52 protein-coding genes and 1 tRNA gene (2 of these 53 cut by a window edge) are annotated in these 56726 nt (G+C 67.4%); 27 read left to right on the forward strand and 26 right to left on the reverse strand.

Annotated features, from left to right (window positions below):
- A protein-coding gene (locus GH266_RS00835) for an extracellular solute-binding protein (RefSeq protein ID WP_158192201.1) crosses the window boundary here: on the reverse strand, positions 1-1083 show its 5' portion. The gene continues 771 nt to the left of window position 1, outside the view; 1083 of the gene's 1854 nt are visible here — the first part of the coding sequence; its start codon is at positions 1081-1083; its stop codon lies beyond the left edge, outside the window.
- A gap of 204 nt (positions 1084-1287) precedes the next feature.
- Here GH266_RS00835 and GH266_RS00840 point away from each other — a divergent pair, with 204 nt between their 5' ends.
- Entirely contained in the window at positions 1288-2061 is a 774-nt protein-coding gene (locus GH266_RS00840; protein WP_244953752.1) for an invasion associated locus B family protein, read from the forward strand.
- Positions 2062-2167: 106 nt separating this feature from the next.
- On the opposite strand, the gene hspQ is transcribed toward GH266_RS00840, so the two are convergent.
- The 3 genes from hspQ to GH266_RS00855 all read right to left on the reverse strand — a co-directional run bounded on the left by hspQ (position 2168) and on the right by GH266_RS00855 (position 4739).
- Positions 2168-2491, reverse strand: a complete 324-nt coding sequence (gene hspQ / locus GH266_RS00845; RefSeq protein ID WP_158192202.1) for a heat shock protein HspQ — start codon at positions 2489-2491, stop codon at positions 2168-2170.
- Positions 2492-2635: 144 nt separating this feature from the next.
- Positions 2636-3679: an HpcH/HpaI aldolase/citrate lyase family protein gene (locus GH266_RS00850; protein WP_158192203.1), complete on the reverse strand. Its 1044-nt coding sequence runs from the start codon at positions 3677-3679 to the stop codon at positions 2636-2638.
- A 142-nt stretch (positions 3680-3821) separates the two neighbouring features.
- A complete protein-coding gene (locus tag GH266_RS00855) occupies positions 3822-4739 on the reverse strand; it encodes a lysophospholipid acyltransferase family protein (protein WP_158192204.1) in 918 nt (305 codons plus the stop codon).
- 154 nt (positions 4740-4893) lie between these two features.
- Here GH266_RS00855 and GH266_RS00860 point away from each other — a divergent pair, with 154 nt between their 5' ends.
- Together GH266_RS00860 and GH266_RS00865 are read left to right on the forward strand one after the other, a co-directional pair.
- Positions 4894-5847, forward strand: a complete 954-nt coding sequence (locus GH266_RS00860) for an AEC family transporter (protein ID WP_158192205.1) — start codon at positions 4894-4896, stop codon at positions 5845-5847.
- A 46-nt stretch (positions 5848-5893) separates the two neighbouring features.
- A complete protein-coding gene (locus GH266_RS00865; RefSeq protein WP_158192206.1) occupies positions 5894-6976 on the forward strand; it encodes a CaiB/BaiF CoA transferase family protein in 1083 nt (360 codons plus the stop codon).
- A 15-nt stretch (positions 6977-6991) separates the two neighbouring features.
- On the opposite strand, the gene GH266_RS00870 is transcribed toward GH266_RS00865, so the two are convergent.
- Positions 6992-8227, reverse strand: a complete 1236-nt coding sequence (locus tag GH266_RS00870; RefSeq protein ID WP_158192207.1) for a UbiH/UbiF family hydroxylase — start codon at positions 8225-8227, stop codon at positions 6992-6994.
- A 178-nt stretch (positions 8228-8405) separates the two neighbouring features.
- Between GH266_RS00870 and GH266_RS00875 the strand changes: the two genes are divergently transcribed.
- The 16 genes from GH266_RS00875 to GH266_RS00950 all read left to right on the forward strand — a co-directional run bounded on the left by GH266_RS00875 (position 8406) and on the right by GH266_RS00950 (position 27089).
- The gene (locus GH266_RS00875) at positions 8406-9386 is read left to right on the forward strand and encodes a DUF2182 domain-containing protein (protein ID WP_209001518.1); all 981 of its coding nucleotides are present in this window, start codon (positions 8406-8408) and stop codon (positions 9384-9386) included.
- A 158-nt stretch (positions 9387-9544) separates the two neighbouring features.
- A complete protein-coding gene (locus GH266_RS00880; protein ID WP_158192209.1) occupies positions 9545-10270 on the forward strand; it encodes a CDP-alcohol phosphatidyltransferase family protein in 726 nt (241 codons plus the stop codon).
- 131 nt (positions 10271-10401) lie between these two features.
- Complete coding sequence (locus GH266_RS00885; RefSeq protein ID WP_158192210.1) at positions 10402-11379, forward strand: quinone oxidoreductase family protein; 978 nt, start codon at positions 10402-10404, stop codon at positions 11377-11379.
- 9 nt (positions 11380-11388) lie between these two features.
- The gene (locus tag GH266_RS00890) at positions 11389-12408 is read left to right on the forward strand and encodes a LysR family transcriptional regulator (RefSeq protein WP_158192211.1); all 1020 of its coding nucleotides are present in this window, start codon (positions 11389-11391) and stop codon (positions 12406-12408) included.
- A gap of 43 nt (positions 12409-12451) precedes the next feature.
- Entirely contained in the window at positions 12452-12805 is a 354-nt protein-coding gene (uraH, locus tag GH266_RS00895) for a hydroxyisourate hydrolase (RefSeq protein WP_158192212.1), read from the forward strand.
- 3 nt (positions 12806-12808) lie between these two features.
- Positions 12809-14296 carry a xanthine dehydrogenase small subunit gene (gene xdhA, locus GH266_RS00900; protein ID WP_158192213.1) on the forward strand — a complete coding sequence of 496 codons (1488 nt, stop codon included), beginning with the start codon at positions 12809-12811 and terminating at the stop codon, positions 14294-14296.
- A complete protein-coding gene (gene xdhB / locus GH266_RS00905) occupies positions 14286-16625 on the forward strand; it encodes a xanthine dehydrogenase molybdopterin binding subunit (protein ID WP_158192214.1) in 2340 nt (779 codons plus the stop codon). Before xdhA ends, xdhB begins: the two co-directional genes overlap by 11 nt.
- Positions 16625-17644: a xanthine dehydrogenase accessory protein XdhC gene (gene xdhC, locus GH266_RS00910; RefSeq protein ID WP_158192215.1), complete on the forward strand. Its 1020-nt coding sequence runs from the start codon at positions 16625-16627 to the stop codon at positions 17642-17644. The genes xdhB and xdhC overlap by 1 nt, the downstream gene beginning before the upstream one ends.
- 19 nt (positions 17645-17663) lie before the next feature.
- Positions 17664-19244, forward strand: a complete 1581-nt coding sequence (locus GH266_RS00915; protein ID WP_158192216.1) for an ABC transporter ATP-binding protein — start codon at positions 17664-17666, stop codon at positions 19242-19244.
- The gene (locus GH266_RS00920) at positions 19234-20313 is read left to right on the forward strand and encodes an ABC transporter permease (protein WP_158192217.1); all 1080 of its coding nucleotides are present in this window, start codon (positions 19234-19236) and stop codon (positions 20311-20313) included. Before GH266_RS00915 ends, GH266_RS00920 begins: the two co-directional genes overlap by 11 nt.
- 1 nt (position 20314) lies before the next feature.
- Positions 20315-21235 carry an ABC transporter permease gene (locus tag GH266_RS00925; protein ID WP_158192218.1) on the forward strand — a complete coding sequence of 307 codons (921 nt, stop codon included), beginning with the start codon at positions 20315-20317 and terminating at the stop codon, positions 21233-21235.
- Positions 21236-21342: 107 nt separating this feature from the next.
- Complete coding sequence (locus tag GH266_RS00930; protein ID WP_158192219.1) at positions 21343-22410, forward strand: BMP family ABC transporter substrate-binding protein; 1068 nt, start codon at positions 21343-21345, stop codon at positions 22408-22410.
- A gap of 245 nt (positions 22411-22655) precedes the next feature.
- Positions 22656-23213, forward strand: a complete 558-nt coding sequence (locus GH266_RS00935; protein ID WP_158192220.1) for a helix-turn-helix domain-containing protein — start codon at positions 22656-22658, stop codon at positions 23211-23213.
- Positions 23214-23223: 10 nt separating this feature from the next.
- Positions 23224-23766: a GNAT family N-acetyltransferase gene (locus tag GH266_RS00940; protein WP_158192221.1), complete on the forward strand. Its 543-nt coding sequence runs from the start codon at positions 23224-23226 to the stop codon at positions 23764-23766.
- 397 nt (positions 23767-24163) lie between these two features.
- Positions 24164-26119 (forward strand): diguanylate cyclase domain-containing protein, encoded by a 1956-nt coding sequence (locus GH266_RS00945; protein WP_158192222.1) that lies wholly within the window; start codon positions 24164-24166, stop codon positions 26117-26119.
- Between the two features lie 67 nt (positions 26120-26186).
- Positions 26187-27089 carry a hypothetical protein gene (locus tag GH266_RS00950; RefSeq protein WP_158192223.1) on the forward strand — a complete coding sequence of 301 codons (903 nt, stop codon included), beginning with the start codon at positions 26187-26189 and terminating at the stop codon, positions 27087-27089.
- A gap of 36 nt (positions 27090-27125) precedes the next feature.
- Here the strand turns inward: GH266_RS00950 and GH266_RS00955 are convergent, their stop codons facing one another.
- The 9 genes from GH266_RS00955 to GH266_RS00995 all read right to left on the reverse strand — a co-directional run bounded on the left by GH266_RS00955 (position 27126) and on the right by GH266_RS00995 (position 36029).
- Positions 27126-27662 carry a regulatory protein RecX gene (locus tag GH266_RS00955; RefSeq protein WP_158192224.1) on the reverse strand — a complete coding sequence of 179 codons (537 nt, stop codon included), beginning with the start codon at positions 27660-27662 and terminating at the stop codon, positions 27126-27128.
- The gene (locus tag GH266_RS00960; RefSeq protein ID WP_158192225.1) at positions 27659-28483 is read right to left on the reverse strand and encodes an MBL fold metallo-hydrolase; all 825 of its coding nucleotides are present in this window, start codon (positions 28481-28483) and stop codon (positions 27659-27661) included. The genes GH266_RS00955 and GH266_RS00960 overlap by 4 nt, the downstream gene beginning before the upstream one ends.
- 5 nt (positions 28484-28488) lie before the next feature.
- On the reverse strand, positions 28489-29289 hold the full coding sequence (locus GH266_RS00965) for a TatD family hydrolase (protein ID WP_158192226.1): 801 nt from the start codon (positions 29287-29289) through the stop codon (positions 28489-28491).
- Positions 29289-30854 (reverse strand): methionine--tRNA ligase, encoded by a 1566-nt coding sequence (gene metG, locus GH266_RS00970; RefSeq protein WP_158192227.1) that lies wholly within the window; start codon positions 30852-30854, stop codon positions 29289-29291. Before metG ends, GH266_RS00965 begins: the two co-directional genes overlap by 1 nt.
- A gap of 75 nt (positions 30855-30929) precedes the next feature.
- On the reverse strand, positions 30930-32003 hold the full coding sequence (locus tag GH266_RS00975) for a DNA polymerase III subunit delta' (protein WP_158192228.1): 1074 nt from the start codon (positions 32001-32003) through the stop codon (positions 30930-30932).
- Positions 32000-32671 (reverse strand): dTMP kinase, encoded by a 672-nt coding sequence (tmk, locus tag GH266_RS00980; protein WP_158192229.1) that lies wholly within the window; start codon positions 32669-32671, stop codon positions 32000-32002. Before tmk ends, GH266_RS00975 begins: the two co-directional genes overlap by 4 nt.
- Entirely contained in the window at positions 32664-33830 is a 1167-nt protein-coding gene (locus GH266_RS00985) for a D-alanyl-D-alanine carboxypeptidase family protein (protein ID WP_158192230.1), read from the reverse strand. The genes tmk and GH266_RS00985 overlap by 8 nt, the downstream gene beginning before the upstream one ends.
- 151 nt (positions 33831-33981) lie before the next feature.
- A complete protein-coding gene (locus GH266_RS00990) occupies positions 33982-35187 on the reverse strand; it encodes a septal ring lytic transglycosylase RlpA family protein (RefSeq protein ID WP_158192231.1) in 1206 nt (401 codons plus the stop codon).
- 443 nt (positions 35188-35630) lie between these two features.
- On the reverse strand, positions 35631-36029 hold the full coding sequence (locus GH266_RS00995; protein WP_199270415.1) for a hypothetical protein: 399 nt from the start codon (positions 36027-36029) through the stop codon (positions 35631-35633).
- 540 nt (positions 36030-36569) lie between these two features.
- Here GH266_RS00995 and GH266_RS01000 point away from each other — a divergent pair.
- From GH266_RS01000 to GH266_RS01010, 3 genes are all read left to right on the forward strand, one after another.
- Positions 36570-36659, forward strand: a tRNA-Ser gene (locus GH266_RS01000).
- Between the two features lie 330 nt (positions 36660-36989).
- Positions 36990-38621: a DUF262 domain-containing protein gene (locus tag GH266_RS01005; RefSeq protein WP_158192232.1), complete on the forward strand. Its 1632-nt coding sequence runs from the start codon at positions 36990-36992 to the stop codon at positions 38619-38621.
- A gap of 347 nt (positions 38622-38968) precedes the next feature.
- Positions 38969-39682, forward strand: a complete 714-nt coding sequence (locus GH266_RS01010) for an alanyl-tRNA editing protein (RefSeq protein WP_158192233.1) — start codon at positions 38969-38971, stop codon at positions 39680-39682.
- A 22-nt stretch (positions 39683-39704) separates the two neighbouring features.
- Here the strand turns inward: GH266_RS01010 and GH266_RS01015 are convergent, their stop codons facing one another.
- The 4 genes from GH266_RS01015 to GH266_RS01030 form a co-directional block, all read right to left on the reverse strand.
- Positions 39705-40466 carry a glutaredoxin family protein gene (locus GH266_RS01015; protein ID WP_244953753.1) on the reverse strand — a complete coding sequence of 254 codons (762 nt, stop codon included), beginning with the start codon at positions 40464-40466 and terminating at the stop codon, positions 39705-39707.
- Between the two features lie 89 nt (positions 40467-40555).
- Positions 40556-41434 (reverse strand): ROK family protein, encoded by an 879-nt coding sequence (locus GH266_RS01020; protein ID WP_158192234.1) that lies wholly within the window; start codon positions 41432-41434, stop codon positions 40556-40558.
- Positions 41431-42441, reverse strand: coding sequence for a methyltransferase domain-containing protein (locus GH266_RS01025; RefSeq protein WP_158192235.1), 1011 nt, complete (start codon positions 42439-42441; stop codon positions 41431-41433). The genes GH266_RS01020 and GH266_RS01025 overlap by 4 nt, the downstream gene beginning before the upstream one ends.
- A complete protein-coding gene (locus tag GH266_RS01030; protein ID WP_158192236.1) occupies positions 42438-43160 on the reverse strand; it encodes a hypothetical protein in 723 nt (240 codons plus the stop codon). Before GH266_RS01030 ends, GH266_RS01025 begins: the two co-directional genes overlap by 4 nt.
- Before the next feature lie 73 nt (positions 43161-43233).
- Between GH266_RS01030 and GH266_RS01035 the strand changes: the two genes are divergently transcribed.
- Complete coding sequence (locus GH266_RS01035; RefSeq protein ID WP_158192237.1) at positions 43234-44055, forward strand: glycosyltransferase family 2 protein; 822 nt, start codon at positions 43234-43236, stop codon at positions 44053-44055.
- Here GH266_RS01035 and GH266_RS01040 read toward each other — a convergent pair.
- The 7 genes from GH266_RS01040 to GH266_RS01070 are packed head-to-tail and all read right to left on the reverse strand — an operon-like array spanning position 44016 to position 52351.
- Complete coding sequence (locus GH266_RS01040; protein WP_158192238.1) at positions 44016-44738, reverse strand: PIG-L deacetylase family protein; 723 nt, start codon at positions 44736-44738, stop codon at positions 44016-44018. The genes GH266_RS01035 and GH266_RS01040 overlap by 40 nt on opposite strands.
- Positions 44735-45472, reverse strand: coding sequence for an SDR family oxidoreductase (locus GH266_RS01045; protein WP_158192239.1), 738 nt, complete (start codon positions 45470-45472; stop codon positions 44735-44737). Before GH266_RS01045 ends, GH266_RS01040 begins: the two co-directional genes overlap by 4 nt.
- Positions 45469-45729 (reverse strand): hypothetical protein, encoded by a 261-nt coding sequence (locus GH266_RS01050; RefSeq protein ID WP_158192240.1) that lies wholly within the window; start codon positions 45727-45729, stop codon positions 45469-45471. The genes GH266_RS01045 and GH266_RS01050 overlap by 4 nt, the downstream gene beginning before the upstream one ends.
- Entirely contained in the window at positions 45722-47983 is a 2262-nt protein-coding gene (locus GH266_RS01055; RefSeq protein ID WP_158192241.1) for an AMP-binding protein, read from the reverse strand. The genes GH266_RS01050 and GH266_RS01055 overlap by 8 nt, the downstream gene beginning before the upstream one ends.
- Positions 47980-49083: a radical SAM protein gene (locus GH266_RS01060; protein WP_158192242.1), complete on the reverse strand. Its 1104-nt coding sequence runs from the start codon at positions 49081-49083 to the stop codon at positions 47980-47982. Before GH266_RS01060 ends, GH266_RS01055 begins: the two co-directional genes overlap by 4 nt.
- Positions 49080-50831: a B12-binding domain-containing radical SAM protein gene (locus GH266_RS01065; RefSeq protein WP_158192243.1), complete on the reverse strand. Its 1752-nt coding sequence runs from the start codon at positions 50829-50831 to the stop codon at positions 49080-49082. The genes GH266_RS01060 and GH266_RS01065 overlap by 4 nt, the downstream gene beginning before the upstream one ends.
- A 14-nt stretch (positions 50832-50845) precedes the next feature.
- Positions 50846-52351, reverse strand: a complete 1506-nt coding sequence (locus GH266_RS01070; protein ID WP_158192244.1) for an alkaline phosphatase family protein — start codon at positions 52349-52351, stop codon at positions 50846-50848.
- Positions 52352-52463: 112 nt separating this feature from the next.
- Between GH266_RS01070 and GH266_RS01075 the strand changes: the two genes are divergently transcribed.
- The 3 genes from GH266_RS01075 to GH266_RS01085 are packed head-to-tail and all read left to right on the forward strand — an operon-like array spanning position 52464 to position 55065.
- The gene (locus GH266_RS01075; protein ID WP_158192245.1) at positions 52464-53735 is read left to right on the forward strand and encodes an alkaline phosphatase family protein; all 1272 of its coding nucleotides are present in this window, start codon (positions 52464-52466) and stop codon (positions 53733-53735) included.
- A gap of 46 nt (positions 53736-53781) precedes the next feature.
- Positions 53782-54663 (forward strand): Kelch repeat-containing protein, encoded by an 882-nt coding sequence (locus GH266_RS01080; protein ID WP_158192246.1) that lies wholly within the window; start codon positions 53782-53784, stop codon positions 54661-54663.
- 27 nt (positions 54664-54690) lie between these two features.
- Entirely contained in the window at positions 54691-55065 is a 375-nt protein-coding gene (locus GH266_RS01085) for a TfoX/Sxy family protein (protein ID WP_158192247.1), read from the forward strand.
- Between the two features lie 17 nt (positions 55066-55082).
- On the opposite strand, the gene GH266_RS01090 is transcribed toward GH266_RS01085, so the two are convergent.
- On the reverse strand, positions 55083-56309 hold the full coding sequence (locus tag GH266_RS01090) for a DegT/DnrJ/EryC1/StrS family aminotransferase (protein WP_158192248.1): 1227 nt from the start codon (positions 56307-56309) through the stop codon (positions 55083-55085).
- 103 nt (positions 56310-56412) lie between these two features.
- On the opposite strand from GH266_RS01090, the gene GH266_RS01095 reads away from it, so the two are divergent.
- On the forward strand, positions 56413-56726 hold the 5' end (the start) of the coding sequence (locus GH266_RS01095; RefSeq protein WP_158192249.1) for a Gfo/Idh/MocA family protein. 760 nt of this gene lie beyond the right edge of the window; only the first 314 of its 1074 coding nucleotides appear in the window; its start codon is at positions 56413-56415; the stop codon falls past the right edge of the window.

Here is a 56726-nt window from a genome sequence, read left to right on the forward strand (position 1 = left end):
GTTCACCCATTCGAAATCGAACAGCATGGCCAGCGCCCGGCGCATCCGCACATCGGCGAAGACCGGCCGGCGGGTGTTGAAGACGAAGCCGTGCATGCCGGCCGGCGTGCCGAGGCGAAAACCCTCCTTGACCACCTTGCCCTCGGCCACCGCCGGGAAGTCGAGCGAGGTGGTCCAGCGCGCCGGGTCGGCCACGGGCAGCACCTGTACCAGCCCCTTCTTGAAGGCCTCGAACAGCGTGTTCTCGTCGCGATAATATTCGATGCTCACCTCATCGAAATTGTAGAGGCCGCGGCGGATCGGCAGATCCTTCGCCCAGTAGTCGGGATCGCGGCGATAGACGATGCGGTTGCCCGGATCGACGCTGTCGATGACGTAGGGGCCGGAGCCGACCGGCGGCACCAGGGTGCTGCGATCGAAGCTCTCGGGGTCGATCGTATGCCTGGCAAAGATCGGCGACATGCCGACCAGCAGCGGCAGCTCGCGGTCGGTGCCGTCGGCGAAGGTGAAGCGGACGCTGCGCTCGCCGGTCTTCTCCATGGCGGTGATGCGGCTGTAGCGTGCGCGGAAATGCGGCCGCCCCTTGTCGCGCAGGATCTCGAAGGAGAAGATCACGTCTTCCACGGTGACGGGCGTGCCGTCGGAGAAGCGGGCCCTTTCGTCGAGGCGGAACTCGATCCAGTCGCGCGCCTCGGGCATGCGCACCGATTCGGCGAGCAGTCCGTAGAGGGTGAAGGGCTCGTCGAGATTGCGCTCCAGCAGGCTCTCGATCACCAGCGCGCCGAAATCCGTGTCGCGGATGCCGCGTGCAGTGGTCGTGCCGCCCTGGACGATGAACTGGTTGAGGCTGTCGAAGGAGCCCTGGACGCCGTGGGTGATCGCGCCGCCGCGCGGTGCGTCCGGATCGGCATAGGGCAGGTGGGAGAAGTCGGCCGGCAGGGCCGGATCGCCATGCATGGCGATGCCGTGGCTCCACGGCACCTCGGCCTCTTGCGCTGCTGCGGCAACCGGCGCAAGCGCAAGCACGGCCGCGGCAAGCAGCTTCGCAAGGAAGAGAATCGGGACTGGTCGCATCTCGGTCATGGCGTTGAATCCTAGTGCCCAATCACTTTGTTATGGTTAACGCTGTCTCAACGACAGCCCTGCAGCGGCGCGTGACGGGGAGGGGCGAGAGACTGCGGCATTCTCGCAACAGCGTGGCGATCCCGCACGAATGAACGCCGGTAGCCGCCGCCATCTCGCCCGAGAAACTGGATATTCCCTGCGGCAGACTGTAAAGATGCGCCCGTGATCGCACGAGCCAAGGTCTTGCCGCATTCGTTGCGCACAGGTTTGGCGAGCGAGGGACAGAATTTCCCGTTCGCGGCGACGACGCGCTTCGTGTCCGCCGTGGCGAAACAACGGACTTTAGGGACGCATTGCATGGCAGAAAGACTGAAGAACCACCTGGCTGGCCTGACCATCGCCGCTGCGGCGACCATGGCTTTCGCCGGCGGCGCCGCTGCGCAGACCCAGACGATTCAGCCGCCGGCGGACACGCCCTGGGTGAAGATCTGCAATACCGACCCGCAGTCCAACAAGGAAATCTGCGTCGTGACGCAGGAGCTGCGCACGGATACAGGCCAGTTTCTGGCGTCCGTGGCGGTGCGCGAGATCGGCGGCGAGGCCCGCAAGACCCTGCTGATGGCCGTGCCCCCCGGCATGCTGATCCAGCCGGGCCTGCGCGTGCAGGTCGACAGCGGCAAGCAGACCGAAGCCAAGTACGGCATCTGCTTCCCGAACGCTTGCTACTCGGAGCTCGTGATCGACGACGCCTTCATCACTTCGATGAAGGCCGGCGGCAATCTTGTGCTGACCACGCTGAACCAGCAGGCCAAGCAGGTGCCGTTCCAGCTGACCCTGTCCGGCTTTACCAAGGTGTATGACGGCCCGGCGATCAACCCGGAAGAGCTTCAGCAGAAGCAGCAGCAGCTGCAGTCCGAACTGCAGAAGCGCGCCGAAGAGGCCCGCCAGCGGCTGATCGAAAAGCAGAAGGAAGTGACCGGCTCGGGCGCGAACTGATCCGGACTATCCAGCCTTCGATACGACAACGCCGCGGCCCTGGCCGCGGCGTTTTTCGTTGTGGCATCGGTCGGAACCGAATGGGGGAAGGCGAGGCTCGTCGCCCTCAGTGCAGGTCCACGTCGCGCGGGCGGTAGGTACCGTCGTCCTGCTGTTCGAAGATCTCGTCGACCTGGGGATGACGCACGGGCTCGCCGGTGTCGTCCGGAACCAGGTTCTGCTCCGAAACATAGGCGACGTATTCCGTCTCCGCATTCTCGGCGAGCAGGTGATAGAACGGCTGGTCGCGATCCGGGCGCACGTCTTCCGGAATCGCGTCCCACCACTCTTCGGTGTTGGAAAATGTCGGGTCGACGTCGAAGATGACCCCCCGGAAGGGGTACACCCGGTGCCTGACGACCTGACCGATCATGAATTTCGCGGTGCGCATCTGTTCAGGTTTCAGCCAGTTTGAGCGTAAGTCGGGAGGTTCTCCCTCGATTCAACATTAGCGCATACGCTCTGAACGGGCGGTTTACAAGTCGCGAGCCGCTGGCGGCTCGCACTCTTCGTCCTTGTTCGCTCCTTCAGCCGCTCACAGACCGTAAAGATCGGCCATGGCCGGATCTTTCGCCGCGACGATACGGGCAAGATCGACGATCACCTTTGCCTGCTTCCAGGTGGCATCGTCCTGCATCTTGCCGTCGATCATCACGGCCCCGGTGCCGTCGGGCATCGCCTCCAGGATGCGCAGCGCGAAGGAGACCTCTGCCGGCTCTGGGCTGAACACGCGCTTGGCGATGTCGATCTGGCTCGGATGCAGCGACCAGGCGCCGACACAGCCCATCAGGAACGCGTTGCGGAACTGGGCCTCGCAGGCAGCCGCATCGGAGAAGTCGCCGAACGGCCCGTAAAAGGCCTTGATGCCTGCCGACATGCAGGCATCCACCATCTTGGCGACGGTGTAGTGCCACAGGTCCTGCTGAAAGGCCGGACGCGGTGCGCCGGCATCGCCCGCATCGGCGAGAACCGTGTAATCCGGATGGCCGCCGCCGACCCGGGTGGTCTTCATGCCCCGCGAGGCGGCAAGATCGGCCGGCCCCAGGCTCATGCCGTGCATGCGCGGGCTGGCGGTGGCGATCGCCTCGACGTTCTTGACGCCCTCGGCGGTCTCCAGGATCGCGTGGACGAGGATCGGCTTCGACACGCCGGCCCGCGCCTCCAGCTGCGCCAGCAACTGGTCGATATAGTGAATGTCCCAGGCGCCCTCGACCTTGGGCAGCATCACGACGTCGAGCTTGTCGCCGATCTCCGTGACGATCTCGACCAGATCGTCCAGCATCCAGGGGCTGTTCAGGCAGTTGATGCGGGTCCACAGGCCCGTGCTGCCGAAATCGTTGTCCTGCGCCATGCGGATGAAGCCGCGGCGCGCGTCCGTCTTGGCGTCGGCGGGAATGGCATCCTCGAGATTGCCCAGCACCACGTCGACCGAGCGGATCAGGTCCGGCACCTTGGCGCGCATCTTTTCCACATGCGGCGGCACGAAATGGATCATGCGCTCAAGGCGGACGGGCTGTTCGCGCAGCGGTGCCGGTGCGCCGATGGCCAGCGGCTGGTAGAAGGCGCGCGGTGTCTTCATGGTGTTGTCCTCCCCGACGGTCCGCCTTGTTGCGGTTCCTCACCCGTTATGTTGCGATGCATATAATGGCTTTCGCAACGCGGCACGCAAGCGGGACCTTCGGCGAACGGCGCGGAGAGGGAAGGTTGGGCGCTCAGGCCCCTTACAGCCACTTGCGCATGATCCACATCCACTGGGACGGGTTCTCGCGGATCCATTGCTCGAACAGGGCATGATAGCGCTGCGTTGCGACAAGGGCATCGGCCTTGCGGTCGCCGGTGCGCGGCATCTCGACGATACGCGCCTCGATGCGGAAGCGGTTGCCGGGCAGCCGGATGACGCGGCTTGCAACCAACGGCACGCCGGCGGCACGCGCGATGGTGGCGGGATAGACGGTGGCCCAGGCGTCACGACCGAAAAAGGGAATCACCGCGCCGCGGCGGTCCTGCAGGTCGGCTAGCATCGCGGTGCGACCGCCGGAGCGGGCGATGGACAGCAGGCGGCGCGCCGTCTCGTGGCTCTTGGCGTAGAGGCCGCCGGGATAGATGCGGGCACGCAGGTCATAGACCAGCTTGTCGACCAGCGGATTCTTGATGGTCTGGTAGACGCCGACCGGCTGCCAGCCGGCAGCAAGCCCGCCCATCGCGGTGACCTCCCAATTGCCCGAATGCAGGGAAACGACGACGGCGCCGCTGTCTCCCACCGCGTCGCGCACGGCCTCCACATCGTATTCGAAGCGGTCGGGATCAGAGACGAGCCGGTCCAGCTGCAGCGTCTCGGCGGCGATCCGACCAAGATTTTCCCACATTCCCAGCAGGATGCGCCGATGCTCTTCGCGCGGCAGTTCCGGCATCGCCTTTGCCATATTGGCAAGCGCGCGCCGGTGCCGGCTGTTGAACCGGGCGAACAGACGCCAGGCCTTGCCCATTACGGCGGAGGCCGTATCCGGCGGCATCAGGCGCAGCAGCCAGAGCGCGAAGCTCAGCAGCGCCCATTCCAGCCGATAGCGCAATCCGCCGCGCTCGCCAGGCAGCTTGCCGGGCTGCGTGCCCGTTTCGCCGGGGGCATCGGTCTGCATCATTGCCTGTCGCCGTCTCTACTCACTTATGCGGAGGGTCGTTGCCGTTGACCGGTTTGTGCGAACCCGTTAGGCCTGCGGTGATTAACCAAGCGGTCGAGGCTTGGCAACATGCTCCCTGTTTGGCGGGCGCCCCTCCCGTCCGCCGGAGGCCCTGATGGAAAATGTGATATCGCTGGCGCTTCCGTTTTTCGGGCTGATCTTTCTCGGGGTCGCCGCAGGAAAACTGAAGGACATTCCCGCGTCCGGCCTGGCGTGGATGCAGTTCTTCATCATCTACATAGCGCTGCCGGCGCTGTTTTTCCGCCTTCTGGCCAAGACGCCGATCGAGGAACTGACCAATATCGGCTATGTGGCGGCGACGACCTTCGCCACCTATTGCGCCTTCGCCATCGCCTTTTGCGTCGGCGTTCTGGCATCGCGCGGCAACATTCCCGAAGCGACGATCCAGGCGCTGGCCGGCTCCTACTCCAACGTCGGTTACATGGGGCCTGGCCTGACGCTGGCGGTGCTGGGCCCGGCCGCGGCCGTGCCGACCGCGCTGGTCTTCTGCTTCGACAATATCCTGCTGTTCACGCTGACGCCGCTGATGATGGCCATCGGCGGCACCGACAACGAACCGCCGCTGAAGACCATGATCACGGTGGTGAAGCGGATCTTCACCCATCCGTTCATTCTGGCCACCATCGCCGGCGTTCTGGCGGCGGCGGTCGAATTCCAGCCGCCGCAGGCGATCGAGACGCTGCTGACCTTCCTCAGCAACGCGGCCGCACCTTGCGCGCTCTTCGCCATGGGCGTCACGGTCGCGCAGCAGCCGATGGGGCGGGTGCCGCTGGAACTGCCGGTGATCCTCTCCGTCAAGCTGATCGTGCATCCGCTGATCGTTCTGATGCTGCTGAACTGGATGGGCGGAGTCGAGCCGGCCTGGGTGGCGACGGCTGTGCTGATGGCCTGCCTGCCGCCGGCTGCGAATGTCTTCGTGATCGCCCAGCAGTATCATGTCTACATCCAGCGAGCCTCCAGCTCGATCCTGATCGGCACCATCGCCTCGACGGTGACCGTTTCCGTCTTCATCTATCTGATCACGGAAGGCCTGCTGCCGCTTCAGTAAGTCCGTCCCGGCATAAGAACGGGCGACAGGGAGGAGACCCATGCCAATGACGCAACAGCCGCTTGCCGGGGTCACGGTGCTGGATTTCAGCACGTTGTTGCCCGGGCCGCTCGCCAGCCTGATGTTGGCCGAGGCCGGAGCAACGGTGATCAAGATCGAGCGGCCGGGCGGCGAGGACATGCGCTTCTTCCCGCCCAAGGCAGGCCCGGCGAGCGCGCTCTACGCCATGCTCAATCGCGGCAAGACCTGCATCGAACTCGATCTCAAGGACCCGGCCGCGCGCGAGAAGGTGCTGGAGCTTGTCGACACGGCCGACGTGGTTCTGGAGCAGTTCCGGCCCGGGGTGATGGAGCGGCTCGGCCTCGGCCCGCAGGAGCTGACGAAGCGCAACCCGCGCCTCGTCTACTGTTCGATCACCGGCTTCGGACAGACCGGTCCGCGCGCGCTCGATGCCGGGCACGACATCACCTACATGGCGCTGACCGGGCTGCTCGCGCTGTCCTGCGGCACGGCCGAGGCGCCGGTTCTGCCGCCGGCACAGATCGCCGATATCGGCGGCGGCAGCTTTCCGGCGGTGATGAACATCCTGCTCGCCCTGATCGCGCGCGAGCGCAACGGGCACGGCACGGTTCTCGATATCGCCATGTGCGACGCGATGTTCACGCTCGCCCTGTTCGCCCAGGCGAAACTCACCGCGACCGGCAAGGCGCCGGGCAACGGCGCCGACCTGCTGACCGGAGCCTCACCCCGCTACCGAATCTACACGGCCGCCGATGGCGGGCTGATCGCCGTCGGTGCGCTGGAGGAGAAATTCTGGACCGCGCTCTGCGATACGCTCGGCCTGTCGCAAGAGGCGCGCGACGATCGCCGCAATCCGGAAGCATCGGGACTGGCGCTGGCAGAGGCGTTTGCCGCGCATGACACCGCCTATTGGGCACCGCGGCTTGCGGCGGCCGATTGCTGCGCCGCCCCGCTCGCCGATCTCGCGGAGGCTTTCCGCGATCCGCATTTCCGCGAGCGCGGGCTGTTCGACTTCGAGGTCACCACGGGCGACGTGGCCCTGCCGGCGACGGTGGTGCCGATTGCCCCGGTCTTCCGGGGCGACCGCAGCGCCAAGGCGCCGATCTGAGGGCGTTGACCCGGCTCAGCCGAGCGTCAGCCCGCGCATCAGGCGCGGGCGCGCCATGGCGGGGGCAATGCCTTCGCGCATCAGGAAGCGGCGCAGCGACGGCACCCGGCCGGCGAGATAGAGCCCGAGCCCGCGCAGCAGCTGAACGGGAAGCAGGTCGCTCAGCAGCGAGCGGTTGAGCAGGTCGACGGCGGTCGTGCGGGAGGCGATATCGGGGCGGCGGGCTCGCTCATAGGCCGCCAGAACGGACGGCGCGCCGATATCCTCGCCGCGGCGACGGGCCGCCACCAGCGCCTCGCCCAGCGTTGCGACATCGCGGAAGCCGAGATTGAGCCCCTGCGCCCCGATGGGCGGGAAAACGTGAGCGGCTTCGCCGATCAGTGCGCAGCGATTGGCCGCCACGGTCTTCGCGCTCAAGCCGCCGAGAGGATAGAGCTGGCGCGTTCCGACGATCCGCATGCGTCCGAGGATGGAGGCGGCGCGGCGCTCGATCTCCAGCGCCAGTACCTCGTCGTCGGTCGCATGCAGCCGCTCGGCCTCGCCCGGCTCCTGCACCCAGACCAGCGACGAGCGACGGCCCTTGAGCGGGACCAGCGTGAAGGGTCCGGTGGGGGTGTGGAACTCGCTGGAATGGTCGTGATGCGGCGCATCGTGCTCGAGATTGAGCACCAGCGCGCATTGCGGGTAGCGCCACTCGCGCACCTCGATGCCCGCCGCCTCGCGCACGGCGGAGCGACGCCCGTCGGCGCCGATGGCAAGTCGGGCCGCAAGCGTGGTGCCGTCCGAGAGGGCTAGGGAAACGCCATTTTCGCCGGTTTCCAGCGCGTCGAGACGTGCATCGACTCGTTCCAGCAGCGGCTCGGCCTTGCAGGCGTCGGCCAACTCGGCATTGAGGTCCGCATTGCGGATGTTGTAGCCGAAGGCCGGCAGTTTCAGCTCCGACGCGTCGAAAACGACTTCCGGCGCCCGAATCAACCGACCCGTCGCGTCGATGATGCGCATATGCTCCAGCGGCGCGGTATGCGGCGCGATGCGATCCCACAGCTTCAGCGAGCGGAGCATCTCCACAGAGGACTCCAGCAGCGCCGTGGTGCGGTCGTCGGAGGCCGGCAGGGCAGGGGCGATAAGGGCAGTGCGAAACCCGTGGCGCGCAAGCAGCAGCGCCATCGCCATGCCGGAGGGGCCGGCGCCAATGACGGCGATATCGGCCTCGCGCGAAGGGGTGCCGGTTGCGGTTTTGCGCTGTGTCATGGCCAACTTCCGATCATTGGTGGAACCTTGCCGGGAAAGATGACGCGGCAGCGGCGTAATGCAAGCCCGTGCGCAGCGCATTTGGTCGCATCCGGTACGGCGCGGATGGCATGTGGGCCTGAACGTTCTATCATCCGCAAAGCCTCCGGAGCAGGTTCCGGAGCGAAGGAGCGACACCGTGTCGGCAGGCATCGAGACTTCGGCAAAGAGAACAGGCGGGCCCCGCGATCCGCAGGAGGAGCCAGGCATCTGGAGCCTTGCCGCCCGGCATCCGCGTGCCGTCGTTCTGATCTGCATCGGCATCGTTTCGCTGGCCGGCTGGATGTATCTGGCGGCGATGGTGGCGGCCATGCTTCCCGTCATGGACATGGGCGAGCTCGGCCCCGGCATGGCGCTGTTCAATGCCTTCAACATCTTTGCCGGGCTGCCGGCGGAGGCCCGCGCGCTGCTCGCCGCGATCTGCCTGCCGGAAGGGGCGTCCACTTTCGGCATGCCTGCTTCCGCCGTCTGGTCGGTGCACGACATGCTGCTCGTGCTCGTCATGTGGGTCGCGATGGCACTGGCAATGATGCTGCCGACGGCCGCGCCGGTGATCGCGAATTTCGCAGAGCGTGCCCGGCGGGATCCGCAGGCCGGCGGCTATGGCCTGCCGGCCGGGCGGGCAACGCTGGTGCTGACCCTCGGCTATCTCTCGGTGTGGATGGCCTATGCTGTCGTTGCGACAGCGGCCCAGGCAGCGCTGACAATGGCCGGCGCGCTGACCCCGATGATGGCTCCGGTGACGACGGTGCTGGCCGGCACGACGCTGGTCGCCGCCGGCATCTACCAGTTCACGCCGGCCAAGGCGGCGTGCCTCTGGCGCTGCCGCAACCCGAAGCTGTTCTTCGCAAGCCATCGGCCGGCCTCGCTTGCCGAGACCTTTCGCCTCGGCGTCATGCAGGGGATGTTCTGCTTCGGCTGCTGCTGGGCGCTGATGACGGTGATGTTCGCCGTCGGCATCATGAACGTGCTGTGGATCGCGCTTCTGGGCCTGCTGATGGGCCTGGAGAAAACGTTCCTCTCCGAGCGCCTGCCGCAGGTGATCGGCGTCTTCCTGCTTCTGTGGGGCGGCTTTCTACTGTCGCTTGCCGCGTTCGGGCGTGTTGCGTTGGCTGGCTGAGAGAGCGTCTAGCCTCGCTTTTTACGACAAAAGCATGTCAGTCTTATTGCAGTCCGGCCCTCTTGCGGGCATAGGAAGGACAGGGGGAAGCATTCTCTCGTCCCTTCCGGCAGGGAACGGGACCAGGTTGCGAGGCTGAGCCTGTGGCAAAGGGAAAGATGGCGGATCTCGACGCTGGCGTTGCGGACAGGCTGAAAAGCGCGCATCCGCTGTTCCTCATCCATGTGCTGACCGCGCTCGGTGCCCCCATCGCGCTGCTGGCGCTGCTGGCCGGCTCGCGCGGCGACTGGACCATGCTGTTCGTCTGGCTCGGCATCGCGCTTGTCATCGACGGCATCGACGGCCCGCTCGCCCGGCATTTCGACATCGCGCGCCGCATGCCGCAATGGTCCGGCGCCTCCCTCGACTTCGTCATCGACTACGCGACCTACGTCTTCCTGCCGGCCTTCGCGCTTGCAGCCAGCGGCATGCTGTCGACGCCGTGGAACTGGATCTGCGGCGGCCTCGTGGTCTTCACCGGCGCGCTCTATTTCGCCGACAACGGCATGAAGCAGCCGGACGGCTCCTTCAAGGGCTTCCCGGCCGGCTGGAACATGGTGATCTTCGGGCTGATGGTGCTGTCCTCCTCGCAGGTCTTCACCGTGCTCTTTGTCGTCGCGCTGTGCGCGCTGACCTTCGCGCCGATCCGCTTCGTCCATCCGGTGCGTGTGGTGCGCTGGCGCCCGCTGACGCTGGCCGTGACGCTGCTCTGGTTCGTTGCCGCAGGCTTTGCCATTGCCGACGGCATGTCGGCCGACGGCCCGGTGAAGTGGCTGCTGGCCGCGACCAGCATCTATCTCCTCGGCGTTTCCGCCCTGCACCAGCTGCTCGAGCGCCTGCGCTGACGGTTTCTCTCCGCCCGCGCGCAAACGCCTGAAAAAGCAAAACACCATCATGCGAAAGGGGGTTGCCGCCGCAGGCGGGGCCGCCCATCATCCGGCTCACAATCGAGAACCAATCCCGACGGGAGCAGGACATGGTGAAAGCAATCAGGGTGCATGAGACCGGTGGACCGGAAGTCATGCGCTGGGAAGACATCGAGTTGGGCAGCCCGGGCAAGGGCGAGGCGCTCATCCGCCACACCGCCATCGGCCTCAACTTCATCGACATCTATTTCCGCTCCGGCCTTTATCCGGCACCGGCCGGCCTGCCCTTCACCCCGGGCAACGAGGGCGCGGGCACCGTCGTCGCGGTGGGCGAGGGCGTGACCCACGTGGTGCCGGGCGACCGGGTCGCCTATGTCGGCCCGCTCGGTTCCTATGCCGAAGAGCGCCTGATCCCGGCCGATCGTCTCGTGAAGATCCCGGACGGGGTCGACGACAAGACCGCCGCCGGCATGATGCTCAAGGGCATGACGGCGCGCTACCTGCTGCGCAAGACCTACAAGGTGACGTCCGACACGACGCTGCTGTTTCATGCGGCCGCGGGCGGCGTCGGCCTGATTGCCGGCCAGTGGGCGGCCAAGCTCGGCGCCACGGTTATCGGCACGGTCGGGTCGCAGGAAAAGGCCGAGCTTGCCAAGGCCAACGGCTACACCCACGTCATCAACTACCGGACCGAGAATTTTGTCGAGCGCGTGCGCGAGATCACCGGCGGCAAGCTGTGCGACGTGGTCTACGATTCGGTCGGCAAGGACACCTATCCCGGCTCGCTCGATTGCCTGCGCCCGCTCGGCATGTGGGTTTCGTTCGGCCAGTCGTCCGGCCCGATCACCGACTTCAATCTCGGCCTGCTCGGACCGAAGGGCTCGCTCTTTGCCACCCGGCCGACGCTCTTCACCTATATCGCCTCGCGCGCCGACCTGGAGGAGACCGCCAACGATCTCTTCGACGTGGTGCGCTCGGGCGACGTGAAGATCGCGGTGAACCAGGAGTACAAGCTCGCCGACGCCGTAACGGCGCATGAGGACCTGCAGGGTCGCAAGACCACCGGAACCACCGTCCTGGTGCCCTGACCGCAAGCCATGGACCGATCCCGCTCCCTCTACGGCCCGGCCTTGCGCTACTTCGCGGCCGTCGCCAGATCGGGATCGATCCGCTCGGCATCGCGTGAGCTGAACGTCGCCTCGAGCGCCGTCAACCGGCAGATCCTGTGGCTGGAGCAGTCGCTCGGCCACACCTTGTTCGACCGGCTGGCGCGCGGGGTGCAATTGACCCCCGCAGGAGAGATCCTGCGGGCGCATGTCGCCCGGACCTTCGCCGACCTGGAAGCAACGCTCGGCGATCTCGACGCCCTGACAGGCATGCAGCGGGGCACCGTGCGCATCGCCAGCGTCGAGAGCGTCACCGAAAGCCTGTTGCCCGATGTGATCGCCGCCTTCCGTCGCAGCTATCCGGGCATTCACCTGCATACGGTGCTGACCGGATCGGAACAGGTGGTGGAGGCGATCATCGCCGGCGAGGCGGATGTCGGTTTCGCCTTCGAGCCGCCGGAGGATCCGCGTCTTGCCGTCGCCTTCTACCGGGATCTGGAGATCGGGGCCGTGGTGCGGCCCGGCCATCCGCTGACAAGACTTGCGCGCGTGTCGCTCGCCGACTGTCTGTCGCATCCGTTCTGCTTTCCCTCCAGCGACCTGTCGCTGAGGAAGCGTCTCGACATCGCTCTGTCCGATGGGGGCTTTCCGCAGGGCGCCTTTGTCGAGGCCAATTCGTTGAAGCTGATGAAGGAGCTGACCAGGAGCGACGACACCGTCGCGTTCCTGACCACGCTGGGTCTGGAACAGGAGCTCGTGGACGGCTCGCTCGTCTTCCTGCCGCTGGCCGACCAGCCTTTGAAGCGGGACCGCTTCACCATCCTGACCTCGGCGCACCGGAGCCTTGGTCATGCAGCACGGGCGTTCTTCGAACATTCGATGGACGCATTGCGAGCGCGCCTTGCCATGATCGATGCCAATTCGGCATCATTGGGGGCGAAAATATCTTCTGGTCGCGTCGGCCAAGCTGCTGCACCCTTTCAAGGCATGCACAATGCGTGGTCACCTTGAGGCTGCGAGGGGCCGCGCGACAGCACGCATGGGAAGGGGGACCATGGGACGACTGACAACGCATGTACTGGACACCGCGCTCGGCAAGCCGGCAGCGGGCCTGTCGCTGTCGCTGTGGCGCGAGCAGGACGGTGCCTTCGAGTGCATCCGCACCGCGGCGACCAATTCCGACGGCCGGGTCGATGCGCCGCTGCTGGAGGGCGACGCCTTCCGCGCGGGCGTCTACGAGCTGCGCTTCGAGGCCGGCGCCTATCTTGTCGCCTCGGGGGCCGATCTGCCGGACCCGCTGTTTCTCGATATCATTCCGCTGCGGTTCGGGATTGCCGACGAGAGCGGCCACTACCACGTTCCGCTGCTGCTCTCGCCCTTCGGCTATTCCACCTATCGCGGGAGTTGAGTGATGCGTGAGGTCGTCCGTTTCCTGCAAAATGGCCGTGTCGTCGAACTGGCCGATGTGCGGCCGACCGAGACCGTGCTCGACTATCTGCGCCTGCGGCGCGGTCTGGTCGGAACCAAGGAAGGTTGCGGCGAGGGCGACTGCGGCGCCTGCACGGTGGCGGTCGGACGGCTCGTCGAGGGACGCCTCGTCTATCAGCCGGTCAATTCCTGTATCCAGTTTCTGGGCATGCTCGACGGCGCCGAGCTGGTGACGGTGGAGGACCTGGCGGAGGACGGACGGCTGCACCCCGTGCAGCAGGCGATGGTCGATCATCACGGCTCGCAATGCGGCTTCTGCACGCCGGGCTTCGTGATGAGCCTCTTCACGCTCTACCACGCGCCGGAAAGGCAAGCGACGCGCAAGACCGTCACCGACTGGCTGGCCGGAAACCTGTGCCGCTGCACCGGGTACCGGCCCATTGTCGATGCGGCACTCGAGGCCTGTTTCAGCGAGATCGACGACGCCTTTTCGCGGCGCGAGGCCGAGACCGTCGCAGCGCTGCAAGCCATGGAGCAGGACGCGCGCGATGTATTCATCGCGCAAGAGGGGGACGGCTTCTTCGCAGCTCCCGCCTCGCTGGATGCGCTTGCCGAACTGACGGAGCGCCATCCGGAGGCCACGCTGGTGGCCGGGGCGACCGATGTCGGCCTTTGGGTCACCAAGCAGCTGCGCCAGCTGCCGCAGGTTATCTGGCTCGGCCGGGTGCGCGATCTCGACCGCATCGAGGAAACGCCGGGCGGCGTGCTGATGGGGGCGGCCACGACCTTCGCCGCCGCGCATCCCTACATGGCGCGGATCGATCCGGACCTCGGCGAGTTGTGGCGGCGCATCGGCTCGCGCCAGGTGCGGGCCTCCGGCACGGTCTGCGGCAACATCGCCAACGGCTCGCCCATCGGCGACAGTCCGCCGGCGCTGATTGCCCTCGGGGCGACCATCGAGCTGCGCCGGGGCGAGGCCTCGCGCACGCTGCCGCTGGAAGCCTTCTTCATCGACTACGGCAAGCAGGATCGGGCGCCGGGCGAGATCGTCACCGGGCTCTACGTGCCCCGGCTCGATCCGAACCACGCCTTCCGCTGCTTCAAGATCTCCAAGCGTTTCGAGCAGGACATCACCTCCGTGCTTTGCGCCCTGCGGGTGACGCTGGCCGACGGCACGATCACCGACGCACGGCTTGCCTATGGCGGCATGGCCGCAACCCCGAAGCGTGCGGAGATCGCCGAACTCGCCCTGATCGGCGCACGGCCCGACCGTCCGTCCACCTGGGCAGCGGCGTTGAAGGCGCTGGCGGACGACTTCGCCCCGATCTCCGACATGCGGGCGGGCGAAGCCTATCGCAAGGAGGTGGCACGCGCCTTGCTGGCCAAGGCCTTGGTGGAAATCGGCGGAACGCCGGACGAGCGTACGAGGGTGAGCGGATTGCGAGCCGGGGAGGTTATTCATGCAGCCTGAGAGCGGCGGAAAAGCCCTTGGCGCGGCTGCGCTCGCCAGCGTCGGCCAATCCCTGCCGCATGACAGCGCCATCCGCCATGTCAGCGGCAGCGCAGTCTATGTGGACGACATCCGCGAGCCGGCCGGCACGCTGCATGTGGTGCCCGGTTGGGCACGTGACGTCACAAGAGGCAGGATCGTCTCGCTGGATCTCGATCCGGTCCGCGACTATCCGGGCGTCGTGGCGGTGATCGGCCCGGCGGACATTCCGGGCAAGAACGACGTCTCTCCGGCGCTCGGCGACGAGCCGATGTTCGCGGACGAGGAGATTCTCTTCTGGGGGCAGCCGCTCTTTGCGGTCGTTGCGAAGACGCGCGAGGCGGCGCGCCACGCGGCCCGCAAGGCGCGCATCGAGGTGGAGGACCTGCCGCCGCTGCTGACCGTCGAGGACGCGCTGGCGGCCGACGAGACGGTGCTGCCCGACTACCAGTTCCGCAAGGGCTCTCCCGAGACCGGACTCGCGACCGCCAGCCATCTGCTGGAGGGTTCGCTGCGCATCGGCGGGCAGGAGCATTTCTACCTGGAAGGCCAGGTATCGCTGGCCGTGCCCGGCGAAGACAGCGACATGTTCGTCCACACGTCCTCGCAGCATCCGAGCGAGACGCAGCACATCATCGCCCGCGTGCTCGCCGTGCCGGATGCGGCGGTGACGGTGGAGGTGCGCCGGATGGGCGGCGGCTTCGGCGGCAAGGAGTCCCAGGCGAACCACTGGGCAGCGATCGCGGCCATTGCCGCGCGCGCGACCGGCCGGCCCTGCAAGCTGCGGCTCGACCGCGACGACGACATGATCATGACCGGCAAGCGGCACGACTTCCGCGTCGATTGGAAGCTCGGCCACGATGCGGAAGGGCTGTTGCGGGTGGTCGACATGCGGCTCTTCGCCCGCTGCGGCTATTCGGCGGACCTGTCGCTCGGCGTGGTCGACCGGTCGATGTTCCACGCAGACTCCAGCTACTACTATCCCGATGCGATGATCCATTCGCGCCGGCTCAAGACCCATACCTGCTCCAACACCGCCTTTCGCGGGTTCGGCGGGCCGCAGGGCATGCTGGCCGCCGAGCGGATGATGGACGCGCTGGCGATCCGCCTCGGGGTGGATCCGCTCGACCTGCGCAAGCGCAATTTCTACCGCGACGGGCGCGACGTCACGCCCTACGGCATGAAGGTGGAAGAGCACGCGACGCTGCACGCCATCGTCGATGAGCTGGAGGAGAGCTCCAACTATCGCCGGCGCCGGGAGGAGATCGCCGCCTTCAACGCCTCCAGCCCGATCCTGAAGAAGGGGCTGGCGCTGACGCCGGTGAAGTTCGGCATCTCCTTCACGCTGAAGCATCTGAACCAGGCCGGCGCCCTGGTGCATCTCTACACCGACGGCTCGATCCACCTGAACCACGGCGGCACCGAGATGGGGCAGGGCCTGTTCCAGAAGGTGGCGCAGATCGTCGCCGAGGAATTCGGCGTCTCGCTCGACAGGGTGAAGATCACCGCGACCCATACCGGCAAGGTGCCCAACACTGGCCCGACGGCGGCCTCCTCCGGCACCGATCTCAACGGCATGGCCGCCAAGATCGGCGCCGAGACCATCCGCGGCCGCCTCGTTGCCTTTGCCGCCGAGCGCTACCAGGTGGCGCCGGATGCGATCACTTTCGCAGACAATTCCGTGCAGATCGGCGAGCGCAGCATGACGCTCGGCGAACTGGCCCGCGAGGCGCATCTGGCGCGCATCCAGCTGTCGGCGGCGGGCTTCTACGCCACACCCAACATCACCTGGGACCGGCCGAGCGCGTCGGGGCGGCCGTTCTTCTACTTTGCCTATGGCGCAGCCTGTTCGGAGGTCACCGTCGACACGATGACCGGCGAAATGCGGGTCGACCGCGTCGACATCCTCCACGATGTCGGCCACTCGCTCAATCCGGCCATCGACATCGGCCAGATCGAGGGCGGCTTCGTGCAGGGGATGGGCTGGCTGACCACCGAGGAACTGGTCTGGGACGACCGGGGGCGCCTGCGCACGCACGCTCCTTCCACCTACAAGATCCCAACCGCCTCCGACGTGCCGGAGGACTTCCGGGTGGAACTCTATGCCTCGGCCGGCAACCCGTCCCCCACGGTCTACCGCTCCAAGGCGGTCGGCGAGCCGCCGGTGATGCTGGCAATCTCCGTTTTCAGCGCCATCCACGATGCACTGGCCAGCCTCAATCCCGGAGCGATACCGGATCTCGATGCCCCGGCAACGCCGGAGGCGATCCTGCGGGCCGTCCTCGCCATGAAACGGGGCAGGGCCGGCTGATGCGCAATCCCTGGAGCGCCGTTCGTGACCTGCTGGAGCGCCATGGCCGCTGCGCGATGGTCAGCGTTCTGGCGCTGCAGGGCTCGGCACCGCGCGAAGCGGGTGCGCGCATGGTGGTCGCGCCGGACGGCTCGTTCCACGGCACCATCGGCGGCGGCACGCTGGAATACGAGGCCATCGCCATGGCTGCCGCGCAGGCCGCGGACGAGACCTCGTTCGATCTCCTGAAGCTGCGGACCTTCACGCTGGGCCCCGACCTTGGCCAATGCTGCGGCGGCCGCGTGACGCTGGCGGTCGAGAGTTTTTCGGCCGCCCGGCTCGACGAGGCGCGGTGCCTTGCCGAACTTGCCGAGCGAGGCGGTTTTGCGACCCGCGCAGCCATCGGCGCGCAAGGAGAAGTGGCCCCTCGCGAGATCGTCGCCGGCGAGGGCACGGTGGATGCGCCGCTCGCGCTCTCGGCCGGCCTGCTGGAGGAGCGGTTCTCGGCCGGCGAGACCCGGCTGATGCTGTTCGGCGCCGGCCATGTCGGGCGTGCCATCGTGCTGGCGCTGGCCAGCCTGCCGTTCCGCGTTACCTGGGTCGACAGCCGGCTCAATGCCTTTCCCGTCCACATGCCGCGCAGCGTCGAGCCCCGCCACATTGCCGAACCGCCTGAGATCTTTGGCGAGGGCGGTATTGCAAAACCCGTCCCGGCCGAGGTGCTGATCATGACCCATGATCACGCACTCGACCTCGCCATTGCCGATGCGGCGCTCCGGGCGCCTGGCATCGGCGGCGTCGGCATGATCGGCAGCGCCACCAAGGCTGCCCGCATGGTCTCGCGGCTGCGGGCCGCAGGCCACGGCGAAGAGGAGCTGGCGCGCTTCCGCTGCCCCATCGGCATTTCCGGTATCGCCTCGAAGGAGCCGGCGGCCATCGCCATCTCCGTTGCGGCCGAACTCATGCTTCGCCGCGAACAGGCGGGAGCTTTCCACAACAAACGCGGCGGCAGGCTTGCAGGGGGAATGAGGCTCGTATGATAACGCGGCGGGGGAAGCGATGACAGCCACGACACCGACAGATCCGCCCGCGACAGGCCGTGAGAGACAGGGCGAAATCCTGCTCGAGGCGCGCGGCATCACCAAGCGCTTCGGCGAGGTTCTCGCCAACGACGCGGTGTCGCTGACGCTGCGCGCCGGCGAGATCCACGCCCTGCTCGGCGAAAACGGTGCCGGCAAGTCCACGCTCGTCAAGATCCTCTACGGCGCGCTCGAGCCCAACGGCGGAACGCTGCACTGGCAGGGCAGGGAGGTGACCATCGCCTCGCCGGCCGAGGCCCGGCAGCTCGGCATCGGCATGGTGTTCCAGCACTTCTCGCTGTTCGAGGCGCTGACCGTTGCCGAAAATATCGCGCTCGCCCTGCCGAAGGGCACAGGCATGCGCGAGCTGTCCGCGCGCATCCGCGAAGTCTCGCGCGACTATGGCCTCACCCTCGATCCCGACGCCATCGTCGCCGACCTTCCCGTCGGCATCCGCCAGCGCATCGAGATCGTCCGCTGCCTGCTGCAGGAGCCGCGGCTGATCATCATGGACGAGCCGACCTCGGTGCTGACGCCGCAGGAGGCCGACCAGCTCTTCGTGACGCTGGAGCGTCTCACCTCCGAAGGCTGTGCGATCCTCTACATCTCCCACCGCTTGGAGGAGGTGAAGCGCATCTGCCACCACGCCACCGTCATGCGCCACGGCAAAGTCATCTCCGAATGCGACCCGGCGCAGGAAACCGCCGCCTCGCTGGCGCGGATGATGGTGGGCGCCGCGGTGCACGATCTCGACCGCGGTCCGAGGCCGGAGGCCGGCGCGGTGCGGCTGGAGCTACGTGCCCTTTCGGCTCCGGCGGACGGGCCCTTCTCCGTTGCCATCGACACTGTCGACCTGCAGGTCCGCGGCGGTGAGGTCGTGGCGATCGCAGGTATCGCCGGCAACGGCCAGGGAGAGCTCTTCGATCTCCTGTCGGGCGAGCGGCTGTCGTCTCCCGATGCCGTGCAGATCGACGGCCAGTCGGCCGGGCGCGGCGGCATCACCGCACGGCGGCGTGCGGGAGCTGCCTTCGTCCCGGAAGAACGGCTCGGCCACGGCGCCGTGCCCGGCCTCAGGCTCTCGGAAAACATCGTCCTGACGCGCCATTCCACCGGCGACGGTCTCGTGCGCGGCGGCTTCGTCGACCGCGACCGGGCCGGGCAGCTGGGGCAACGTCTGAAGAACAATTTCGACGTGCGCATGTCCCATGACGATGCCGAGGCGCGGGCGCTGTCCGGCGGCAATCTGCAGAAATTCGTCATCGGTCGGGAGCTCGACCGCCGTCCCGGCGTGCTGGTGGTGAACCAGCCGACCTGGGGTGTCGATGCCGGCGCTGCCGCGCTCATCCGGCAAGAGCTGATCGATCTCAGCCGCCAGGGATCGGCGGTGCTGGTGATCAGCCAGGACCTTGACGAGATCTTCGAGATCGCTGACCGCATCGCCGTCATCTCGCGCGGCCAGATGTCCGCGGCGGAGCCGGCGGAAGCCATGACCCGCGAGCGCATCGGCCTGCTGATGGGCGGTATGGACGAACGGCAGGGAGGCGCGACCCATGCGGCTTGAGCTGGAAAAACGCGCCGAGCACTCGACGGCGATGGCCCTGTTGTCGCCGGTGATCGCGCTCGCCCTGACCCTCGTCAGCGGCGCTATCCTCTTTGCAGCGCTCGGGGAGAACCCGGCCGAGGCGCTCTATGTCTTCTTCATCGAGCCCCTGACCGCGTCCTGGTCGCTGCAGGAGCTGGTGGTCAAGGCAACGCCGCTGATCCTGATCGGCGTGGGTCTTGCCGTGTGCTACCTGTCCAACACGTGGAACATCGGCGGTGAGGGCCAGTTCACGGCCGGCGCGCTCGCCGGCTCGGTCCTGCCGATCCTGGTTCCCGAGTTCCAGACCCCGCTGACCTTGCCCTTGATGCTGTTGATGGGCATTGCCGGCGGCATGGCCTGGGCTGCGATCCCGGCCTTTCTCAAGGTGCGCTTCGGCACCAACGAGATCCTGACCAGCCTGATGCTGGTCTATATCGCGCAGCTCCTGCTCGACTGGCTGGTGCGCGGGCCCTGGCGCGATCCCGACGGCTACAATTTCCCAGAAAGCCGCCTCTTTTCGGACGCGGCGTCCCTGCCGGCGCTGGCCGACGGGCGCATGCATGTGGGGGCGATCTTCGCGCTGATTGCGGTCGCAGCGCTCGCCGTTGTGCTGATGAAATCGCTCAAGGGCTTCGAGATCCGCGTCCTCGGCCAGGCGCCGCGGGCAGGGCGCTTTGCCGGCTTCTCGCAGAACAGGATGGTGTGGTTCGCCTTCCTGTTGTCGGGCGGGCTTGCCGGGCTTGCCGGAATCAGCGAGGTGTCCGGCTCGATCAACCAGCTTACCCCGGTGATCTCTCCCGGCTATGGCTTCACAGCGATCATCGTCGCCTTTCTTGGCCGGCTGAATCCCATCGGCATCCTGTTTTCCGGCCTGCTTCTTGCGCTGTCCTATCTCGGCGGCGAGGCGGCGCAGGTGGCGCTCGGCATCTCCGACAAGACGACCCGCGTGTTCCAGGGGATGCTGCTGTTCTACGTGCTTGCCTGCGACACGCTGATCCTCTACCGGATCCGGCTCGGCGGACCTGCAGCCACGGCGAAGGGGGCCTGACATGGGTGCTTTCGAAGCAATCCTCCTGACCGTCATCACCGCGGCGACGCCGCTGCTGCTGGCCGCCATCGGCGAGTTGGTGGTAGAACGCTCGGGCGTCCTCAATCTCGGCGTCGAAGGCATGATGATCCTCGGCGCGGTGATGGGGTTCGCCGCGGCACAAGCGACCGGCTCCCCTTATGTCGGCGTGCTCTGCGCGATGCTGGCCGGCATGGGTCTGGCCCTGCTCTTCGGGTTCCTGACGATCCACCTCGTTGCCAACCAGGTCGCCACCGGCCTGGCGTTGACGCTGCTCGGGCTGGGGCTGGCCGGCATGATTGGCGAAGCCTTCGTCGGCCGTCCGGGCGTCAAGCTGCAGGCGATCGAGGTGCCCGTCCTCAGCGACCTGCCGGTCATCGGGCGGGCGCTGTTCGGCCAGGACCTCCTCGTCTATGTGTCGCTGGCGCTGGTCGCCGCCGTCTCCTACGTGCTGTTCCGCACCCGCGCCGGGCTGATCATCCGCGCCGTCGGCGACAATCACGGCTCGGCCCATTCGCTCGGCGTTTCGGTGCGCAAGGTGCGCTATCTGGCGGTGCTGTTCGGCGGCGCCTGCGCCGGTCTTGCCGGCGGCTACCTGTCGTTGGCCTATACGCCGCAATGGGTCGAGGGCATGACCGCCGGCCGCGGCTGGATTGCGCTGGCGCTCGTGGTCTTCGCCACCTGGCGCCCCTTGCGCGTCCTGGCCGGTGCCTATCTCTTCGGCGCGGTCGGCATCCTGCAGTTCCATGCCCAGGCGCATGGCGTTGGCGTTCCCTCGCAGCTTCTGGCAGCCTTGCCCTATGTTGCGACCATCGCAGTGCTTGTGATCATTTCGCGAAACCGTATCCTGACCCGTATCAACACGCCGGCGTGCCTGGGCAAGCCGTTCGTGCCGGACCGGTGATGCGCTGACAGCGGGCGCGGGACGGGGCAGCCCCCATCCGCCGCCTGCCAACTTGAAAGCCGGCGAAACTCCGGCGGGGGCTGAAACAGGGGACACAGGAGCAGAAAATGAAGAAAATTATGGGGTTGGCGGCCGCTGCGCTGCTCGGCTTCGGCGTCATCGGCGCTGAGGCGGCCGACAAGCTGAAGGTCGGTTTCATCTATGTCGGCCCGATCGGCGACCACGGCTGGTCCTATCAGCACAACCAGGGCCGTCTCGCCATCGAGAAGGAGTTCGGCGACAAGATCGAGACCGTCTACATCGAGAACGTCTCGGAAGGTCCGGATGCCGAGCGCGCCATCGAGCGCCTGGCGCGCGACGGGGCAGGGCTCATCTTCACCACGTCCTTCGGCTTCATGAACCCGACGCTGAAGGTTGCCGCGAAGTTCCCTAACGTGAAGTTCGAGCACGCCACCGGCTACAAGCGTTCCGACAATCTCTCCACCTATTCCGCCCGCTTCTACGAGGGCCGCTACGTCATCGGCCAGATGGCAGCGAAGATGTCCAAGACCGGCACCGCCGGCTATGTCGGCTCCGTGCCGATCCCGGAAGTGGTGCGCGGCATCAACTCGTTCATGCTGGGTGCCCAGTCGGTCAACCCGGATTTCAAGCTGAAGATCGTTTGGGTGAACTCCTGGTATGACCCGGGCAAGGAAGCGGATGCCGCCAAGGCGCTGCTCGACCAGGGCGCCGACGTGATCTCGCAGCACACCGACAGCCCGGCGCCGCTGCAGGTCGCCGAGGAGCGCGGCGCGGTCGGCTTTGGCCAGGCGTCCGACATGATCGCCTTCGCGCCGAAGGCCCAGCTCACCGCCATCGTCGACGACTGGAGCGCCTATTACATCCGCCGCGTCCAGGCCGTGCTCGACGGCTCCTGGAAGAGCGAGGACGTGTGGGGCGGCTTCGACAAGGACATGGTCGTGATGGCTCCGTACACCAACGTTCCGGAGGACGTTGCCAAGGAAGCCGCTGCGACGGCCGAGAAGATCCGCTCGGGCGAGTTCCACCCGTTTACCGGCCCGATCTACAAGCAGGACGGCAGCGAAGCAGCGGGTGAGGGCATCATCATCGATGACGGCGCGCTGCTCGGCATGAACTGGTACGTCAAGGGCATCGACGACAAGCTGCCGAACTAAGAGACGACGCCATTCCGCCACAAGCGGGACGCAACGGGCCGGGAGAGCGATCTCCCGGCCTTTTTCGGTTGACCCGTCCGCTCTCACCGCCATGTTCCGGGCTTCGCGAAAGGCATTCGGCGGCAAAATGGCGGGGTACCGCGGATCGGAGCCATGGCACCGGCACCGGGCAGGGAAGTCGGATCCCGCACTTTCCCAGCGATAGGACTCTTGCAATTTCCCATATATGAGATTATATCCCGTATATGGATGATGACACACGACGAAACACGGCGCTGGCCGACCATCTGCGCTCGCTCAGGACGGATCGTGCTCTCACCTTGCAGGATCTGGCGGAAAGCAGCGGGGTCAGCCGGGCGACGCTCTCGCGCATCGAGAACGGGGAGGTCAGTCCGACGGCCGAAACGCTCGGCCGCATGGCGTCGGCCTTCGGTCTGCCGCTTTCGCAGCTGCTTGCGCCGCTCGAGCCGGAGTTTCCGCCGCTTCTGCGCCGCACCGAACAGGGCGTCTGGTCCGACCCAGGGAGCGGCTTCACCCGCCGCCTGGTTTCGCCGCCCAATAGCGGGCTGAAACTCGAAATGATTGAGTGTGAGATGCAGTCCGACCAGCGCATTTCATATGAGCGGCCGGCGGTCCCGGGGCATGAGCATCACCTTGTCCTGTTGGCCGGTGCACTGACGCTGACCGTCGACGGGGAGCGGTACGAGCTCCGGCCGGGCGACTGCCTGCGTTACCGTCTGTTCGGGGCCTCGAGCTTCGAGACCGGCAAACAATCCGCGCGCTATCTGATTGCACTGGCCTGAAGGTCCTTCCATGCAACCGCAAATTTTCGAGCTGGACGGCGCCGCCATCGAGGGGAACCTTGACGCGCTGTCGCGCATCCTCATCGACAGCGTCGCCGATGGTGCGGCCATCGGCTTCATGGCGCCGGTAACGGCAGAAGATGCGGCCCGCTTCTGGCTGATGGATGTGCGGCCAGCCGTCGAGGCCGGGCGCCGCCTGCTGTTCGGCGCAAGGTATGACGGCGAGACCGTCGGCACTGTGCAGCTTCTCACGGCCATGCCGGCCAACCAGCCGCATCGCTGCGAGATCGCAAAGATGATCGTCCATCCGCGGGCACGACGCCTCGGCATCGGCAGGACGCTGATGAGCCATGCTCTGGAGCGCGCACGCGAGCTCGGCAAGACGCTTGTCACGCTCGATACTCGCACCGGCGACGTCGCCGAACCGCTATACGCGTCCGTCGGCTTCGAGGTCGCGGGCATCATTCCGGACTACGCCTTCGATCCGGACGGGCGGGCGAAACATGCCACGACCTTCATGTACCGCCGGATCGAGGCTGCAGCGGCGACCTGAGCCTTGCACGCGTCGACGACGCCGTTCGGTCGTTCCGTCGGCTCGCGAAGCGCTGCGCCGGGGAGCGATGCAGCGAGGGGCCATCCAACATCGGAGCTGGAGGGGAGCGGCCGAACTTAGGCGGCGTCCTTCGACTGGAACCGACCGTCGGCCCGCTCTCCGCCACCACATCGCTAATTCGCATAAGATATATTATGGAACTTTTATGTGTAGCTGGAATGCGGCCCTGGACCTCGCGTCTTCTGCCGATCCTGCTCAGTGTGGCACGAATGCCGGCTACGGGAGCAAAATCGACAAAATCGTCACCATGTCTGTACCGACGGCGAGACATCCGCCACCGCTTGTAGTTATGTACAATTGAAATGATCAGTCTTGCGGGGGGTCTGATGCGTTGCCGTTGAACAATCAGGTCGTATCGAGACGCGCCGGCATCAACACGCATCTCGTCATGCTGGTGCTGGTCTGTCTTCTGCCCATTCTCGTGATCTCCGGATATGCGGCCTGGCGTACGGGAGCAGCCTATCGGGACACTGCGACCGCCCGCCTGAGCGAAACGGCATTGACCATCCGCAATGCCATCGAGGCCGAGATAGAAAGTCGGTTCACGGTCCTCAGCGCGTTTGCGACATTCTGGTCGCCCGGCACATCGAGCAACCAACTGTTGCTGCAAGGCAGTCGCCACGATGGCATCGGCCTGGAAGGCATGATCCAGGTCATCGAGTTTGCAGGCGGCCAGCCGAATTCCCAGGCCGATGAACAGGTGCTCGCCATCGCCCGGCAGTCGTTCGAGCGCAATGCGCCGCTGGTCTCCAATCTTGTCCTTGGCGCGGGACCGCAGGAGCATCGTATTCACCTGGCGCTGCCGGTGTCGAGCGCCGGCAAGCCGCCGCTGCGTGTCTTCGTCCTTTCCCTGTCCCCCTTGCAACTGATCCGGACCCTGCAGCCGGACGGTGAACGCACCACCGGTATTCTCATCGCCGTCACGGACGGCGATGGTCATATCCTCGCGCGCTCTCGGGATGCGGAGAACTCGGTCGGCGTAAAGGCGCCCGACTGGGACAGGTTGCGGTCCGGTGCCCTCGGCAGCGGCTTGTTCGAGGCCAAGACGACCGAAGGGCTCGACACAGTGATGGCTTATCACCGGGTCGATATGACGCCCGGCTGGACTGCGGTGGTTGCCGAACCGCTCGAGGTATTCAACGCCCGATGGCAGACACCGCTGACAGGTCTGCTTCTCGGGTCGGCGCTAGCGACCGCCCTTGCCACCGTCCTGGCGATCCATATCGGCCAGTTGATCCGGCGTCCTGTACAGGCTCTGGCCCTGCGCAGCCTGGCGATCGCCAGCGGCGACAGTGAGCGCGCTCGCACGCCCGAGGCGATTCCACCGTCCAGGATTCGCGAGTTCGAGGTGTTGCGCCTCAGTTTCGAAGCTGCCGAGGCCGCGCGGAGCGAACACGAACGCCGATTGCACACGGTCGCCAATGCCGGTGCGCTTGTGTTGTGGCGCTGGTCCGCCGAGGGCGACCTGCTGTCCGCTGAAGGATGGGAAAAGCTGACCGGCATGCCCGACAGCGAGGCGCTTGGAACCTCCTGGATCGACCAGGTGCATCCCGACGATCAGGAGCGCGTCGCGCTGGCCATCGGCCAGAAGAAACGCGGCACTCTCGACTATTTTGACATCGAGTTCCGGCTGCGGATCGCCGACGGCCGATGGCTTTGGGTGCGCGACCGGGGCGGCCCGGTCCTCGACGACAGCGGCAAGATCATCCAGTGGGCCGGCGTTCTGGAGGACATCGATGCACGCAAGCAGGACGAGGCCCAGATCGCCTACATGGCCACGCATGATGCGCTGACCGGGCTTGGCAACCGCGTGCTGCTGCGCGATCGCCTGGAGATGGCGGCCGCGGCCGCAGGGCGCGGGGTGACGAGCGCCCTCCTCGCGCTCGATCTCGACTTGTTCAAGCAGGTCAACGACACGCTCGGCCATCCCGCTGGCGACGAAGTCTTGCGTCAGGTGGCCGGGCGCCTCTCCTCCTGTGTACGCGAGGTCGATCTGGTGGCCCGCATCGGCGGCGACGAGTTCGCCATCCTGCAACACGGCGCGTCACAGCCGGAAGCCGCCAAGGCGCTGGCCGACCGGCTGGTCGCCGCCGTTTGCGCGCCTTACCGGGTCGATGGCCAGGACATCGTCATCGGCGTCAGCGTCGGCGTGGCGCTGATCGCCGGCGGCGAGGTTGCGGCGGACGATCACATGCGGCGAGCGGACAAGGCGCTCTACCTCGCCAAGTCGCAGGGCCGCGGCCGCATCTCCGTGTTCGGAGAAGCTCCCGTTGCGATTCTGCAGGAAGGCTAGGGCAGGCTTGCCCTGCGCCTCTGCCGGTCGCTACCCTGACCCGGTTCATCCTGCGGAGTTTTCGAAAATGCCCTTGCCGTTCCTGCGTCTGTTTTCAGCCCTGCCCGTTCTCTCCCTGCTCGCCCTCGCCCCGCTTCCCGCGGCCGCCGATCTTCAGTCGGTCCTGCAGGAGGAACGGACCGGCCTTGCCGAGACCTGCACCGACACCCTGCAGTTTCTCGAGGGCTTCGCCTCCCAGGTGAACGTCAACGGCGATACGGCGCCGGATATCCTCGTCGACTACGGACAGCTTTCCTGCGACGGCACCCAGATGATGTTCTGCGGCTCGGCCGGCTGCACCCAGGTCTATCTCGGCCGTGCCGATGGATCGCACGCGATGGCGGGCGAATTCCTCGCCTATGAGCTGCGCTTCGACAGGCCGTCGGAAGGCACCTTCCTGGCCGTGCTGCATGGCGGCTCCTGCGGCCGCGCCGGTGCACAGACCTGCTTCCGGCGTTATGCGCTGACCGGCGGCACGCTCACGGCCCTTGCGGAAGAGCCCCGCAACCGCTGGTTCTTCACCGCCGCTCCCGTGCCCTCCGCCATGCTGGCGACCGCTGACGGCGACAGCCTGCGCCTCCTTTGCGACAGCCGCTCGCTACGTATCCAGTACGGTCCGACATGGATGCGGGAGGAGAACGGCTCGGTCAACGACCATGCCCGCGACCTTGCAAAACCCCAGGGACGGATCGAGATCGAAATCGAGGTCGACCGCGGCCAGCCGACGGCGGTGCCGTTCATGGTCGAGGAAACCGCGCGCGTGCTGCAATCGCCGACCCTTGCGCCGAACCAGCCGTTCTTCGCTGCAATGATGCGGGGAAACCAGCTGGACCTGCATCTCGGCGGATCGCTGGAGCATATGCGCAGCTTTACGCTCAAAGGCTCGTCCCAGGCAATCGGCAGCCTGTTGCAGGCCTGCGGGCACGGCTGAACGGGTCCCCGGCCCCCTTCCCCCTTTTTGCCGGACCTATCCCTCATCCTCTTCCAGTTCGGCGGCATCCCGCGCGTCCACCACCTTGCGCGCCACCGACAGCGAGAAGCCCTGCCGGCAGAGCGCGGCCATCTCCTTGCGCAGCCGGTCGGGATCTGCCTCGCCGCGGCGCCAGGGGCCGAAGCGGCGCTTGCGCGCAGCGATGCAGGCGGCCGTGAGGTCGTCGCTTTCCTCTTCCGCCATCAGCTGTTCGGCAAGGTCCTGCTCGATGCCCTTGGCCGCCAGCACCGCGCCGATCCGCCGGGCCGAGCGGCCCTTACGCCGTTCCGAAGCAATGCGCGATTCCGCAAAGAGCCGGTCGTTGACGAGGCCGGATGCGGCGCAGCGCGCAACAACCGCCTCGATCATCGCGTCGAAATCGCCGGGATCGAGCTCGAGTTCGCGGGCCGCACGCATCACCTTGCGGCCGAGCACCCGTTTCAGATTTTCGCGGCTGGAGCCATAGCGGTCGAGATAGTGGAGCGCCGCCTTCATCAGCCGCTCCTCGGTCGGCGGACGGGCGGCGCGCGTCATGCCGGATCGTCGAGACTTGCCGAGAACCGCAGACCGTCATAGGCCGGGATCACGCCCTCGGGCAGCTCTGCTTCCAGCGTGCGATAGTCGAGATCGACATGCATGTTGGTCAGGATCGCCTTGTGCGGCCGCATCCGGTCGATCCACGCCAGCGCTTCCGACAGGGAGAAATGCGAGGGGTGCGGCGTGCGGCGCAGCGCATCGATCACCCAGGTGTCGAGGCCTTCGAAGCCGGGCCGGACGTCGGGCGGAATATCTTTCACATCAGGCAGATACGCGACATTCCCGAAGCGGAACCCGAGCGCCGCGATATCGCCGTGCTCCACCTCCAGCGGCAGGAACGGGATCGGCCCGCCCGCCCCTTCAACGACGCCCGGTTCTCCGGCGGTGATGCGGATGTCGCGCAGGATCGGCGGGTAGCTCGATCCCTTCGGCGTGGCGAAGCCGTAATAGAACAGGTCGTGCGCCCGGCGCGAGGTGATGGCGTCCATATGGACCGGGATCAGCTTGCGATGGGTGATCGCAAGCGGCCGCAGGTCGTCGATGCCGTGCAGGTGGTCGGCATGGGAATGGGTCAGCAGCACCGCATCCAGATCGGTGACGCGGGCATCCAGCAGCTGCTGGCGCAGGTCCGGCCCGGCATCGACCAGGACGCTGGTGGTACCGTTCGGCCCCTTGCGCTCCACGAGCATGGCGCAGCGCATGCGCCGGTTGCGCGGCTCGTTCGGGTCGCAGTCGCCCCAGATGTTGCCGACGCGCGGCACGCCGGCCGACGAACCGCATCCGAGAATGGTGAAGTCGAGCCGCGCCCCGTCCGCCATCGATGTCAGCCCTTCGGCTGCAGGTGCTGCGGCACCCGCGAGAACAGGCGGAAGAAGTTGTCCGTGGTCTGGCGGGCCATCTCGGCCTCGCTCACGCCGCGCGTCTCCGCCAGCACCTTGTTGGTATGCGCCACATAGGCCGGTTCGTTGCGCTTGCCGCGCCAGGGCTGCGGCGCAAGATAGGGCGCATCCGTTTCCACCAGCAGCCGGTCGGCCGGCAGCTCGGCCGCGATGGCCCGCAGCTCGTCGGAACGCTTGAAGGTGACGATCCCGGAGAACGAGACGTAGAGCCCCAGCTCGATGCCGGTCAGCGCCAGGGCGCGGCCGGAGGAGAAACAGTGGAGCAGGGCCGGAAAGGCCCCCTTCTCCGTCTCGTCCCGCAGGATCGCGGCCATGTCGTCGTCCGCATCGCGCGAATGGATGACCAGCGGCAGCCCGGTCTGGCGCGCGGCGGCGATATGCCGGCGCAGGCCGGCGGCCTGTGCCTCGCGCGGTGCCTTGTCGTAGAAGTAGTCGAGCCCCGCCTCGCCGATCGCGACCACCTTTTCGTGGGCCGACAGGCGCACCAGCTGGTCGGTCGTCACGGCCATCTCGGCCTCCTCCCCCGCATTGTGGGGATGGGTGCCGACCGAGCAGAACACGTTGTCGTAGCGCTCCGCGAGCGCGCGGATCGTGTCGAACCGCGCCACCCGCGTCGAGATCGTCACCATCACGCCGACCCCGGCCTCGCCGGCACGGGCGATGATCTCATCGCGCTCGGCGTCGAAGTCCGGAAAGTCCAGATGGCAATGGCTGTCGACCAGCATCACGCGGCTCCGCCGGCCGGCGCCTCGGCCTCGACATAGCGCGGGAAGACGCCCTCGGGCTTCGGCAGTTCGGCACCGGCGGCAAGCCGCCCGCCCGCTCCCAGCCGGTCGAAACCGCGCGCATCCGCAGGCACCGCCAGCAGGTCGAGCAGCTTTCCGGCGCTGGTCGGAATGACCGGCTGCGCCAGGATCGCCACCTGGCGGATCACCTCGGCGGTGACATAGAGCACCGTCGCCATACGCGCCGGATCGCTCTTCTTGAGCGCCCAGGGCTCCTGCGACGCGAAATAGCGGTTGGCCTCGGCAACGCAGGCCCACACCACCGACAGCGCCTGGTGGATCGCCTGGCGCGACATCGCCTCGCGTGCAGCCGCCAGCATCGCATCGGCCTGGCCGAGAATGGCCTCGTCCTCGGGCGTGAAAGCGCCCGGCTCCGGCAGTTGTGCCTCGCAATTCTTGCCGATCATCGACAGCGAGCGCTGCGCCAGGTTGCCGAGATCGTTCGCCAGATCCGCATTGATGCGATTGACGATGGCCTCATGGCTGTAATTGCCGTCCTGGCCGAACGGCACCTCGCGCAGGAAGAAGTAGCGCACCTGGTCGAGGCCATAATGGTCGATCAGCGCGAAGGGGTCGATGACGTTGCCGACCGACTTCGACATCTTCTCGCCCTTGTTGAACAGGAAGCCGTGGGCGAAGACCCGCTTCGGCAGCTTGATGCCGGCCGACATCAGGAAGGCCGGCCAGTAGACCGCGTGGAAACGCACGATATCCTTGCCGATGACGTGCAGGTCCGCCGGCCAGTAGCGCCAGCGCGGATTGTTCTCGTCCGGGAAGCCCGCGCCGGTGATGTAATTGGTCAGCGCGTCGACCCATACATACATCACGTGCCGCTCGTCATCGGGCACGCGCACGCCCCAGTCGAAGGTGGTGCGCGAGATCGACAGGTCCTTCAGGCCGCGGCTGACGAAGCTGACCACCTCGTTGCGGCGCTCGTCGGGGCCGATGAAGTCCGGATTGGCCTCGTAATGGGCAAGCAGGCGGTCCTGATAGGCCGACAGGCGGAAGAAGTAGCTCTCCTCCTCCACCCATTCCACCGGCGAACCCTGCGGGCCGTAGCGCACGCCGTCGGCGCGCAGCTCCGTCTCGCCTTCCTGGTAATAGGCCTCGTCGCGCACCGAGTACCAGCCGGAATAGCTGTCCTTGTAGATGTCGCCATTGGCCGCCATGCGGCGCCAGATCTCCCGGCTCGCCTCGTGGTGGCGCGGCTCGGTGGTGCGGATGAAATCGTCGTTGGAACAGCCGAGCGCCGCCGCCATGTCGCGGAAACGGGTGGCGTTGCGCTCCGCCAGGTCCTCGACCGGGATGCCTTCCGCACGTGCGGTCTGCAGCATCTTCTGGCCGTGCTCGTCGGTGCCGGTGAGGAAGAACACGTCGCGGCCGTCGAGGCGCTGGAAGCGCGCGATGGCATCCGTCGCCATGCTCTCGTAGGCGTGGCCGATATGCGGCGCACCGTTGGGATACGAGATGGCAGTGGTGACGAAGAAGGGCGATCGATCGGTCATGGCCTGTCAGAGGATCCGGATTACGGGTGGCGGCCCGGGTGGGCGTTCCAGAAGTCGAGTGCGAGGCGGCGGGCGTCAGGCCCGCGCGGTTTCGGCAAGATCGCGCAAGGTGTTGAGCACGATCTGCTTTCTGTCGAGATTGTAGGCATCCGCCTCGCGCGCGGCGCGGCTGGTCTTTTCCCATACCTCGCTCAGCCTGACAAGGCGCTGGAGGCTCCCCTGCCCGGTCTCGCCCAGCCGCGTGTGCAGGTGGTCGGCGACAAGGTCCTGGAACAGGCTCCACGCATCGTCCGCGCCGCTGCGCGACACCTGGTCGGCAAGGTCATGCGCGGCCGCCGCATCCAGCCGCGGCAGGCCGGCGATCAGCTTCGCGAAATTGTCGGCCAGATCGATGGAATCGCCCTCGGCCAGCTTGATCGCCTTGCGCAGGCTCCCCTGCGCCAGATCCGCAGCACGTGCCGCGATCCGGTCCGCCGGATCGGCCACGCCCAGCTCGCCGAGCCCGGACAATACCTCCTCGCGCGACAGCGCCCGCAGGTGGAGCATGCGGCAGCGCGAGCGGATCGTCGGCAGCAGCCGGCCCGGCGCATGGGACAGAACGAGGAACAGAGACCGTTTAGGTGGCTCTTCAAGAACCTTCAGCAAAGCATTGGCTGCATTGACATTCATGTCATCGGCTGCGTCGACGATGCAGATCCGCCAGGAGCCTTCCGACCCGGTCGATCCAAAGAACGGGACCGTGCGGCGGATCTCGTCCACCGTCAGGTCCTGCTTGATCTTGTCCTTGGCCTTGCGCTTGGGATCGTAGGGCCGGCGCAGGTGCAGGAGACCTGGATGAGCGCCTGCCGCCACCTTGCGAAAGTCCGGATGGTTGGCCGGAATCGCGCAGTCGAGCGCCTCGGCGACGGCCGCTGTGGCGGGATCGGGATGGGCCAGTGCGAAGCGGGCGAAGCGGAAGGCCAGCGTCGCCTTGCCGATGCCCTTCGGCCCGGCGAGGATCCAGGCATGGTGCATGCGGCGCGAGCGATAGGCCGACAGCAGCTCCGCCTCCGCCTCGCGGTGACCGATCAGGTGGTCGCGCTCGCGCGGCAGCGGCACGTCCTCGATGGCATCGGCTTCCGTCAGCAGCGGATCGGCAAGATCGTTCATGGCCGCCCCTCTTCCGCTTGCAACAGGCGTGCGGAAACCGCCTGCCAGATTTCCTGTTCCACCATATCCGGAGACTGCGTCCCGTCGATCACCAGGAAGCGCTCCGGCTGGCTGGCGGCCAGCTCGAGAAACAGCTTCCGGCGCCGGTCGTGCACGCTCGCTCCTTCGGTCTCGAACCGGTCCGGCTGCGGCGCGCTCCCCGTGGAACTGCGCGCCGTCACGCGGGCCATGCCGACCTCGGCCGGCACGTCGACCAGCACCGTCAGGTCCGGCCGGCATCCGGCAACGGCCAATGCCTCAAGACGGTCGAGGAAGGCCGTGTCGACGCCCGATTCCCCCTGGTAGACGCGCGTGGAATCGGCAAAGCGGTCGCACAACACCCAGTCGCCGCGCGACAGCGCCGGCTCAATCGTCGTGTCGACATGGTCGGCACGGGCTGCGGCGAACATCATCGCCTCCATTTCCGGGCCGAGATCCTTGATCCGGCCGCCGAGCAGCAGCCGGCGAATGGTCTCGGCGCCGGGCGAACCGCCCGGTTCGCGCGTCACCAGAACCTTCACGCCCGCCGCTTCCAGCCGCATGCGCAGCCGCTCGATCTGCGTCGACTTGCCGGCCCCCTCGCCGCCCTCGAAGGTGACGAAATGCCCACGCTCCAAAGGCTCACTCATCGAGCCACCATCCGAACAGGGTCTCCTTGACGACGTCCGCGGCACGGCTCGTCACCGTACCCGCTTCGGCCGCACTGCCGGTCAGCAGCGGCGCGCGGTAGACGATGTCGCTGTCCTTCAGCACGCGCAGCTCGCCGACTTCCGTTCCCGGCTGCACCGGCGCCGGCAGCGGCCCGCGATAGATCGCCCGCAGCCGATAGGCATGGCGGTCTCCGCGCGGCAGCAGGATCTCGACATCCTCGCGCACCACCAGCGGTACCGCGCCGACCGACCCGCCGAAGACCCGCGCCTCGGTCACCGTGTCGCCGGCGGAAAACAGCACCACGTCCTCGAAATCCTTCTCCAGGCTGTCGAACAGTCGGCGCAGCGCCTCTTCGCGCTTGTCGGCATCCGCGTGGCCGGCAACGACGCCGATCAGCCGCCGGCCGCTGCGCTCGGCCGAGGCGACGGCATTGTAGCCCGCCCCTTCCGCAAAGCCGGCCACCAGCCCGTCGACGCCGGCGACCTCGCCGATCAACGGGTTCTTGTTGCGCTGGAAGATGCCGTTCCAGGTGAAGTCGGGCGCGCTGAACAGGGCGTAGCGGTCGCCGTGCCGGGTCAGCACATAGTCGGCGAGCCGGGCCATGTCGCGCGCGGTGACATAGGACTCGGACGTCTCATAACCGGTCGGATTGGCGAAACGGCTGCCGGTCAGGCCGATCTCGGCTGCCTTCTCGTTCATCCGTGCGGCGAAGGCGTCCTCGCTGCCGGCGAGCCCTTCCGCCAGCACGATGGCCGCATCGTTGGCGTTCTGGATGATCAGCCCGCGCAGCAGGTCGATCACCGGCACCTCGCTGCCCAGCCGGGCGAACATGGTGGTGACGCGGGCCGGCGCACCGCCGCTGCGCCAGGCGTGCTCGCTGACGGTAAATGCCGTCTCCTCGGTCAGCTCGCCCGCCGCCAGCGCATCGAACACGACCGCCGCCGTCATCAACTTGGCCGAGGAGCCGGGCTGATAGCGAACGGTCGGGTTGCGGCTGGACAGCAGCGTGCCGGTGGTGATGTCGAGAAGCAGCGCGGAGGTGTTGTCGGGGGCGCCCGCTTCCTGCGCGCGGGAAGTCTCCGGGGACGAGGAAAGGGCCAGGCCGAATGCGATCAGCCCGGCTGCGGCGATGCGCATCAGGTGCTGCCCAAGCGCGCCTGTGCGATTCCCTCTCCGCATTGCGGCCCCAACCGTCATTCCCTGCTCTCCACGTCCCAGCCCGATGTCCGCGCCATGGCGAGAACATACAGGCTCGGACGGGTCAAGCCTACCTGTGCCTTGAGCTATTTCAGTCCGACTGGCGGGCGGCGAGCTCGCGCGGCGACAGGCCCTGGCCGATCGCGTCGAAGGCGGCATAAGCGCCCTCGATCCGGGCCGTGGCCCGGTAGGACGAGATCGCGGAACCGCGTGCAAACGTGCTCGGCTGACCGAGATAGGCCGGCCCCGGTGCCAGCACCGGCTCGCTCGCGGCGGCCGGCTGCGCGGCGCCGTCGTAGCTCATGACCGGAGCGGACGCAGCGCCAACAACCTCGGTCGCAGGACCATTGCTCTCGAACGTGTTGAGCGAGGCGACCTGCACCGAAGCGGCGCCCGCCTCGAACGCGACCGCCGGATCGAAGGCAGCGACGACCATCTGGCCGAAGCTGCCCGAACCGGCGATGACCGGGCCGTACGGGCGGTTGCGCGGCAGCGGCGCCGGGCCGGAACTCGTCGTCGGGCTGGCGGCCGGGATATCGGCCTGGGCCAGCATCGTGCCCGGCATGGTCGCGCCCGGCTCGACCGAGCCCGGGCCGCGATAGGACGCCATCAGGAAGCTCTGGTCCTGCCCGTCCATGCGGGCCTTGCCGACATATTCCACCTTCACCTTGGCGACGCCCGCGCTCTTGAAGTCGAGCATGTTGGCGACCTTTTCGGACAGGTCGATGGTGCGGTTGCCGTGGAAGGGGCCGCGATCGTTGACGCGAACGATCATCGAGCGGCCGTTCTTGAGATTTGTCACGCGCGCATAGGACGGGAGCGGCATCGTCGTGTGCGCTGCCGTCGGTGCGTTGCGGTCGAAGACCTCGCCATTGGCGGTCATCCGGCCGTGGAAGGTCGGGCCGTACCAGGACGCGAGACCGACCGAGGTGTAATTCGGATTGTCCTTCGGGTGGTACCACTTGCCGGCCACCTTGTAGGGCTTGCCGACCATGTAGCGGCCTCCGCCCTTGGGCACGGGCTTGTTACCCGAGACGACGCGCGGGCTCGCCGCCACGCCGTATTTCTCTTCGCTGAACTTGACCTTCTTGCCCTTCGGGGCCGAACCGCAGCCGGCCAGCGCCAGGCACAGCGAGGAAACCGCCAGAATGCCGAGAGTGCGCGGGGAAAGCAGGCGGCCGTTCGCCGGCGCCACACTGCTGCGGGTAAGGCCCTCGGTCGCGCAAATGGGGTTTGCGCCCTCGGGGCCCGTGCTCAGGTGCCGGCGTGTTGCAGCCGGGTCCTTGCCATTGTTCATTCTGCCGCCCTACTCGATACCTGACCGGCGGTTTTCGCCCGGGGTTCCGGCCTTGCGGACATTCTGTCCACCCGGCCGCTCCTTCGGTCGACATCCTGCTGGCAGGCGGCCGACCGCTCGAGGTCCTTCGCCCTGTGCCAGTGGTTTCGCAAGATGAGGTGCGGCGACGCCCGTTTCAGGACTGAAGTCCGGGGGAGTCTGTCGCGTTTCGCCTGCCTTGCGTGCCCTGCCGGTCGGACCCGTCTCGTTGCGATGCTGCCCCCCAAATGGCGCATCACGACACGTGTACCATGCCGTCTCTTACTGCAAGGTGAAGACGCGGTCGACGTGCGCGCGTGTCGCGGCGCACGTTTTTCAACAACCTGTGGCGAAAGCGCCGCAGGTGGGCAGCGGAGCGCGTGACCGCGCCCTCTCCTGATCCGTGGCTTGTGTGCCGTTTCAGGTTACTGGCCGATGCGGGCGCGCCCTGTCACGCCGTCGTCGCGGCGCCAGAAGAGCGTGTTGCCGTCGCCCCTGGACAAGGTGAAGCAGAACTGCTTGCCGTCGTACCAGGACTGCCACTTCTGGCAGAGCCGGTCGCCGCGCACCCACCAGCGCCCCTGGTCCTTGGGCTGCATGAAACGGCCGAGCCCGACCGCATCGCCCGAACCGCTGACACTGCCGTTGGTCTGGTAGTAGAGCGGGAACTCGCCGCCCAGCGGCACCTTCAGATAGATGCGCTTGCCGGCGACGGTGTTGCGGATCTCCTGTTCGGAAAGCTGAGCACTGGCCAGCGCCGGCGTTGCGGCGACGGCGATACCCGCGATCAGCGCGGCGAACGCGCCTGCCTTGCGTAGCTGCATTGCGTGTCTCCCGGTCGAACCTTGCTCGAAAACGCCCCGGCCGGGCCGTTTTCCGTAATGCAAAGGGTTACGCCAGGGCTCGCCCGCCGGATCAGTCGCGCAGCGCACGTGCCGACCGCCGGAGGCCTCTCCCTCCCCTCGCCGCCTTGATGCGACGGTTTGTGATACCGATCACATCTCCACCGGGGGTGCCGGACTACAACGAACACATGGCGCGTGCCCCCGCGCCGGACGCCGAACAACGGCGCAGCCGCCGATCCGGTCCCTGCCTCGACCTTCCGGATCGGCGGCTTTTCTATTTTCGGCCAAAGCCCCCGCCCCGGCCGGCCTGTTTCCACACGGCCTCAGCGCCCGGCTCCCAGTCCCCCACCAGTCATCGGCGCAAGGCTGTTTGCGGCCCGAGCCGTTGCTCAGGCCAAGTGGGGCGGCGAAGACCGAAGCCCGAACTTCCGCCTTGCATTTTCACATGAGGAAACGTCCGGCCCCGCCCGCGCCTCGCCGCTTGACAAGCCGGCCCGCGAGGGCGAAACGAAGCGCACCGGAAGAGTGGCCGAGTGGTTTAAGGCAGCGGTCTTGAAAACCGCCGTACGGGAGACCGTACCGTGGGTTCGAATCCCACCTCTTCCGCCATTGTGAAAAGATAGCCGCATACATTTGCTATGCGCCGCCGATCACCGCACAAAATGAGACGGTTGGCGCATGCATTATATGTTGCCACGTAGGAGACGAATAGGCGAACGCATCAATTTTCTTGAGCGAGATGTTCACTATGCGGAATTAATTTTTAATTCTGAGCGATTTCTTCAGAGTTTGCCTTGTGTTCGCGATCATAAAACGTAAAATATACTGCGACAGGTACATATAATCTGAAGTGATCCCAATAAAATCTAACAACTCATCCCCAGTGACTGAAGTCGCACTGCAGTCGTTGCAAAATTTCGTATTTTCAGGATCAAACCGATGACAACGCCGCGTCCTCAGCCCAAGCCCGATAGCAGAAAGTATCAGGATCTCATCTCTGATATAGAGAAGGGCGTAATCAAAATTCCGAAGTTCCAGCGTGATTTTGTGTGGCCGATAGAAAAGACCGCAGCGCTTCTCGACAGTATTGTGAAAGGCTACCCGATCGGCACTTTCATCCTATGGAAGACAAACCAGCGGATGGCGGACGTCAAGGATGTCGGCAATATTCGATTGCCTGCTACGCCCGATGACCGGCAGGTCGAATACGTACTCGACGGCCAACAGAGAATGACTTCTCTATTTGCAGCCTATCAGGGTGCAAAGATACCGCGTGCGGGGTCGAAAAAGGTCACCGACTTCGCCGAAATCTATGTGAACCTCGACTCTAATCTCTCGGACGATGCCCAAATCGTTGTACACGAGCTTCCTGATGATCCGCACAAATGCGTATCGCTCAAGGACGTTCTGTCGTTGAATCGGGGGGTTGAGAAGCGGCTGGTCGCAGAGTTTGGATTGACCGATGATGACCTCGACATCGCGGACAAGTTTAAGCAAGCATTTGCAACATACGACTTCAGTATCGTTACGCTAACGCGCGAGGATATCGACAGCGCTATCGAAGTCTTCACTCGTATTAACACCGGTGGATCTGTACTCACACTCTTCGAAATCATGGTCGCAAAGACCTACGACGAAGAGCGGGATTTTGACATGCAGGTCGAGTGGTCGAAGGTCGAAAGCGACTTGGAGAACGTCGGCTACGACGGTCTCTCTTCCTCCACTGTCCTTCAACTCTTGGCTTTGGTGCTGGCGGGCGAAGCCAAACGCGCCACGATTCTCGGCTTAGAAAAAGCCGCCGTTATCGAAACTTGGCCAAAAGCAGTTAGCGCCATCAAAAGTGCGGTGGACCATTTTCGCACAGCGTATCGAATTCCAGTTTCCGCGCTCCTCCCATATGATTCCCTGATCGTCCCATTTGCTTACTGGTTCTTCATCAAGCACCATGAGCCCGCGGGTGACGATCATCTGCGTATGAGGCAGTTCTTTTGGCGTTCGGCACTCGGCTATCGCTATTCATCAGCGGTTGAATCGAAGCTCGCCGCCGATAAGCGCGCTATTGATGACATCATTGCCGGGGGAACAGGAACATGGGACATCCCCGTTAGCATCGGCGGCGCGGAAGGGCTTATTGGAACGAACTTTGCCACGGGCAACTCGCTGTGCAAGGGAATACTGTGCCTACTCGCCTATGAACAGCCCCGTAACTTCAACAACGACGGAACGGTCTTGCTGGACAACAGTTATCTCAAGATCGCCTCATCAAAAAACTTTCATCACTTCTTCCCTAAGGATCACCTGCGTAAGAACGGCATTGGCGACGAAAACTCAGTCGTGAACATTACCTTGATCGGAGCTGACCTGAATAAGCGACAGATCAACGCCAAGCCGCCCAAGGTCTACATCTCGAAGTTCCAAACATCGAATCCCGAGATGCGGTCCACGCTGGCGACCCATTTGATTGATCGGGACGGCATGGGCATCGATGAAGACGATTACGGTACATTTTTGAAGGCTCGTGCAGCGAAGATGTGGGCAAAGATCGAGGAGCGAATTCAACCCAATCTTTAATTCCCCCGCAGAACCATCAGCGGCCGCTTTAGCAACCGACGAAGCCGACATTCTCTGCGGTATGACGAACCAAATGACTGAGCTCGAACCGGAAATTAACGACGCTGGACACTGCGGTCCGGTTCGAGAGCTTTTTTTGCAGCTAGAAGCTATACTCAGTGAGCCGGTTCAATCATTTCCGGAAGCTCTAGCATAAACGTAGTTCTTCGTTTCGCCATTCCCACCGGGCGGAAAACTCAAAATCGCGATTCCATAAGACAGCCTGCCCTGCGCACGCTACGTAGTGCGCCGCCATCCTATTCCCCATCCGATATAAGACCCGAAGCACCACCCACGGAGACAGATGCGTGAGATCGCAGCCCCTTTATCAGACCGACGCGAGCTTGCTCGTCCTGGAAACGTCGGCGCTCGATGTCCGCGCGGGCGCTGTGCTTCTCGATCAGTGCATCGTCTTTCCCGGCGGCGGCGGGCAGCTGCCAGACCGAGCCACCCTCAACTGGTCTCGCGGCGAGGCGGCGATCACCGCCGTCACGCCCGATGAACGCGGATGGTGGCACGCGCTCAACACCGAGGAGGAGCCGGACGGTCCCTTGCAGGTCTCGGTGGAGCCGGAGTTCCGCCGCCTGATGTGCGAGTTGCACACCCTCGCCCATATCGCCAACAGCGTCGTCTTCCGCGAGTTCAACGGTGCCTTGCTGACCGGCGCCCAGTTGTCGGACGACGAGACGTTCCGGCTGGATTTCGATCTGCCGGGCTCGGATGCGGCCAGGCTTCGCGAGTTGGCGGACCCCATCAACGAGGTGATCCGGGCCGACCTTCCGGTGCGGGCCTTCCTGATGCCGTGGGACGAGGCCAATTCCGTTCCCGGCCTGTTTCGCAGCAAGGCCGTGTCGCCGCCCCGCCAGGACGACGGCAACGTTCGTATCGTCGAGATCGGCGATATCGACCGGCAGGGCTGCGGCGGAACGCATCTGGCATCGACCGGGCTGGCCCGGCCCGTGCGCGTGCTAAAGGTCGACAACAAGGGCCGGCAGAACCGGCGCGTGAAGATCGGTTTCTAGCGGTCGGCCCGCTCAGCTTCCCTCACCCCAGCCACAGTGCCTTGAGCGGCATCCACAGACCCATGGCGATCATCATCAGGTTCTCGGTCAGCGAGACGAAGCCGAGCGGCACGTTGCTCGCCCCGCCGACGCAGGCGCATTTCAGCTCCCGCCGGTCGACATAGACCGCCTTGAAGACCGAGACCGCGCCGACCGTACCGATGAACAGCGCCACCGGCGCTGCGATCCACAGCAGCGCGCCGGCAATCATCAGCACGCCGGCCAGCGCCTCGCCGAAGGGATAGAGCTTGCCGTAGCGGACCCAGCGGCGGGCCAGCAGGTCGTAGTTCAGGAACATGGTCGCGAAGCTCTCGACATCCTGCAGCTTCTGCACGGCGAGAACGCACATGCTGATCGCGACGAACCACTCGAAGGCGCGCAACGTCAGGATCGAGCCGAAGGCCGCCCAGCTGGCGGCCAGCGCCATCAGCAGCGCCATGGCGAAGATCGCGATCACCGGGCGGTAGCTGGTCGCATCCTCGCCCTCGACGCTTTCGCCGAAATAGCGGCGCAACTCGTCATGCCCGCCGATCCGCTGCCCGTCGATGAAGGCCTGCGGCGTCGTCTCCACCCCGTGTTCGCGCTTGAACCTGTCGGTTTCTTCGCGCGAGGCGAGATGGTGATCCTCGACGGTGAAGCCATGCCGCTCCAGCAGGTCCTTGGACTTCAGCCCGTAGGGACAGATGTGGTCCGGCATCACCATCCGGTAGAGCGTGGCGCTTTTCTGCTCTTCAGCGGCTGTCATGGCGTCTCCCCTCGCGGCTTCGTCTCCTCTGGGTCAACGGGCTCAGCGGGTGGAGGTTCCATGCGACATCGAGCGGAAGGGATCTCCGGTCACGCGCTCACCGCGGCGATGGTCCGGCACAGGAGAGCGGCGCTCCTGCGCGCCGCCGGCAGGTCGTCCGGATGGCGGGCATGGAGCGCGGCGCCGAGGGCTGCAGCATGGTCCGGCATCGACGACAACCTGATCCCCTTGATCGCTGCGATCGCGTTCGGCCGGGCGCTCGCGGCGCCGCCGGCGATGAGGATGATGCGCGTCCCGTAATGCGCGGCGAGCCAGTCGCGGGCCCGCACGAGCGCGGCCGTGAAGACGGTGTCCGGGATATCGCGGTCGACCAGCGTCGCCTGCAGGCAGCCCGTCCGGCCGCACCTGCACCTCATCCCGGCAAGGCCCAGCGGCAGATGGCCGAGCGTTCCCGCCCCGTCCCCCGTTTGCACCAGCCTGCCGCCGCTGACGAGGCCGACACCGACGCCGGTGCCGAGGCTGAGGGCGCACAGGTCGTCGCCTTCCGCTCCCGCGCGCGCCGCCTCGCCGAAGGCCGCCGCCATGCCATCGTCGAGATGGCGGATCGCCGCCGGGGCGCCCGCCCGCTCGCTCCCGGCGAGCGCGGTTGCCAGCGGCGCCAGCAGGTCCGCGCCGAGATAGTCCGGGCGGCTCGGCCAGTCCGTCACCCTGCCGTCCCCGTCGACTGCCGCGGCCCGCGACAGGCCGACCGCGCCGAAGGACGCTGCATGCGACGCGGCGCGGGCAACGAGGGCCGCCAGCGCCTGCGCAAGCCCGCCCGGCGGCGGCGTCGGCATCCGCACCGCCCGCGTCTCGCGCCGTGCCGGATCGACCAGCACCGCGCGCATGTGGGTCGCGCCGATGTCGATGCCGAGCCAGGCAGCCGCCGCGCTGTCTGTCCGCATGGCGGCCGTCATCGCCGTCGTCATGGCACCTCGACCATGAAGAACCGGTCGGGAGCGCCCGCCAGCGCCAGCTCGCGCGGTGCGGGGAACCCGGCCCGGACGAGCCGCCGGGCGAAGGCTCCGGCATCGTCGCGGAAGCAGGAACCGCAGCGCAGCCAGTCGATCAGGAACAGGGGCGCGAGATCGCCGCCCCCGTCGGCCGTCAGCTCGCGCAGGACGACCGTGCAGCCCGCTCGCGCATGCGCCCGGATCTCGCCGAGCAGCGCATCGATGCCGGCTTCTGGCAGCAGATGCAGGACATTGAGCAGAAGGATCACGTCCGCCGCCCCGATCAGCGCGGCAAGCGACTGCGGGTGGCGCAGGTCGTGGGCGGCAAAGCGGATCCGTGCCGCCAGCGCGGGCTCTGCGCCAAGGCGCTGGCCGAACGGCGCGTGCAGCGGCTTGCGGTCGACGACGGTGAAGGTCGCCGCCGGCCATGCCCCCGCAAGGGCCATCGCCACGGCTCCGTCCGCGCCGCCGAGATCCAGCACCCGCGCGTCGGCGGCCCGGCGTGCCAGGCGGCGCACCATCAATGCCGTCCCGCGCGCGGCCTGCCCCATCGCCTCGGCGAAACCGCGGATGACCGCGGACGGCTGCGGCGCATCCAGCGGGTCGCTTCCCCCCTCCCCGGCCAGTGCCCGCGCCAGGCTGCCATTGTCGCGATGCCAGGCGGCCAGCCGCGCTTCCGCGGCAACGAGCGGCAAGGCCGTTTCGACGCCAGGGGCAAGGCGCGGACGCCCCCCGCCCGGCGTTACGATCCCGGCCCTGCGAAAGACCTCGAGGACGCTGGCCAGAGCCTCCGGATTCCAGCCGGTGCGCCCGACGAGCTCCGCCTCGTCCAGCCCGTCGGCGAGCCCGCCCAGCAGGCCGGCCCCATCGGCCTCGAACAGCAGCTCGGTCATCTTGCCGGCCATCGCCCAGAACAGCAGCCGGTTGGCGCCGTCTTTGCCGTCTTTGCCGTCCTTCCCGTCCTCGCCCGCCTCGCCGGTCATGGCCGCTCCGGTACTTGAGCGCGGTCCGCGCGCGGCAGCGCGTGCAGGCCGACCACCAGCGGCTGGCAGCCCTTGAACCGGTCGCCGGCCGGACGAGAGGCGAGCGTCAGGCCGATCGCAAGATGAACGTCGGCCCCGGCAAGCTCGTCCAGCCAGGCCGAGACGCGCGCGGTGTCGAGCCCGTCCCCCCGTCGCGCATCGGCAAAGCGGGCAACGGTCGCAACTTCGGGCAGGATCCAGTCGAAGCGCTCGCCGCTGGCATCTCGGAAGACGAGGCGCAAGAACACTCGCCCGCGCGTGTGCCGGCGCGCGTGGAGATCGTCGATACGAGCGGGGATGATGGCGGCGCTGCGGTGCTCGGCAAAGCCCTCGTCGACCGTGGCGCTGGAATGGGTCCGGATCAGGGCCGCCAGCTCGTCCGGGGGCAGCGCCGGGCCGGGCTCCGGGTCGCCGACCAGTGCCATGTCCTCCGGGCGCGCCGCCGTTTCCTGCGGGCGCACCGTGATCTGCGTCCAGCGGCCATAGCGGAACGGCCCTTGCGGATCGCGTGCGAAGGCGAGCGGGATCGGCTGCGGCCGGACCCAATTGCCAAGCGAGTCGATCCCTGCGATACAGCCTGTGGTGGCATCCTCCGCGGTGATCGCCAGCGGCAGCATGCGGATGCGGCGCGCAGGCGCAATGGCCGAGGGCCCGGCGGAAACCCCGGTCAGCGCGGACATTGGGCAGATCCGCGGGCGGACATGGGACGACCTCATGGCAGTGCGCGTCAGTCTGATCATGATAACACACCTCATGGGCGAACGTCAGAGCCTGTGCCTCTCTGCGATTGCAGCGCATCGCCCCCGTGCCGACGAGATCGTCCTCGTCGTCGACGGAAAGGATGAAGCGCCCCTTGCCGGCCTCGGTGCGGTTCGCGTGGTGCGGGGGCGCGGGGCGGGACGCGCGGCGGCGCGCAACGACGGCGCCGGGGCGGCGCGCGGCGATATCCTCGTGTTTCTCGACGGCGACATGCTCACCGCCCCCGACTTCATCGCCCGGCATCTTGCGGGCCATGCGCAGGGCCATGCGTTCACGCGGGGGCGCATCCGGGAGCTCATTGCGGCCGCAGCGCGCTCTCGCCTCGACGAGGCAGGGCCGGGTTTTCCGGGCCTGCGGGCAGAGAACTTGCAGCGCGACGGCTTCGCTCCCGCCGGCTTTCGCGCCAGCGCCAGCCTCTTGGAACAGGCGGTCGAGGCGTGTCACGTCGAGGGCAGAACGGAGGTTCCCGCCTGGCTCGCCAGCGCCGGGGCGAATTTCGCCATCTCGCGCCGTCTCTGGCGGGAGCTCGGCGGCCAGCAGGAGCGGTTCGGGCGGCGCTGGGGATGCGAGGACCTGGAATTCGCCTTCCGCGTAGGCCGGGCCGGTGCCGGGATCGCCTTCCTGCCGGAGGCCGCCGCCTGGCATCTCAGCCATCCCCAGCCCGAACGATGGCAGGCGCACGAGCAGGCGCTGGCCCTCTTCGGGGAGTTGCACCGGGACGCGCCCGACATTGCCGCGCTGCATGCCTTGTTGTCCGAAAAAGGCTCGCTCGCGGCCTATCTCGCGGCACTCTCGGCCCAGACCCGTATGCCGTAGCGCTCCCCCGTCCCGTGGCCGCGCGCCGCAGCGAAGGCGCGCAGCGCGCTCTCGAATGCATCGCGGCCGGCAAACAAGGCCGCGATCTGGCTGCGATAGAGCCCCGCTGCCGCGATCCAGGCGCCGATATCCGCAGGTTCCGTTCGCGCCGCGAAGCCGGTCGGCGGCGATGGCACCGGATAGGGGAAATCCTCGTAGAGGATAAGCGGAGCTGCCATCGACGATGCACCGAGCGCCGCGCGCAGGAGACGGTGATCGACATGCGTGCCGGTGCCGGCGACCGGTGCATGGACGAGAAGCGCATCCGCGAGAACGGGCGCAAGGCGGGCGCGCAGGCGCTCGACAAGCGGGCTGTCCATATCGGACAGCTCTCCGGTCAGGTCTTCCGGGGCGCAGCAGGCCGGGGCCTCGCGCGTGCCGCGCAGCGCCGCATCGACGAAACCGAGCGACAGTCCCTCGATGCCGAGACGGTCAAGGGCTCGGGTGTTTTCGAGACGGCGCAGATCCGGTGCCGCAAGGCGCCGCCACCCCTCCGCTGCGACGCCTCCGTCCTGCGGATCGCCATCGAAAACCGTGACGACCAGCGGATCCTCGCCGCGATCCCGCGCTGCCAGCAGCAGCGGGCCGCAGGACCAGACCGCATCGTCGGGATGGGGCGACAGAAATATCGGCCGTGGCTTCAAAACCGGGCCCCGCCATCGACGGGGATCGTCGCGCCGGTGACATAGGCCGCCTCGTGCGACACCAGAAAGGCGACGACCGACGCGACATCCTCGGGTCGTCCCAGGCGCCCGAGGGCAATCCGCCCGACAACCTCCGCCTGCTCCGCTTCGTTGTAGCGGGCGGCCGAACTCTCCATGGCGCCCGGTGCAACGACATTCACGGTGATGCCGTAGCGGCCGACCTCCCCGGCGAGCGACAGCGCGAAACTCGCCAGCGCCGCCTTGCTGGCCGCGTAGGCCGCCTGCCCCGCCATGCCGGCCGTTGCGGCCCGCGAGCCGACGACGACGATCCGGCCGTGGCCGGCGGCGATCATCGGCTTCAGCTGGGCGCGCAGGAAGGCGATCTGGGCGGTGGCGTTGATCCTCATCAGCCGCGCCACCGTCTCGTCGCGGGTCAGGAGCGCGAGCGCGCGGCCGGCTTCCGCCGCCGCCAGAACGATGGTCGCAGGCGCCCCGGCGAGCCGTTTCACCTCCGCGGCAGCCCGCGCCCCTTCGCCCTCCACGGCGAAATCGGCTGCAACGAGCGACATCCGCCCGCCGGCCTCGCCGATACCGGCCTGCAACACCTGCGCGGCCGCCGAATTGCTGTGGTAGAGGCCGACGACATGGGCATGATCGCGCGCCAGGCGCCGGGCGATCTGCGCGCCGATGGGACCGGTCGCGCCGGTGATCGCGGCGATCCGCTCCCCGCTCATGCCTGGGACAGCGCGTCCCGACGCGCGATCACATAGGCCTCCAGCGTCTGCAGGTTCTCGACGAGCCCGGAGCCGAGGTCTTCGTCGCGCACCTCTATGCCGAAGGCGATCTCGATGCTGATCAGGATCTCCAGCGCGTCGACGGAGGAGATCGCCAGCATGCCCACCAGGTCCTTGCCCGCAAGGTCCTCGACGGCCAGTTTCGAGCGCGTCGCCTTCAGCACGACCTCGGCGATCTCGCGCTGCATCTCAGTCATGCGGTCCTCCCGTTTCCCGTCCTTGTCGCGCCAGCACCAGACGCGCGCCGGGTATGCCGGCAACAGCGATCCCGGTCGTGGCCAACCCCAGCCCGGCAAGGTGTTCAGTCAGTTCGCCCTCCGTGAAAAACGCGGCGCCCCCGTGGGTCAGCCAGTCGAGGGCGAAGTCGGCGCCGGCCTGCGTGCCGTCGAAGAAGAGATCGTCGACAAGCAGCCGGCCGCCCGGCCCGAGCGCGGCCACGATCTCGCAAAGCCTGTCCGCAACGGGCGGCCAGCGCAGCGCGTTGGCAAGGACGACCGCGTCGAAGGCCCCCTCCGCAAGCGGTTCGCCGAGCCCGTCGCCGGCCGGTCCGACGGCAATCCGCGCCGCGTGCGCGCTGCCGTCGCGCGCCATCAGCCGCTCCCCGTAAAGGCCCGGCCCTGCCGTGATCTCGAGCATCCTTGCACCGGGGGAAAGCGCCAGCGCGCGCAGCCCGAAACCGGCACGCAGCTGCGCGGCCGGCCCGTTCATCGCCGCAAGATAGACCTCGCGATGGGGCGAGGCCGAGGTGAGCGTTTCGCCACCAGAGAAACCGCGGGCAGTGAGCCGCGCGATGATCTCGCGGGTCGCAAGCCCCCGCGAGGCCGCCGCCTCGAAGGCGATCAGGCCCTCGACACCCGTTGCCGGTTCCTGCCCCTGCCCCTCTTCCTGCACTGGCCCTCCCGCCTTGACGAGGCCATGAGCCTCGGCGAGCACCAGCAGCGCCTCGAGCGTCCCGGCATCGCAGCCGATGTCCTCGGCGAGGTCCTCGGCGCTTCGGCCCTCGGTGAGGCGCGAGAGAACGTCCGTCTCGTGAAGCGCGAAGAGCAGTTCGGCGCGCTTGTAGCCGCGCGCCGCCTCGGCCAGCACCGCCGCCGGCCCCGGACGCCAGATGCGGGGCGCTGCGATCTTGCCGCCGTCGCCGCGCGAGAGCATCAGGTGCAGTTCGATCCGGTCCGGCCGGTTGCCGGCGCCGAGCCGTGTTGCGGCGTGGTGCCGGAACGCCTCCACGGGAAACTGCGCCGGGTCGACCGGCCAGAGGTCGAGCGCCAGCGCATCGTCGCCATCGGCCCGCGTCCCGGCCTTGCGCGCCCGCAGCGCCCTGACGCCCGGAAAGCCGGACAGCAATGCCTCGACCTCTCCAGTCGCGATCCAGGTGTCGCCGCGGCGCACAGCCTGGCCGGCGCGCCCGAGCACGCGGATCTCGCCGGCGGGATCGGCCATCACGAGATCGCCCATCGCATGCCAGCCAAGGCCGAGATCGATTTCGAGCGCCCCCGTCTTGCCGTCGCCGACCGGCCCGCCCGCCTCGTCGACGATGCGGTGACGCACACCGGGCATCGGCCCGCCGATCCGGCCCGGCGGCGGACTTCCGAGCGCGGAGAACACCGCGCCCGTCTCCGTCGACCCGTAGTTGCGTGCCAGCCCGATGCCGAAGCGCGCGGCGAATGCGTTTAGGAGATCGTCCGTCACCGGTCCGGCACCTACCATCACCCGGCCCTTTGCCGGCGATGGCCCTCGGCCATGAGACGGGCGGCGGGCCACGAGCCGGGCGATGGCCGGCGTCATCACGGTCCATGCCGCATCCTCGTCGACCGCCCGGGCAATCGCGCCGAGATGGCTCGGATCGAGCGGCAGCGCCGTCCAGCGCGCCGCAAGACAGCCGGCAAACCAGCCGAGCGCATAGGCATGGGCGACCGGTGCGGCAAGGGCGACGCGCGTGCCCTCGCCAGCCCCGATCAGGAGCCGGTAGCGCTCGCCTTCATCGATCAGGCTTTCGGCAGAGCGGGCGACGATCTTCGCCTCGCCGGTCGATCCGGAGGTGGACAGCAGCACCGCGCCGGGTTCTGCCAGGCCTGCCCCGTCGAGCCGGAGCACGCCCCCTTCCTCGCCGGGCGAGAGCCACAGGCGCGCCTTGCCGCGCGCCAGGCAGGCGGCCCGCTCCGCCTCCACCGCCTTCGGCGACACGATCAGCGCCGCGCCGCCGGCAGCGCCGATGACGAGCAGCGCCGCGAGGCTTTCCAGCGTATTCGCCAGCGGCAGGGCAACAATCGCGCCGCCCAGGCCGTCCGTGCCGAAGAGCCGTCGCCCCCGCGCCTCGACATGCTCGGCGAGCCGCGCGCCGCTCCAGTCGTCGACAATGGCCGTCTCGCTGGCGCCGTCGAGGAGCCCGGCAAGGCTGTTGGCGCTGCTGCCATGGGCATCGATCCGGCTTGCGGACCCGGGCCTGGTCATGCAGCGCCCTCCCCGGCCGTCAGCTCCGCCTTTGCCCGCTCCAGCCAGGCCCGCACCTCGGGTGCGGAATAGGCAGGCCCGGCACAGACCTCGTCCAGCGTCACCTCGCCGTCGAGATACATCGACAGCATGTCCCAGGGCGTGAAGCAGCCCTTGCAGGCCGCGAGCCTCGGCCGATCCGCCAGCAGCGCCTTGTAGAGCGGCGTCTCGCCGATGGCCGCGCTCGTCTCGGACCAGTCGTCGGCCAGCGCGCTGCCGAGATCGGAGAACCAGATGTTCGGGCAGGCGGTGACCATGCCGTCGCTGAAGGTCGAGACGACGAGGCGCGGCAGGTGGCAGCGAAAGCGCCGGCCGCCCTCGCGGTAGAAGCGCAGCAGGCGGTCGAGATAGGGCTTCGGCGGCAGCACCTCGGCAAGGCGCCCATGCGCCTCGGCCAGCGCCTCGATCCCGGCGATCTGCTCGGGCCGGATCGCATGGGCTCCGGTATCCGGGCCCCGCACCGGGAAAGGCAGCATCTGCAGGCGCGTACCGAAGGCGGCCAGCCACTCGGCAAAGCCCACCAGTTGCTCGGCGTTGCGGTCGGTGATCACCGTGTAGATCTCGACCGCGAGGCCGCGCTCCAGGATCGCGGCGATGCGCGCCAGCGCCTTGTCGTGCAGGTCGGCGCGAGCGATGCGATGGCTGTTGCCGGAATGAAGATGGGAGTCGAGCGACAGTTGCAGCGTCACGTTGGGCAGCAGCGCCAGCCGGTCCAGATGGTCGGGACGCATCAAGATGCCGTTCGACTGCAGCAGCACGGACGGAAAGCGGGCCGCCGCCTTCTCGACCAGCGCAAGGATGTTCTCGACGAGAAACACCTCCCCGCCCGTGATCTTCAGCAGCGGAGCCCCATGCGCTGCCGCGACCCGGTCGATGATGGCATCGACGCGCTGCCCCAGCGGCGTGTCGCCGCCATAGCGGTCGCGCTTCGGCGTGCCGAAGATCGGCTGGCCGAGATGCGACTGCTTGAGGTTGCTTTGCCCGGTGAGGCAATAGGTGCAGCCGAGATTGCAGTCGTTCTCGTTGATGACCAGGTCGTTGCCGAGCAGGGCGGCGCTCATGCGATTTCCTTCTCGCTGCGCGGCGGCGCGGTCTGGATCCCGGCGATGTCGAAGCCCTTTCGCCGCAGCCGGAAGCCCGCGCGCAGCTTGGCCGCCTCGATGGCCCGCAAGCGGTCGCCGTAGAACGCCTCTATCGGCGCGGCGAGCGCAGCCGCTGCCGCCATCACATCGTCGTCGCGTTCGGCGCGGTCGGTGAGATCGCTGACCAGTGCGAAGTTGAACTGCGCCATCTCGCGCTTCAACGGCTCGACCGTCGCGGCGAAGTCGTCGAGGATCTCCGCCGCCGCGGGATCGCTGCCATGGACGCGCCGCAGCCGGCTGGCGAACGTGTGCAGGACGATGTCGTCCGTCTCGAAGCGGAAGACGGCCGGCTCGACGTGGATCTTGCAACTCTCGGCATATTCGGCGCCGTAGATGGCGTTGAGCGCGGTGGCCAGCCGCTCGACCCGTTCGTCGACATAGCGGAAGGAAAAGGGGTTGAAGGTGCGGAAGAAGGTCTCGTCCAGCAGGCCGTCGGCGCGCAGTTCCTCGATCACCTCCGCTCCCGGATAGAGCTCCAGGCGGGTGGTGAAGCGGCGCAGGTTGTGGCCGAACATGTCGCGCAGGAAGGCCGAGTTCTCGCGGATCTCCGAGAAGGTCGCCCAGGGGTGGAACGAGATGAAGCCGAAGGCGACATAGGCGCCGGTCTCGCGCAGCAGGCGGATGATCCGGCGGTTGTCCTCGGTGGTCGATTTCTTCTGCCAGCGGGCAAGGCCTTCCTGGCTGCCGGACTCGATCCCCACCAGCACCTTTTCCAGCCCCGCCCGCCAGAGCAGGTCGAGCAGCGGCCGGTCGTCCTCGCTCCAGTGCGCGGCCTGCATGCAGACGTTGAAGTAGATCCTCAGGTCGCGGTCCAGGATCTCGTTGGCGATGGCCGCCACGCGCCGCTTGCCGAATTGCGCGCCGCCCGGATCCTCAAAGGTGGAATCGACGAAATCGAAGGTGTTGACGCCATAGGCCTCGACCAGCCGCTCGATCTCGTCGACCACGCGTGCGGGCGAGGCGCCGCGCCAGGGCTTGGCCGCCGGCCCCACCCGGTTGCGGGCGTGCGGCGCATTGCAGAACGTGCAGTGCGATGTGCAGCCCCGGCTGGTCGACACGCGCAGGTAGGGAAAGCGGCGGGCGTGCTGCTCGAACTGGTCGCGCACCGGATCGGGCAGATGGTCGAGCTGGCCGACACCGGCGGAAAGCGGCGTTTCAACAAGGGCCCCGTCGCGCAGGAAGCACAGGCTCGGCACCTCGCCCAGATCGCCGCCGGTGTGGAGCGCCTCGCACAGGCGCAGCATCGGCACTTCTCCCTCGCCCCGTACCAGCGCGTCGAGAAACTCCCAGCCGGGCGCGGCGAGCAGCGCGCTCCCCAGATGGGTGGCGACCGGACCGCCGGCGACGATCAGGACCTGCGGGCCGAGCGCCGCGCGGATCGCCGCGCCGAAACGGGCGATCTCGTCGATGGAGACGGTGGTGATGCTGAGGCCGATCACGTGCGGCCGGAGCCTCGCGAAGTCCTCCACCAGGGCCGCCGTCTCGTTCACGGCCGCATCCCGGATCACGACGCTCGCCCCGGCCCGGCGCAGCACCGCCGCAAGATAGGCCGGCCCCAGATGCTCGGGCGACAGCACCAGGTCGCCCTCCAGCACGATCGGAAAGGCGACGCGCAGCGGCTGAGGGCTGGAAAGGTCGGCGCGAGGCGCCAGAGCTGCGGTCGTCATCGCTCCCCCCGTCATCACAGATAGCCGAGCTGCGCGAGCCGCCGCTCGATCTCGACCTGATGCGCGCCGATTGCCGCCGAGGCCGGGCTGCGGGCAAGGCGCTGCGCCGGTTCGCAGGCGATGCGCGGCGCATCGAGGGCAAGGCTCCGGCCGTCGAGATCCGCCTGCGCCGGCAGGCCGAGATGGGCGAGCACGGTCGGCGCCACGTCCTCGACGCGGGCCGCCCGGTTTTCCAGGGCCAGCCCTCGCGCGAACAGGATGCCGTCCTCGCGGTGGATGCCGGCCTGCGCCGGGGCGTCGAAGACCGGCCCCTGAAGATCCGGGGCCGGCATCGCGTCCCAGCGGCCCGGCATCAGGATCAGGTCGGGCGCGTCCGCAAGGCGGTGACCGCGATAGACCTGCCGGCGCGGCAGCACCTCGAACGGGCGGTCGCCGTCGAGCGACAGATCGCCAAGGACGGCCTCGACCTCGCGTATCACCGCTCCGGCCTCCGTGTCCGAGACGATGCCCTGCCGCTGCCGTCCGGCGCGGTTGAGCGTGATGCCGTAGCAGCCGGGCGCCGGCATGAAGGCGCGGGTGCGGGAAAAGTCGACCTCCCGGTTGGGCGCGGCGGCGCGGAACCAGCTCGCCGACAGCGCCTGCTCCACATCGGAGAAATGCGGCTTGCGGCCGTTCGCCGCGACGGGGGCCTCCGCCGGCTGCGTCGCCAGCAGCCCGGCCTCCGCCAGCAAGGCGTTGACGTTGATCTTGTGCCGGCAGACCCCGAAACCGTGATCGGAGACCACAAGGACGGCGACGTCGTCATCGATGGCCGCGAGCAGCCGGCCGAGCGCAGCATCCATGTGATCGTAGATCGCGTTGACCTCGTCTGCCGGGGCCTCCTCCCCGCCCCAATAGCAGTGCGAGACCCGGTCGAGCTCTGTGAACACCGCGAACAGCGCATCGACCGGACGGGCGTCCATCAGATAGAGCAGCGTGTCGACCTTGGCGTCGATCAACGCGCGCGCCGTCTCCAGGTAGCTCTCGTCCTCCCGGTACATGGTCATCAGGTCGCTCTGGTAGTGCAGGCCGTGCTCTGCCAGTTCACCGATCAGGGAACGCGGCCAGGCGTAGCCGAGCGTCGGCGTCAGCGGCCAGGTCAGCATGTAGCCGTCCGCAATCGGCTCCGGGGGATGCGACATCGGCACGTGGAACAGGCCGACCGACAAGCCATGGCGCTCGAGCGAGCGCCACAGCGGCTCGCGGCCGAAATCCGCCACCGTCGACAGGGCCGGACGGTAGCCCGGCGCCTGCAACTCCCAGAACTGGTAGACCCCGTGCTCGCCCGGCGAGACGCCGGTGAACAGGCTGGTCCAGCCCGGTGCGGTATGCGGAGGAAACGGTGTCAGCAGCGGCTGGGGCGAGCGGCCTGCGGCAAGCGAGCGGAACGTCGGCAGCCGACCCTGCTGAAGGCCGCGTGCGATCAGGGTATGGGAGGCACCGTCAATCCCGATCAGGACCAGTTTCGGCTTGGACTGCATCGCTCCCGCCTTTCCGATCGCAACTGCCGCGCGCAGCAGTTTACGTAGGGACAATAAAGCGATACAGCTGGGAATACAATTAAAAGTAACGGGGATAAGGGAATTGGTTCTCGTGGTTGCAATCGCCGAAGGCGCGGATCCCGGCCTGTTGCGCAGCACCAGGGGACGGGCCCTGTGTCCGTGGCTCACCGAAGCGCTCGGCACCGCCGCTGCGTGGGATCTCGACTGCGGCCCGGCGCCCTATGAGCCCTCGAACCTCGCCACCGCCTTCACGGGCCGCGGCCGCGGCCATCACGGCTGCTATTCCTACTGGAAGATCCGTTCGGAGGGCGGCGCACCGCCCGCTGTCCTGACCTCGTCCGACGTGCTCGTGCCGCGCCTGTGGGCCTGGCCGCAGCTTGCCGGCAAGCGCTTTGCGCTGGTCAATGTCCAGCTCACCTTCCCGCCCGAACCGCTGGACGGGGTCGTGCTCTCCTATCTGATGGCGCAGACGCTGCGCTACACCTGGCCCCGGGATCTGGTGCACGAGTTGAAGCGGCGTGGTCTGCGCTATGGCCACGACGTCTCGGTCTTCTATCGCGGCGAGCCGCCGGCCAGCTATTTCGCCGCGATCCTCAAGGTCGCCCGCTATCAGCTGGAGGCCGCATTGGCGCTCGGCGCCGAGCACGACGTGCTGATCGTCAACCTGACCATCGTCGACCGCCTGTCGCATTTCCTCTGGCACGAGGCGGACGCATCCGATGCCGATGCCGGCGCCGGCGAGGTTCCGCGGCTCTGGCTCGGCTATGCGTTTCTCGACGAGGCGCTGGCGCGGCTCGACCGCCTCGCGGGCGACGATCCGATGCTGGTGTTCTCGGAGATCGGCTTCGGGCCGCTCGACGGGTTCGAACGTCTCGACACCGCCCTTGCCGCGGGCGGCTTCTGCCGCATGGACGCCTCGGGCCATGTGGCGGAGGACGGGTGGGTCGCCCGCGAGGCGGTCCAGGGCAGTCACGGCATCCTGCTCAACGACGGCAGCCACGCCCTGCGCCAGGAGGTGGCCGACTGCCTGCGCGCGTCCCGCAACGCCGGCGGGCAACTGCTGATCGCCCGCGCCGACCCGCGCGAGGCGCTCTACGAGGGGCCGGCGGTCGCGCTTGCGCCCGATCTCGTCGTCACTCCCGCCGACCCGCGCCGCCCGCCGATGGGCGACCTGCGCTGGGCCGAGCATGTCAACCGCACCCTGCAGACCGGCTGGCACCGCGATGGGGGCTTTCTTTGCGTGAAACGGGCGAGGCCGGTTGCCGGTGCGGCCAGTCTGGAAGCCATCGCCCCGACCATCGCCGCGCTTGGCGGACGGGAGGCACCGGAGAATTGCGTTGCGCCGGTGGCGACGCGACTATAGCCACACCATGCGACCGGAGGGACACGCAGTGACGCATGAAAGCAGAGTGATAGGCCACCTTCCCCGTCCGCTCGGCGACATGCCGGGCGTTGTCCATGGCGACGCGCTTCTGGTGCTCGGCGGGGCCTCCGGCATGGAAAATCGCGACGAGATCCTCGCCGTCTCCGCCGACGGGACGGTGCGCGAGGTCGGGCGCCTGCCCGAGCCCCTGCGCGGCCACCAGGCGGTCAGGATCGGCTCCGCCGCCATCGTCATCGGCGGGTTCACCGGCGAGACCGTCGCGACCGGGTTCCGGCTCGACCTCGAGAGTTTCGCGAGCCGGCCGATCGCACCGATGCCGCGCGGTTCGGCCTGGTTCACGGCCGCGGAGTCCGGCGGCCGGATCTATGTCGTCGGCGGCTTTTCGATCCCCGAGGGCTACTGGCCCGACATCGCCGTCTACGATCCGCAGGCGGATCGCTGGGAGGTCGTCGAGGATGGGTTCAGGGACGGCCCGTTTCCCAAGGCGATCCTGGGCAGCAACACCGTCGTTGCGGCCGGCGAACGGATCCTGTCCTTCGGCGGCGCCGACACGTTCGACGGCGGCACGATGCGCGCGAATGCGCTCGATGCCGCCGCCGCCTTCGATCCGGCCACACGCAGCTGGACGGCCCTGCCGGCAGGCATGGAGCCGCGCGAGGGCCTCGTCGGCGTCACCTATGGCGACAAGGCCTATCTCGTCGGCGGCATGCGCAACGCGCCCGAGCATTCCTCCCCGCTGGTCGAGGAGGTCGATCTGGCAACCGGTAGCGTCACGCCTTTCGCGACGCTGAAGGAAGGCCGCACGGCCGCCGCCTGCGGTGTTCTCGGCACAACGCTCGTCGTCGCCGGCGGCGTCACCGAGGGGGTAGCGAACATGACCGGGACGATCGAGGCAATCTCGCTGTAGGCGCCGATATCACAGGGAGATGCCGCCATGACCGATTGCGATCCGAACCAGCTCCAGCGGCTGGTGGAGACGACGCTGGGGCCGGAGGCGATGGACCACGGCCTGACCTTCCGGCCGATGTTCGGCGGCATCACCGCCTATACGATGGGCCGGAATTTCGCCTCGCTCTCCAATGTCGGGCTGGCGCTCAAGCTCGACCGGGCCGCGCGCGACGAACTCCTCGCCGTTCCGGGCGCAAGGCCGCTGCAATACGACCCCGGCGGACCGGTCAGCAAGAGTTCGGTCGTCGTGCCGGAGAGCTTTCACGAAGACACCGACGCCTTGCGCGGCTGGCTCCTGCGCAGCATCGACTACTGCCGCACCCTCAAGCTGCCGGCCAGGCGCAAGAAGCGCGAGAGCTGATCCCCTTCCCTGCCCGCTCACGCGGCAGCGGGATCGCGCAGCTGCTCGCCATGGCGAAGGATGCGTGCGAAGGCCTCGACGGTCTGGTCGATCAGCGCCTCCTCGCCCAGCAGCAGGCGGTGATGCAGCCAGATGCCGTTCGCGGCCAGGTCGGCGGAAACCGGGCTCGCCGGCAGGCGCGCGGGATCTCCGCCCAGCCGCGCGAAATCGCCGGCAAAGTGCGGCACATCCTGAATTCGCGGATACATCCGATAGGCCGGCACGCCCTCGGCCACCAGCGCATCGACGATCCGCTGGCGCGGCAGCCCGCCGAAGGCCGCCTCGTCGATCGCCATCACCGCCATGTACCAGGAATGGCGGTCGACATCGGCGGCGACCGTCTGCAGCCGCACGCCGTTGAGCGAGGCCAGTCCGGCGCGCAGGCGCCGGGCGCGAGCCTCGCGCAGCGCCGCACGCTCCTCCAGCCGGTCGAGCTGGCATTGCAGCAACGCGCCCTGAAACTCCGTCATCCGCATGTTGCTGCCGAGCACGAGATGGGCATAGGTGCGGTCGCCGTCCGGCCGGCCGCAATGCGACACCAGCCGTGCCCGCCGCGCCAGATCTTCGTCATTGGCAAGCAGCATGCCGCCCTCGCCGGCCGTCATCAGCTTGAAATTCTGGAAACTGTAGGCGGAAAAGGCGCCGAAGCTGCCGGCCGGTCGGCCGTTGCGCGCGGCGCCATGGGCATGGGCAGCGTCCTCGACGACCGCGATGCCGGCCTCGTCCGCCAGGGCCATGATCGCGTCCATGTCGGCGACATGGCCGGCGAAATGCACCGGCACCACCGCCTTTGTAGCCGGGGTGAGCGCGGCGCGGATCGCGTCGGGAGAAATGCACCAGTCGTGCGGATCGACGTCCACCGGCACCGGCCTTGCTCCGACCAGCATCGCCGCCATGCCCGTTGCGACAAAGGTCATCGCCGGCACGATCACCTCGTCGCCCGCACCGATGCCGAGGGCCCGGAACGCCAGTTCCAGCGCATGCGTGCCATTGGTGCAGGCAATTGCGAAGCGGGTGCCATGCGCCCGGGCGAAACTTTCCTCGAAGCGGGTCACGGCCGAGCCGCCCTTCGACCACCACTGGTCGGTGCGCAGCACCTGGAGGATCGCCTCCTCCTGCGCCGGGTCCTGCGGAGGCCAGGCCGGAAGCGGTCCGGCAAGTGCCGGCTGTCCTCCGAGCATGGCCGGCAAGGCTGATCCGCTCATCCGCATACCCCTCCCCGGGCAGAGCCCGATGACGCTGCAAACCTCACCCATGAAACCACCCGCCCTCCACAACGTCAAATTGATTTGACGGAACCTGGCAACCATGAAGACTGGTGCGGCAGACGGCGGGGGCGCGATGGAGACCGGGGGCGACGTGGTGATGGTCGGGGCGGGTTGGATCGCCCGGCAGGGATACCTGCCGGCGTTCGCCCGGCTCGGCTGGCGCGCGACATGCTTCGACACCGGAGACGACCCTGCCGGGCGCGCCGCGCTCGGCCAGGCGATCGACCTTGCCCGGCGGTCCGGCGCCGCTCCGCTCTGCATCGTCGCGACGCCGAATGCCAGCCACCTGGCGCTGGCCGGCGCATTTCTCGCCACCGGTTGCCGGGTGCTGGTGGAAAAGCCCGCCTGCCTGCC

The sequence above is a fragment of the Stappia indica genome (assembly GCF_009789575.1).
In the GTDB taxonomy this organism is placed as follows: Bacteria; Pseudomonadota; Alphaproteobacteria; order Rhizobiales; family Stappiaceae; genus Stappia; species Stappia indica_A.

Bases quoted from the DNA above. Each gene is read 5' to 3' on its own strand.
- hspQ (WP_158192202.1), bottom strand. From the start codon at position 2,491: ATGCGCACCGCGAAATTCATGATCGGTCAGGTCGTCAGGCACCGGGTG.
- GH266_RS00850 (WP_158192203.1), bottom strand. From the start codon at position 3,679: ATGAAGACACCGCGCGCCTTCTACCAGCCGCTGGCCATCGGCGCACCG.
- GH266_RS00855 (WP_158192204.1), bottom strand. From the start codon at position 4,739: ATGATGCAGACCGATGCCCCCGGCGAAACGGGCACGCAGCCCGGCAAG.
- GH266_RS00860 (WP_158192205.1), top strand. From the start codon at position 4,894: ATGGAAAATGTGATATCGCTGGCGCTTCCGTTTTTCGGGCTGATCTTT.
- GH266_RS00865 (WP_158192206.1), top strand. From the start codon at position 5,894: ATGACGCAACAGCCGCTTGCCGGGGTCACGGTGCTGGATTTCAGCACG.
- GH266_RS00870 (WP_158192207.1), bottom strand. From the start codon at position 8,227: ATGACACAGCGCAAAACCGCAACCGGCACCCCTTCGCGCGAGGCCGAT.
- GH266_RS00880 (WP_158192209.1), top strand. From the start codon at position 9,545: ATGGCGGATCTCGACGCTGGCGTTGCGGACAGGCTGAAAAGCGCGCAT.
- GH266_RS00885 (WP_158192210.1), top strand. From the start codon at position 10,402: ATGGTGAAAGCAATCAGGGTGCATGAGACCGGTGGACCGGAAGTCATG.
- GH266_RS00890 (WP_158192211.1), top strand. From the start codon at position 11,389: ATGGACCGATCCCGCTCCCTCTACGGCCCGGCCTTGCGCTACTTCGCG.
- uraH (WP_158192212.1), top strand. From the start codon at position 12,452: ATGGGACGACTGACAACGCATGTACTGGACACCGCGCTCGGCAAGCCG.
- xdhA (WP_158192213.1), top strand. From the start codon at position 12,809: ATGCGTGAGGTCGTCCGTTTCCTGCAAAATGGCCGTGTCGTCGAACTG.
- xdhB (WP_158192214.1), top strand. From the start codon at position 14,286: ATGCAGCCTGAGAGCGGCGGAAAAGCCCTTGGCGCGGCTGCGCTCGCC.
- xdhC (WP_158192215.1), top strand. From the start codon at position 16,625: ATGCGCAATCCCTGGAGCGCCGTTCGTGACCTGCTGGAGCGCCATGGC.
- GH266_RS00915 (WP_158192216.1), top strand. From the start codon at position 17,664: ATGACAGCCACGACACCGACAGATCCGCCCGCGACAGGCCGTGAGAGA.
- GH266_RS00920 (WP_158192217.1), top strand. From the start codon at position 19,234: ATGCGGCTTGAGCTGGAAAAACGCGCCGAGCACTCGACGGCGATGGCC.
- GH266_RS00925 (WP_158192218.1), top strand. From the start codon at position 20,315: ATGGGTGCTTTCGAAGCAATCCTCCTGACCGTCATCACCGCGGCGACG.
- GH266_RS00930 (WP_158192219.1), top strand. From the start codon at position 21,343: ATGAAGAAAATTATGGGGTTGGCGGCCGCTGCGCTGCTCGGCTTCGGC.
- GH266_RS00935 (WP_158192220.1), top strand. From the start codon at position 22,656: ATGGATGATGACACACGACGAAACACGGCGCTGGCCGACCATCTGCGC.
- GH266_RS00940 (WP_158192221.1), top strand. From the start codon at position 23,224: ATGCAACCGCAAATTTTCGAGCTGGACGGCGCCGCCATCGAGGGGAAC.
- GH266_RS00950 (WP_158192223.1), top strand. From the start codon at position 26,187: ATGCCCTTGCCGTTCCTGCGTCTGTTTTCAGCCCTGCCCGTTCTCTCC.
- GH266_RS00955 (WP_158192224.1), bottom strand. From the start codon at position 27,662: ATGACGCGCGCCGCCCGTCCGCCGACCGAGGAGCGGCTGATGAAGGCG.
- GH266_RS00960 (WP_158192225.1), bottom strand. From the start codon at position 28,483: ATGGCGGACGGGGCGCGGCTCGACTTCACCATTCTCGGATGCGGTTCG.
- GH266_RS00965 (WP_158192226.1), bottom strand. From the start codon at position 29,289: ATGCTGGTCGACAGCCATTGCCATCTGGACTTTCCGGACTTCGACGCC.
- metG (WP_158192227.1), bottom strand. From the start codon at position 30,854: ATGACCGATCGATCGCCCTTCTTCGTCACCACTGCCATCTCGTATCCC.
- GH266_RS00975 (WP_158192228.1), bottom strand. From the start codon at position 32,003: ATGAACGATCTTGCCGATCCGCTGCTGACGGAAGCCGATGCCATCGAG.
- tmk (WP_158192229.1), bottom strand. From the start codon at position 32,671: ATGAGTGAGCCTTTGGAGCGTGGGCATTTCGTCACCTTCGAGGGCGGC.
- GH266_RS00985 (WP_158192230.1), bottom strand. From the start codon at position 33,830: ATGCGCATCGCCGCAGCCGGGCTGATCGCATTCGGCCTGGCCCTTTCC.
- GH266_RS00990 (WP_158192231.1), bottom strand. From the start codon at position 35,187: ATGAACAATGGCAAGGACCCGGCTGCAACACGCCGGCACCTGAGCACG.
- GH266_RS00995 (WP_199270415.1), bottom strand. From the start codon at position 36,029: ATGCAGCTACGCAAGGCAGGCGCGTTCGCCGCGCTGATCGCGGGTATC.
- GH266_RS01005 (WP_158192232.1), top strand. From the start codon at position 36,990: ATGACAACGCCGCGTCCTCAGCCCAAGCCCGATAGCAGAAAGTATCAG.
- GH266_RS01015 (WP_244953753.1), bottom strand. From the start codon at position 40,466: ATGACAGCCGCTGAAGAGCAGAAAAGCGCCACGCTCTACCGGATGGTG.
- GH266_RS01020 (WP_158192234.1), bottom strand. From the start codon at position 41,434: ATGACGACGGCGATGACGGCCGCCATGCGGACAGACAGCGCGGCGGCT.
- GH266_RS01025 (WP_158192235.1), bottom strand. From the start codon at position 42,441: ATGACCGGCGAGGCGGGCGAGGACGGGAAGGACGGCAAAGACGGCAAA.
- GH266_RS01030 (WP_158192236.1), bottom strand. From the start codon at position 43,160: ATGTCCGCGCTGACCGGGGTTTCCGCCGGGCCCTCGGCCATTGCGCCT.
- GH266_RS01035 (WP_158192237.1), top strand. From the start codon at position 43,234: ATGGGCGAACGTCAGAGCCTGTGCCTCTCTGCGATTGCAGCGCATCGC.
- GH266_RS01045 (WP_158192239.1), bottom strand. From the start codon at position 45,472: ATGAGCGGGGAGCGGATCGCCGCGATCACCGGCGCGACCGGTCCCATC.
- GH266_RS01050 (WP_158192240.1), bottom strand. From the start codon at position 45,729: ATGACTGAGATGCAGCGCGAGATCGCCGAGGTCGTGCTGAAGGCGACG.
- GH266_RS01055 (WP_158192241.1), bottom strand. From the start codon at position 47,983: ATGACCAGGCCCGGGTCCGCAAGCCGGATCGATGCCCATGGCAGCAGC.
- GH266_RS01060 (WP_158192242.1), bottom strand. From the start codon at position 49,083: ATGAGCGCCGCCCTGCTCGGCAACGACCTGGTCATCAACGAGAACGAC.
- GH266_RS01065 (WP_158192243.1), bottom strand. From the start codon at position 50,831: ATGACGACCGCAGCTCTGGCGCCTCGCGCCGACCTTTCCAGCCCTCAG.
- GH266_RS01070 (WP_158192244.1), bottom strand. From the start codon at position 52,351: ATGCAGTCCAAGCCGAAACTGGTCCTGATCGGGATTGACGGTGCCTCC.
- GH266_RS01085 (WP_158192247.1), top strand. From the start codon at position 54,691: ATGACCGATTGCGATCCGAACCAGCTCCAGCGGCTGGTGGAGACGACG.
- GH266_RS01090 (WP_158192248.1), bottom strand. From the start codon at position 56,309: ATGAGCGGATCAGCCTTGCCGGCCATGCTCGGAGGACAGCCGGCACTT.